The sequence below is a fragment of the Microbacterium sp. UBA3486 genome, assembly GCF_002377845.1.
Classification (GTDB): domain Bacteria; phylum Actinomycetota; class Actinomycetes; order Actinomycetales; family Microbacteriaceae; genus Microbacterium; species Microbacterium maritypicum_A.
In genome coordinates this window covers 59,347-104,444 of the sequence record NZ_DFQP01000099.1, presented here as the reverse complement: position 1 = coordinate 104,444, position 45,098 = coordinate 59,347, and the positions used below count along the sequence as shown (strand labels likewise).

Sequence of the window (45,098 nt, the reverse complement as noted above, 5' to 3'; positions counted from 1 at the left end):
AGGCACTGGATCGGCTGGTCGCTCTGTTCGACGACGGGTTCGGCGAGGGGACGGAGCAGGCACCACCCGAGACGGCGGTCGCACCGCCTTCCGGGGTGTCCGGAGCCGCAGAGGCATCCGCGGTCGATGCGCCGTCGTCGCGGGAGCGGGAGCCCGCGCGTGCGGTCCCGCCCGGCACGGTGCTTCGCGGACGAGGAGTGAGCTCCGGCCGTGTCGCCGCGCCCGTGGTCCACCTCGCGCCCCCGCTTCCCGAGCCCGACCCGACCACGGTCGTCCCCGAGGCCGACCGGGACTCCGAGGTCTCCGCGATCGAGTGGGCGGCCGTCGCCGTGGCCGATCAGCTCCGCTCGCGCACCGCGCAGGCGACGGGGGAGACCAGGGCGATCCTCGACGCTTCCCGGCTTCTGGCGTCCGATCCGGAGCTGGTGTCCGAGGCCACGGCGCTCGTGCGATCGAAGGGACGCAGTGCGGCCCGTGCGGTCTGGGAGACGGCTGTCGTCCATGAGAAGGCGCTCGCCGCGCTGGGAGGGCGGATGGCCGAGCGCATCGCCGACATCCGTGACGTGCGCGACCGGATCATCGCCGAGATCCTCCAGGTCGACATGCCGGGCGTGCCCGAGCGCGATGAGCCCTTCGTGCTGGTGGCGACGGATCTCGCCCCCGCCGATACCGCGCTGCTCGCCGGCGGAGGATGCATCGCCCTCGTCACCGCGCAGGGCGGGCCGACCTCGCACACCGCCATCATCGCGCGCTCCCTCGGTCTTCCGGCCGTGGTCGGCCTCGCGGACGCGGAAGCGATCCCGACCGGAGCCACGGTGCTCGTCGACGGTGACCGGGGAACGGTCGAGGTCGAGCCTGCGCCGTCCCGCGTCGCCGAGGCGCGAGCGTCGGCCACGGTCGTCGAATTCGACGGGGCAGGCGCGCTCTCCGACGGGCAGCGCGTCCTGCTCCTCGCGAACGTCGGGGGAGCGGCGGACGCGACGAACGCGGCTTCGGCCCAGGCGGAGGGCATCGGCCTCTTCCGCACGGAGTTCTGCTTTCTCGATCGCACGGACGCCCCGAGCGTCGACGAGCAGATCGCCGCCTATCGAGGAGTGCTGGCGGCCTTCCCCGGACGCAAGGTCGTGGTGCGCACCCTCGACGCCGGCAGCGACAAGCCGCTGCCCTTCGCCAACACGGACCGCGAGGACAACCCGGCGCTCGGGGTCCGCGGTCTGCGGATCGCCAGACGTCGGCCGCAGCTTCTCGACGACCAACTGCGGGCTCTCGCACGGGCCGCCGCCGAGGAGGAGGCCGTGGTCGAGGTGATGGCGCCGATGGTCGCGACGGTCGATGAGGCCGCGGAGTTCGCCGACCGGTGCCGGGCGGCGGGGCTGGAGCGGGTCGGCATCATGATCGAGACCCCGTCGGCGGCTCTGCTCGCGGCCGAACTCTTCGAGGTCGTCGACTTCGTGAGCCTGGGTACCAACGACCTCGCGCAGTACACGATGGCGGCCGACCGACTGCTCAGCGAGTTGGGGGATCTGAACGATCCGTGGCAGCCCGCGGTGCTTCGTCTCATCGCCGCCGTCGGCGAGGCGGGCCGTGCGGTCGGCAAGCCGGTGGGGGTGTGCGGCGAAGCCGGCGGTGACCCGGCACTTGCTCCCGTGCTGGTCGGACTGGGCGTGACCTCGCTATCGATGGCTCCACGGTCGCTGGGTCGGGTGGCAGCGAAGCTGAGCGAGCTGTCCTCGGTGGAGTGCGCACGGGCCGCAGCCGCCGCGGTCGACGCTCCTTCGGCCGATGCGGCACGTGCGGCTGCGGCCGCCGCACTCGTCGACGGGTGAGCGAACCGGGTCAGCCCGCACCATATGCGGGCAGCGGCATACTCTCCGTTTCATTCTGATATCGACATGCGTGCTCCGTGACGCTGTGGCGGGGCGGCCCTTAAGCTCAGGGGAGAGGGGGGCCGAGTGGCCACCCACGAGCAATCGGAGGGCTCATGTCCGCGCTGCGGTCCTTTTCGCGATCAACTCTCGGGCTGCTGGCCGTGGGGGCCGTCGTGGCCCTGTCCGGATGCACCCCGGCTCCTCAGACGACACCGAAACCGACCCCGTCGCCGGTCGAATCGGCACCGGAGCCCTATGCCGGCCCCGCGGTCTTCGTCGGCGACGAGCTCGACTGGTTCCTGCCGAGCGCGGAGGATATCGCGAGGATCCTGCCCGACGTCGGTGAGGTCGGCACGCCGACACCGTCACTGATCCAGGTCGCCGACGGCGGTGGTCCCGACCTCTCGCCGGCGATCTGCAACTCGTTGGTGTATGAACCTTCCCTGACGTCGATCGGTGCACGCTCCGTCACCTGGTCCAGCGCTGTGCCGGAGCAGAGGGACGGGTGGCTGCATGTGCTCCAGTTCGCCGACGAGGCGGCGGCGCAGGGGCTCATGGACACGTACGTCGACGCCGTTCAGCAGTGCGCGCAGTTCGCGTACGGGGGCGGCGCGTCGACGTTCGATTCGACCACGGCGGAGTCCGAGGACGGAGTTCGAGCCGTCGCGGGGTCGCTGGTGATCGATGACGGCTTCGGCGGCGGACACCGTCTCTACCAGGGGTATGCCTCGGTCGGCAATGTGCTCGTGAACTTCTGGCAGCCGTTCTCCGGTGAAGCCGCCTTCGACAGTGCGCAGGCCGCGTCCTTCCTTCGGGACCAGGCTTCCGCCGCCCAGAAGCGGCTGGTCGAGGAGCTGACCGCGAATCCGCCGGAGGCCCCTGCCTCCCCGCCCGCGGTCGACCCCGGAGCCGCGTGGAGCACGTGGGACGTGACCGTCGAGGGTATCGGACCGATCGTCCTCGGAACCGAGCTCGACGACGCCATCGCGGCGGTGCCGGGAGCGGAGGTCATCCGGTCGGAGTGGGCGGGCGGGCAGACCCGGATCGTCAGTCCCGACGGGGCTGCGTCGTTGCTTCTCTGGACGGACGACGGCGCCACCGTGGTGGTCGCCGCCTCGGTCGGCTTCGCCAACGTCGCGGATGAGCCGCATGAGGACCCGGCTGCGCTGCCGGCGGCAGGCGATGTGAGGATCGGGGACACCGTGGCCGAAGCCATGAGCGCGTTCCCGGGCGGGACATCGATCAGGATCGTGTCGTCGGGGGAGTACCTGTACCAGTGGACGACTCGCGAGGGAGAGGCGATCCGGTTCCGCGTCGATCGCGACGCCGCGGACCCGGATGCCGTGATCACCGGAATCCTGACGGAGGACGCGACGCTGCGCCGGCTCCCCGACTTCGGCTGAGCTTCACCCGCGGGGGCGGGGCGCTCGGAAGGCTCGGCGGGGCTTCCGTTTGACTAACTGAACGATCGGTCGGTTAGTATGAGCGGATCGGGTGCTGCAGGTGCGCATCCGACCCGCTCGACGAGGAGGTCGACGATGACGGAAGCGACGACGCAGACGCCGGATGCCGTGCGCCCGAATCGAGCCATGATGGAACGTGACCGCGCATCGGCCGCACTGGGGCTCGTCGTCGAACGCGACGATCCGGGCCATGCGATCGTGTCGATGCGCGTGCGGGATGACATGACGAACGGCTTCCACATCACGCACGGCGGCTTCGTGTTCGCCCTCGCCGACACCGCCTTCGCGATCGCGTGCAACGAGGACGACCGGGTGACGGTCGCGGCGGGTGCGGACATCTCCTTTCTCAAGTCGACCGTGTCCGGCCAGACGCTCACCGCGACGGCGGTCCGACGGACGCGCACGGGCCGCTCCGGCATCTATGACGTGAGCGTGGTCGACGAGCAGGGTGAGCCCGTCGCCGAGTTCCGCGGACGCTCCCGCACCACCAACCAGACCCTCTGATCCCCACCTCCGGAGCCCCTCGTGTCGACGACGACCGCAACGCCCTCCCGTGTCCGCCCTCCCGCAGCCGACGAGCTCGACGCCGAAGAGCGTATGAGTCGCGAGGAGATCGCGGCTCTCCAGCTCGAACGGCTTCAGCAGACCGTTCGCCATGCGTACGTGAACGTGCCTCTCTACACGCGCAAGTTCGATGACGCGGGCGTTCATCCGGATGACGTCCGCACTCTGGATGACGTGCAGCGGCTGCCGTTCACGACCAAGGCGGATCTGCGCGAGACCTATCCGTTCGGGATGTTCGCGGTGCCGATGTCCGACGTCGCCCGCATCCACGCATCCAGCGGCACCACGGGCCGGCCGACGGTCGTCGGCTACACGAGGGGCGATCTCGACCGGTGGGCTTCTCTGGTGGCGCGTTCGCTGCGGGCGAGTGGCATCCGCGCCGGCATGAAGGTGCACAACGCCTACGGATACGGACTGTTCACGGGGGGACTCGGCGCGCACGCGGGCATCGAAGCGCTCGGTGCGACCGTCATCCCGATGTCCGGTGGCCAGACGGCCCGTCAGGTGCAGCTGATCCTCGATTTCGAGCCGGATGCGATTCTGTGCACTCCGAGCTATCTGCTCACGATCGCCGACGCGATGGCAGCGCAGGGGGTCGACCCGCGCTCCACGTCGTTGAAGGTTGCTGTCCTGGGGGCCGAGCCGTGGTCGAACGAGATGCGCCACGAGCTCGAACAGCGGCTGGGAATCGATGCTCTGGACATCTACGGACTCAGCGAGGTCATGGGGCCCGGGGTGGGCAATGAATGCCTCGAGACGAAGGACGGCCCGCATCTGTGGGAGGACCACTTCCTGCCGGAGATCATCGACGGCGAGAGCGGGGCGGTGCTGCCGGACGGGGAGCTCGGCGAACTCGTGTTCACCTCGCTGACGAAGGAGGCCTTCCCCGTGATCCGCTATCGCACCCGCGACCTCACCCGTCTGCTGCCGGGGACCGCGCGTCCGGGGATGCGCCGCATGGAGAAGATCACGGGCCGCAACGACGACATGATCATTTTGCGCGGGGTGAACCTGTTCCCCACTCAGATCGAGGAGCTGGTGCTGGGGATCGAACAGCTGACGCCGCACTTCATTCTCGAGCTGTCGAAGGACGGCCGGATGGACACGTTGAAAGTGCGGATCGAACGCCACCCCGACCTGTCCGTCGAGACCTGCCAGAGTGCCGCGGAGGTGCTCGCGCAGCGCATCAAGATCTTCGTCGGGTCGACGGTCGCCGTCCAGCTGGAGGAGCCGGCGACGCTGCCGCGAAGCGAGGGGAAGTACAAGCGGGTGTACGACCTGCGGTGACGACGGACGACACCCGGATCGCCTCGCGGCCGGCGATCCGGCCTGTGCGGCTGATCGGGTGCGAGACTGTGGGGTGATGTCCGAGATGCAGAGCACACGACGCGGCCGCCCCGGTTACGACCAGCAGGGGATCCTCGGCGTCGCCGTCGCCGCCTTCAACGAGCACGGGTACGACGCGACGTCGATCGGCATGCTCGCCGAGCGGCTCGGCCTGTCGAAGTCGGCGATCTATCACCACTTCGGATCGAAGGATGAGATCCTCGACCTCGCGCTCGACGCGGCGCTCAGCGGCCTGGAAGCCGTGGTCGAGAACCCGCTTCCGGAATCGGAGGATGGACCGGAGGCATCGAACGCGGTGGACCGCCTCGAGCATGTGCTGCGCGGTGCCGTCCGTGTGCTCGTGGAGCAGCTGCCGGCCGTGACGCTGCTGCTGCGCGTACGGGGAAACACCGACGTGGAGCGCAAGGCGCTGATCCGCCGTCGGGCGTTCGACCGTCGGATCACCGCGCTGGTGTCGGAGGCGCAGAGCGAGGGCGCGTTGCGTGCCGACATCGATGCGAGCGTGGTCGCGCGTCTCGTGTTCGGGATGATCAACTCGATCGTCGAGTGGTACCGGCCCGGGGGGCGCGAGGGCGCCGACCGTCTCGCCGACGACGTGGTCGCGATCGCCCTCGACGGGCTGCGAACGAACGACGACGCCGGAGTCCCTGCCGTCTGACCGGGATCCGGCGGTCGTTGCGACGCCGCCGTCAGACCTGCGCCTTCTCCTTCGCGACCAGCGTGAGCACATCGTAGGTGGCCACGATGTCGTCGTGCTGGTTCTTCAGCACGGCATCCCAGCGCACCTCCCCGTACTCGTCGGTCTCCCGCGGAGTGATCTGCTTGGCGGTGAGCTCGACGCGGATGTCGTCGCCAGGGGAGACCGGCGTCACGAACCGCAGGTTCTCGAGCCCGGAGTTGGCGAGCACGGGGCCGGGTGCCGGGTCGACGAAGAGCCCCGCAGCCCACGACACCAGCAGATAGCCGTGGGCGACGCGTCCCGGGAAGAACGGGTTCGCGGAGGCGGCGGTCTCATCCATGTGGGCGTAGAACGTGTCGCCGGTGAACGCAGCGAACGTCTCGATGTCCTCGAGGGTGACGGTGCGGGAACCGCTCGCCACCTGGTCGCCCACGTGCAGCTCGGCGAGCGACTTGCGGAAGGGATGCACGCCGTCGCTCTGCTCGTACGGGCGCGACGTCGCGCCCTGATGCCAGACACCGGTGAGCGCCGTCATCATCTCCGGCGACCCCTGCACGGCCGTGCGCTGCATGTGGTGCAGCACGGCGCGGATGCCGCCGAGCTCCTCGCCTCCGCCCGCGCGGCCGGGACCGCCGTGCACGAGGTTCGGGAGCGGGGAGCCGTGCCCGGTCGAGCTGCGCGCATCATCGCGATCGAGGAAGAGCACGCGCCCGTTGTATGCGGCCATCCCGGTGGCGAGTGCGACCGCGACCTCGGGGTCGTGCGTGGCCACACTCGTCACGAGCGACCCTCCGCCCCGGGCCACGAGGGCGCTCGCCTCATCGAGGGTGCGGTAGCCGACGATGCTCGACACCGGGCCGAACGCCTCGATCTCATTGACCGCCTCGCTTTCCGGGTCGGGGAACCGCAGCAGCATCGGCGCCACGAACGCACCGTCGGGAGCCGGCCCTTCGCTGCCGTCGCCGTGCCGGACGGTCGGTGCATCGGTCGTGCCGATCACGAGCTCTCCGCCGCCGGCCTGCAGGCGGTCGACCTGACGCAGCACCTCCTCGCGCTGCGCGATCGAGGCGAGTGGACCCATCGTCACGCCCTCGGCGCGGGGGTCGCCGAGGACGACACGTGTCGAGAGGCGTTCCCGGACTGCGGCGATGACATCGTCGACGGCAGTCGTCGGCACGATCGCGCGGCGGATCGCCGTGCACTTCTGGCCGGCCTTGGTGGTCATCTCGGCGACGAGCTGCTTGACGTACGCGTCGAACTCCGGGGTGCCGGAGACGGCATCCGTTCCGAGGATCGAGGCGTTGATCGAATCGGTCTCGCTCGTGAAGCGCACACCTCCCGTCTGCACGGAATCGTGAGCGCGCAGCTGCTCGGCCGTCGATGCCGAACCGGTGAAGGCCACGAGGTCGCCCAGCCGCAGCTCGTCGAAGAGACCGGGCACGCTGCCCGACACGAGCTGCAGCGAGCCGTCGGGAAGGAGCCCCGACTCCACCATCACGCGCACCATGGCTTCGGCGAGGTACCCGGTGGGGGTGGCGGGTTTCACCAGGGTCGGGACGCCGGCGAGGAACGCGGGCGCGAACTTCTCGAGCGATCCCCAGACCGGGAAGTTGAAGGCGTTGATCTGCACGGCGACGCCGCGCAGCCGCGTGTAGATGTGGCGGCCGAGGAAGGAGCCGTCCTTGGACAGGTTCTCCACGCCTCCGTCGACGTACACCTTCGCGTTCGGCAGCTCGCGTCGGCCTTTGCTCGAGTACGCGAACAGCACGCCGATCCCGCCGTCGATGTCCACCCAGGAATCCTGCGCCGTGGCACCGGTGCGGCTGGAGAGCTCGTACAGCTCGGCCTTGCGCGCGGTGAGGGCGAGGGCGAGCTGCTTGAGTCGCACGGCACGCTGATGGAAGGTGAGTTCTCCCAGCGATGCCTGCCCCACGGTGCGGGCGTGCTCGAGGGCGGCGCCCAGATCGAGTCCGTCGGTCGAGACGCGGGCCACGACCTCACCCGTCGACGCATCCCGGACCTCGGTGTTCTTCGCGTCGGACGGCGGCGTCCACCACTCTCCCTGGACGTAGCTGGGGAGGATCCCGGTCATCTCTGTTCCTTTCATGTGGGTTCCTTTCATGCGGGTTCCCTTCATGAGGGTTCCCTTCATGAGGCGTCCCATTCGTAGAAGCCGCGTCCGCTCTTGCGGCCGAGGTGCCCCTCGGCGACCAGTCGACGCAGCAGGGCGGGAGGTTCGAAGCGCTCGCCCAGATGCGCGGCGAGGTACTCGGCGATGCCGAGCCGCACGTCGAGGCCGACGATGTCGGTGAGCCGGAGCGGACCGACCGGGTGCTTGTATCCGAGCGTCATCGCGGCGTCGATGTCCTCGGCGGAGGCGACGCCTTCCTCGAGCATGCGGATCGCCTCGAGGCCGACGGCGACGCCGAGTCGGGAGGACGCGAATCCGGGGGCATCTGCCACCACGATCGGCGTCTTGCCCAGCGCCTCCACCCAGATGCGGGCGGAATCGACGAGCGGGGGAGCCGTGGTCGCACCCCGCACGATCTCGACGAGCGCGGAGGCCGGCACGGGGTTGAAGAAGTGCATGCCGAGGAAACGTGAGGGGTGATCGAGCACGGCGGCCAGCTCATCGATAGAGATGGAGGAGGTGTTCGAGGCGATCGCCGCGTCGGGCGTGATCGCCGCCTCGACGCGTCGGAGCGCATCGATCTTGAGGGCGAGGTCTTCCGGCACCGCCTCGACGACGAGCGCGCACGACGCGAACAGCGCCGTATCCGTGCCCGTGGCGAGACGCTCCCGGTACCGGTCGACGGATTCGCCCGCCGTGCCTCTGGCGATCGAGGAGTCGACGGATTCGAGCACGCGGGCCGATGCCGATCTGGCCGCATCGGCATCGCGTTCGACGACGGTGACGCGGGAGCCTGCCAGCAGGAATGCGTGGGCGATCCCGGCGCCCATGCGTCCGCCGCCGAGCACCCCCACGTGTCGCGGGGCCGGGGAACTGCTCTCGGTCATCGGTCTCTCCGCTCCAGGAAGTCGGTCATCCGCCGGAACTTCTCCGGACTCTCGAAGAGCTCGGCCTGCGCTTCCAGGTCGACGGCGGGGTGGTGGTCGCGCGGCGCGCGGAAGACACGCTTGGTCGCGATGGTGGCTGCCCGGTCGTTGCGGGCGATGCGATCGACGAGGGCATGGGCGGCGGGCAGAAGCTCCGCGGTCTCATGGATCGCCGATACGAGACCGATGCGCAGCGCCTCATCGGCCTTCACGGTGCGACCGGTGAGCAGCAGCTCGATGGCCCTGGCGTCTCCGATGATCTCCTTCAGGCGCCACCCTGCCCCCGCTGCGGCGAGGATGCCCAGCCCGGTCTCGGGGTTGCCGATGGCGAGCGATGGCGTGGCGATGCGGATGTCCGCGGCATAGGCGAGTTCGGCTCCTCCACCGAGGGCGTACCCGTCGATCGCGGCGATGACCGGCATCGGCAGCTCGGCGAGCCGGATGAACGCGTGGGCGTTGATCCCACGAAGCGCATCGGCCGCACGGCGCTCGCGCAGCTCGGCGATGTCGGCGCCCGCGGCGAACACTCCTCCGGCCCCGGTGAGGATCAGCGGGCGCGGCACGGCTTCGAGTTCGGCGCACAGCACGTGGATCGCGTCGATCGTGGCCTGGTCGATCGCGTTGCGCTTGTGCGGTCGGTGGAGCGTCGCCACCACGCGGTCGTCGTGACGCTCGACGACGAGCGGTCCGCTGTCGAGGGGGCCGGCGGCCATCAGACCTTCTCCACGATCACGGCTGCGCCCTGCCCCACGCCGACGCACATGGTGGCGAGTCCGTATCGAGAGCCTTCGCGCTCCATGCGGCCGAGGAGGGTGACGAGCAGACGGGATCCGGAGGAGCCGAGCGGGTGGCCGAGGGCGATGGCTCCGCCGTCGGCATTCACGCGCGACTCGTCGAGTCCGAGTCTTCTGATGCAGGCGATGGATTGCGTGGCGAACGCCTCGTTGAGCTCGATCGAGCCGATGTCGTCGATGGAGAGCCCGGATCGACGCAGCGCCTTCTGTGTCGCAGGAACCGGGCCGAGGCCCATGACCTCGGGAGCCAGGCCCGCACTGGTGCCGGCCACGATACGTGCCCGCGGCACCAGTCCGTAGCGCTCGACGGCTTCCGCGCTCGCCACGACGATCGCGGAAGCACCGTCGTTGAGGGCGCTGGAGTTGCCGGCGGTGACGACCTGACCGCCGGCCACGACGGGACGCAGGCGCGCAAGTCCCTCGAGGGTCGTCTCCGGACGGGGGCCCTCGTCCGCGCGGACCTCCGCACCGGCGCTGACGGCGGCGTCGACGGGGACGCCGACGATCTCCGCCTCGAAGCGTCGGTCGGCGACCGCCGCGGCGGCGCGCTGCTGCGATCGCAGTGCGAACGCATCCGCTTCTTCGCGGGTGATGCCGTCGACGCGAGCGACCTCCTCTGCAGTCTCCGGCATCGTGAACGTCGCCTTCTCTCGTGCGAGCAGGCGGGGGTTCGGGAATCTCCAGCCGATCGAGGTGTCGAAGGCAGCGCCCGGCTTCGCCCAGGCCTTCTCCGGTTTGGCCTGCACCCAGGGGGCGCGTGTCATCGACTCGACGCCGCCGGCGACGATGAGGTCGGCATCACCGGCGCGGATGGCCTGCGCTGCCATCGTGACGGCCGACATCCCCGAGGCGCACAGCCGGTTGACCGTGATGCCGGGCACGGTGTCGGGGAGGCCCGCGAGCAGGACGGCCATCCGGGCGACGTTGCGGTTGTCTTCCCCGGCCTGGTTGGCCGCACCGAGGATCACCTCGTCGATCTCCGCCTGCAGGGGGTCGATCCCCGCGCGCCGCACCGCTTCGCGCACGACGATCGATGCGAGGTCGTCGGGGCGCACGGAGGCGAGGGCGCCGCCGTAGCGTCCGACCGGGGTGCGTACGCCTCCGACGAGATATGCCTCGGTCATGCGGAACTCCTGACTTCGTTGTCTCGACGGCGACCGTCGTCCGGCTGATCGGTCTGTCCGGACGATCGGCCCGAATTACTGACCGATCGTCCGGTAATTATGGCACAGGCGCGGTGACCACCGCGATCCCGCGTCGTCGATCGGTTCGTCAGGTGTGCAGGTCCACGCCCTTCGTCTCTTTGACGAGCGAGACGCCGATGAGCGAGATCACGGCGGCCACCGCGATGTAGATGCCGATCGTCCATGCCGCGTGGAACTGGTTCATCAGAGCCTCGGCGATCATCGGTGCGAAGGCTCCGCCGAGGATGGCGCCGAGGGCGTACCCGATCGAGACGCCCGAATAGCGCACGTTCGCGGGGAACATCTCCGCGTAGAGGGCGGCCTGAGGGCCGTACGACAAACCGAGGGCGAACGTCATCACGAACAGCGCCACGAAGTACCAGAGGATGTTCGCGGTATCGATCAGGAACCACATCGGCACCGCCCAGAGCGCGAGCGCCACGTAGCCGATCTGGAAGGTGCGGATGCGGCCGAGTCGATCGGAGAGATGTCCGCCCCACAGGGTGAAGACGAGCCAGCCGAACGAGGCGAGCGTCGTCGCCAGCAGCACCGGCGGACGTTCCATGCCCAGCGTCGTGACGGCGTAGGTCGCGAAGAAGGCGATGAGCAGGTAGCCCGCCGCGTTGTTCGCGATGAAGATGATCGCGGTCAGGACGACCTGCTTGGTGTTCTGGCGGAACAGGCGGCTCAGCGGGGCGGAGGCCTCCTTGCGGCGACGTCGCAGATCCTCGAAGACCGGGCTCTCGTCGACCGCGCGACGGATCACGTAACCGACAGCGATGAGCACGATCGAGAGCAGGAACGGGATGCGCCACCCCCACTCGAGGAAGGCCTCGGGCGACATCGAGCTGGTGAGCACCCACAGTGTCGAGGTCGCGAGGATCATGCCGACAGGCACGCCGATCTGCGGAAAGGCACCGAAGAGCCCTCGTCGGTGGTTCGGTGCATGCTCGACTGCCATCAATGCCGCGCCGCCCCACTCGCCACCCGCGGAGAACCCCTGCACGATGCGGAGCAGGATGAGCAGGATGGGCGCGGCCACGCCGATGGCCGCGTACGTCGGCAGGAGACCGATCAGAGACGTGGACAGTCCCATCATGATGAGTGTGAGCACGAGCATCTTCTTGCGCCCGAGCTTGTCGCCGAGGTGGCCGGCGACGATCGCCCCCAGGGGGCGGAAGAGGAACGAGATGCCGATCGTGGCGAAGGAGAGCACCTGCGCGAAGCCGGGACTCTCCTCGGCGATGGGGGCGAGGAACAGGGGCGCGAGGACCAGCCCTGCGGCCTGGGCGTAGATGAAGAAGTCGTACCACTCGATCGACGTGCCGACGAGGGTGCCGGCGAGCACCCTCCGTTCTTCGGCGGGCATTCGTGCGGACGAGGTGCGGTCGGACACTGCTGACGTCATGCGAACTCCGTTGTTCTGCGATTCCGAGGGGAGAGGGCGATGAAGCACTCCGGTTATTCATGACCGAATGGTCGGTCAGTAATTGCCGAGCGTAGCGCATCGTCATCCGCGGAATCGAGAATTCAGGACTTCTCCGTCAGACCCTCCCGAACGCGCGCAGCGGATGCTCGATGAGCTCGGTCACCCGCCGCAGGAAGCCCGCGGCGTAGCCGCCGTCGCACACCCGGTGGTCGAACGCGAGGGAGAGCTGCACGATCCGGCGCGCCACGATCGCCCCCTCCACGACCCACGGTCGCTCGATGATCCGCCCGATGCCGAGGATCGCCACATCGGGGTGGTTGATGATCGCGGCCGATCCATCGACCCCGAGGCCGCCGTAGTTGTTGAGGGTGAACGTCGATCCCCGCAGGCGCTCCGGCGGCATCGTCCCGGCGCGGGCCGTGGTGGTGAGCTCGCGCAGCGCGGTGTCGAGCTGCGCGACGGTGAGGGCGTGCGCGCAGGGGACCACCGGAACCAGGAGCCCCCGTTCGGTGTCTGCCGCGATGCCGAGGTTGACGCCGTCGAACGAGATGATCTCGTCCCCGCTCTCGCTGAGGCGCGATGCGAGCACGGGATAGTCCTCGAGGGCCAGCAGCACGAAACGTGCGAGGAGCGCGGTCACCGACGGAGCCTTGCCACCCTCCGGTGCCATCTGCGAACGCAGGTCCCACAGCGCGGTGGCGTCGACGTCGACCCAGACAGTGGCTTCGGGGATCTCGGATCGGCTGCGGGTGAGCTTCGCGCTCACAGCCCGACGCAACGGCGACATCCGCTCGCGGGAGAGCACCCCGAGGCCGTCGACCGTCTCGGCGAGCGGGTGTCCGGGCGTGCCGACGCCTGCGGTGGAGCCGTCATGGTGCGCGGCGGCAGTGTCCACGGCAGCGTCGACGGCAGTGTCGACGGCGTTCTCGACGGCGGCCCGCAGCACGTCTGCGCGCGTCACGGCGCCGTCGGTGCCGGTCGCGGCGATCGAGTGCACGTCGAGACCGAGGTCCCGAGCGAGTCTGCGAACGAGCGGGGAGCGGACAGCGACAGGTCTGCGGTCGGCCGATCGCGACGGAGGAGGAGTCGCGGGGGTGCTCGGGGCGGAAGGGACCGCGGTCGGCGTGGGGGTCGATGCTGTCGCCGGTGACCGAGGCGCAGACACCGAGGCGGCTGACGGACGGCGTCGCCCCATGGTGGGACGCGCGGTGGTGCCGTAGCCGATGAGCACGTTCCCCGAACCCGCGCGCTCCTCTTCGCGGTAGGCCTCGTGCTCGGGCTGCGCCGGTTCGGCGGTGAGCGCGGCCGGAGACGGCAGGGAGTCCGCCACCTCGAGCACGGGGGCACCGACGTCGATCGTGTCGCCGGCGGTGCCGTGCAGTGCAGTGACGATGCCGGCGAACGGTGACGGCAGCTCGACGATGCTCTTCGCGGTCTCGACCTCGGCGATCGGCTGATCGGTCGTGATGGTGTCTCCCACGGACACGAGCCACTGCACGAGTCCGGCCTCGGTGAGGCCTTCGCCGAGGTCGGGCAGGAGGAACACCTGCGTGCCGGCGTGCGGCTTCAGCGGGGTGCTCATGCGTCGTCCTCCCAGTGCAGCGTGTCGATCGCGTCGAGCACGCGATCGACGTCGGGCAGGTACCAGTGCTCGAGCTTCGGCGGGGCATACGGAGTGTCGAAGCCGGTCACCCGTCGCACGGGAGCTGCGAGGTACTCGAAGCAGCGCTCGAAGACGCGAGCCTGGATCTCGGATGCGACGCTCACGTATCCCGGGGCCTCGGCGATGACCACGGCGCGGCCGGTCGACTTCACGGCGGCCGTCACCGTCGCATCGTCGAACGGCGAGAGCGAGCGCACGTCGACGACCTGCACGCTGCGCCCCTCGGCGGCGGCGACGTCGGCGACGTCGAGCGCGAGCGGAACCGATGACCCGTATGCCAGGAGCGTCACATCGGAACCCTCACGAGCGATTCGGGCCGTTCCGAGGTCGGCGGTGACCGAGGTGTCGACCTCGCCCTTGGCCCAGTAGAGCTTCTTCGGTTCGAGGAAGACCACCGGGTCGGGGGAGGCGATCGCCGCACGCAGCAGTGAGTAGGCATCCTGCGGAGTGGACGGGCTGACGACCGTGAGGCCGGGCGTGTGCGCGTAGTAGGCCTCGGACGAGTCGCAGTGATGCTCCACCCCGCCGATGCCGCCGCCGAAGGGGATGCGGATCACCAACGGCATCCGCATGCCGCCCCGGGTGCGGTTGCCGAGTTTGGCGACGTGGCTGACGACCTGCTCGAAGGCGGGGAGCGCGAACGCATCGAACTGCATCTCGACCACGGGACGAAGGCCGTTCATGGCCATGCCGACAGCGGTGCCGACGATGCCGGATTCCGCGAGCGGGGTGTCGAAGCAGCGCTCTTCGCCGAACCGGGCGGTGAGACCGTCGGTGATGCGGAAGACGCCGCCCAGCGCGCCCACGTCTTCGCCGAACACCACGACATCGGGATCGGACTCGATGGCATCGGCCAGGGCGCGGTTCAACGCGGCGGCCATCGTCATCGTCGTCACCGTGGCGGCTTCGCTCTCGGTGCGGGTGTCGTCCTGTGCGATCGTCATCGGCGTGCTCCGTTCATCGCGGCTCCGGCTCCGGCTCCGGCTCCGGCTCCGGCTCCGGCATCGGTGAGACGCGACCGTTCGATCTCGCCGCGCAGCAGGTCCCACTGCTCGTGGAGCTGAGAGGATCGGGTCTCGGTCACGAAGCGGAACAGGTCTTCGGGGTCGAGGTCGGCGTCGGTGTTCAACGCGGTCCGCATCGCTGCGGCGATCTCCTCGGCTCCCGAGGCGAAGCGCTCCTCGGTCGCGGTGTCGAGCGCGCCGGTGGCGGTCAGGTGCGCCCGAAGGCGCAGCAGCGGGTCACGGGCGATCCAGGCCTGCACCTCGTCGCGCTCCCGGTAGCGGGTGTCGTCGTCGGCGTTGGTGTGCGCCTGCATCCGATATGTGTGCGCCTCGACGAGGCTCGGCCCTCCGCCGGCGCGGGCGCGAGACATGGCCTCGTCGAGCACGGCGACCACGGCGGCGACGTCGTTGCCGTCGACCCGCTGCCCGGGCATCCCGTAGCCGATGGCCTTGTGGGCGAGCGAGGGGGCGGCCGTCTGGCGAGAGAGCGGGACCGAGATCGCGAACTCGTTGTTCTGCACGAAGAAGACCACGGGGACGTGGAACACCGCGGCGAAGTTCATGGCTTCGTGGAAGTCGCCCTCACTGGTGGCGCCGTCGCCGCAGAGCGCGAGGACGACCGTGTCCTCGCCCCGATGCTTCGCCGCCTGGGCGAAGCCGACGGCGTGCAGCAGCTGGGTGGCGAGCGGAGTGGCCTGCGGGGCGACGCGGTGTGCGCGCACGTCGTACCCCGAATGCCAGTCGCCCTTGAGGAGCACCATCGCATCGGCGGGGTCGACACCGCGCGCGATGACGGCGACCGAGTCGCGATAGGTGGGGAACAGCCAATCCGTGGCGCCGAGCGACATGGCGGCACCGACCTGGCAGGCTTCCTGCCCGTGCGATGACGGATAGACGGCGAGGCGGCCCTGGCGCACGAGGGCTCCGGCCTGATCGTTGATGCGCCGGCCCTCGACGAGGCCGCGGTACGCCGCGAGCAGGGTGTCCGGATCCGGGAGCGCATACCGCTCGTCGGCGACGGCCGTTCCGTCGTCGTCGATCAGTTGCACCGCGGTGTCGCGCGGGAGCAGGTCGGTGTGCAGCATGCGTTCGCCCTCCTTGCCGAACTCGATGAGGACAGCATGCCTGTGGGGTGTCACTCATCCAAGATCTTTTGCGGAATCGTGGATGAAAGCGCGCCACATGAGGCATTCTTGAGCGAAGCGTCAGAAATTCTGCATCGAGGAAGGGGTCGCATGGTCGCTCTGGATGAGACGGATCGGGCAATCCTCGAGGAACTGCGTCAGGATGCGCGCGCGTCGATGACCGCGATCGCGGATGCCGTGCACATCTCGCGCGCCGGTGCGCACGCGAGGATCAAACGGCTCACCGACACAGGCGTCATCACGGGGTACACGGTGCGCACCGACCCTGTGCTGCTCGGGCACCACGCCAGTGCCTACGTGACCCTCGCGATCGAGCAGGCGACCTGGCAGGCGGTGAGCGAACGGCTGCGCTCGATACCCGAGATCGAGCACATGGCGCTGGTCGGTGGCGACTTCGACGTGATCCTGCTGGTGCGTGCGAACGACGCCCGCGATCTGCGTCGCATCGTGCTGGAGGACATCCAGGCGATCCCCTCGATCCGCTCGACGAGGACGACGCTGATCTTCGAGGACTATCCGCGGAACTGAACGAACGACGACACGACGACGATCCCGATGCACAAAACCCCGAATGCCGTTGCGAGAGCGGTGAGGGCGATGAGCAGCCCTCCGCCGGGCGCCGTGATCCGCGTCGAGCCCGGCGGCGTCGCGCCCGGAAGCGTCGAGTGCAGCCATGCGGTCATCCGCAGCTGACGTCGGCGTGCCGCGAACCAGAGGGCGCAGGCCGCCACGAGGCCGACAGCACCGGGGACGAACCCCCATGCGGTGAAGGCGGGCGGTAACAGCAGAGGGAAGATGCGCAGCGACACCAGCGAGCCGATGGCGATCGCGAGGGCCGTGCGGCGCCAGGCGAGTTCGGTGCGCTCGGGTTGCAGGCCCGGATCGAAAGGCCCCAGTGCGTGTGGCCCCGGAGCATCCGGTCGTCCGGCATCCGACCTGCGAGCCGTCACCGCCAGAGCACCCCGGCCAGGACGAGCAGGCCGACGACCGTCACCACGATCGCGAGCACCACGGCAGAGAATGCTCCGGGCAGTGGGCGGGAGCGACGCATCGCACGTTCGGCGCGCATCCACTCCCACCAGGCCAGCGGTGCGACGGCAGTGCCGGAGATGATCAGCACCAGCGAGGCCGCGAGACGGAAGCCGGCATGGAGGTCGAGGCCGAGTACCTCGAGGGCGACGCCACCGGCGATCAGCGCGAGCCCGGTGCGCGTCCAGGCGAGAAACGTCCGCTCGTTCGCGAGGGAGAAGCGCGGATCGGGCTCCTCACCGGTTTCGTAGACCGAGGCGGGGAAACGTCGCATCGCCTCATCGTAGCGGCGCGGGCAGATCGTGAAGGGTCGGCGGGAGGAGCGGGCGACGTCAGCCGATCGTGAGCTCGAACCCGTCGGCCGTGGGGGAGACAGCGACCTGGGAGAGGTCCGTGACCAGGACGGTCGGGTGGTGGGCCGCGGCGTGCGTGCCCACGCCGACGACGCGCATTCCCGCAGCGAGGCCCGCCTGGATGCCCGCACCGGAGTCTTCGAACACGACACAATCCGCCGGAGCGATCCCGAGCAGCTCTGCCGCGCGGAGGAACCCTTCGGGGTCGGGCTTGGAGGCGGACACATCCTCGGCCGTGACCTTCTGTGCGGGAACGGCGAGGCCCGCGGCCCGCATCCGTGCGGTCATGAGTGCGACGTTCGCGGAGGTGACGATCGCGTGCGGGAAGGGCCGCAGCGCATCGAGCAGCGCACGTGCGCCGGGGATCTCGATCACTCCGTCGACGTCACCCGCCTCGTTCGCGAGCATGATGTCGTTCTCGTGGAGGTTGATCGCATGATCGCGCTCCGGAAGCATGATCGCCATGCTCTGATGGCCCTGTCGCCCGTGCACGGTGCGCAGCACCGTCTCCGGATCGATGCCGTGCGGCTCTGCCCATGCGAGCCACAGCCGTTCCACGACGGCGGTCGAGTCGACGAGGGTGCCGTCCATGTCGAGGAGGGCGGCGCGGGCGGCGATGGTCTGGGTCACCCGTCCAGGCTAGTCGCACACGCGACGAACGCACGGGCGCGCGCAGGCCGGTGCGCGGCGTGCGCGGCTTCTAGGATGTGGACCGGGAAGGACGAGGATGAACGCACTCGCGAGCAGGGTGATGCAGGTGCTGCGTCAGGTGCGCGGCCCGGCGACGGCGGAGGCCGTCTTCGAGGCGACGGCGCTGATCGTCGGCGCCGGTTTCTTCGTCGCAGGATTCCTGATCGGACTCCCGGTCTTCTGGGGCCACGACCTGGCGATCAGCGGCAGCGGCTCGATCGGAGTCTTCGCGGCGTACGGGGGCGCGATCACCGCGGTCATCGCCTTCACCCTCGGGCGCCTCGCCGTGCGACCCGCGCAGCCCGACCCCCGCGCGGCGCGCGACGGGTTCAGCGTGCCGGGGGATCGGCTGCGGTGGTACGACCTCACCGCCATCGCCTTCGCCCATGCGGCCATCGCGTACCTCGGCTGGCTCGGCGTCGCCGAGCTCCTCGAGCGGAGCTTCACCGATGCCCCGGTGTTCCCGTTCCCCGGCGCCATCCTGGTGGCGGTCGCCTTCGCGCTGACCGGATACGTCTGTTTCCTCAGTGCCGTCGCCCTGACCCCGATGGTGCTGTCGCTGGTGCTCGCCGTCTTCCTCGTGGTCGGCGCATTCGCCAGCATGCTCGCCTCCAGCGACGTGCACTGGTGGCGCGACAACCTGTCAGCGCTCGGCATGAGCACCAACAGCGCATCGGTCGCGTTCAATGTGACGCTGGTCATCGCCGGGGTGATGATCACGACGATCTCCCGCTACGCGACCGCGGGGCTCCCGGCCGAGAGCCCGGAGGAACGGCGAGGACGCTTCATGGTGCGCGGCGGACTGATCCTGATGGGCATCTTCCTCGCGTGCGTCGGTATCTTCCCGGTGGACGAGTTCTTCCTCCTGCACAACACCGTCGCGACGGGTATGACCGTGGTGTTCGGGATCGTCGTGGTCGGCCTGCCGTGGTTCCTGCCGACCATCCCTCGTGTGTTCGTGGCGTTCGGGTGGATCTACGTGCTGGTGATCATCCTGCTCGCTGCCTTCTTCGCGGTCGGCTACTACAACCTCACCGCTGTCGAGCTGATCGCCGCCGTGCTGATCTTCAGTTGGATCATCGTGTTCCTCCGCACGGCGGGGTCGGTCACCGCACCGGCCGTCACGGCCGATGCAGCGACCGAGGCGGGCTGACGAGGCGGGCTGACGAGGCGGTCGCGCCGGGGCTAGTCCCAGATCGGATCGTCGGGGTCGGGGGAGTCCGTGCCGTCGGCATCGGTCATGATGCGCGCTTCGGCGATCCACGACGTCAGAGAATCGTCGTGGAGCATATGAGGTCGTGGCGGGCCGAGAAGCTCGGGGATCGTCACGATGCTCAGCGGCTCATCGCTCGCGAAGATGACGACGTTGCCCAGTGGCCCTTCATCATCCTCCGGTTCGGCGTCGAGGACGACGGCGACGTGGTCGAACACGGTGCGCAGGGTGGCCGCCTGTCGTCGTGAGTACTCGAACGGGTGCCCGTCGAGCAGGTTCACGGCCACGACGCCCGCCGCGGCGGAGCGTGCGGCGACGCGGCGGTAGAACTCCTGGCTGGCCACACGATGTCGGATGACAGCGGCATCCCACAGATCCACGACGGTGAACTGCGCATCCACCCAGTCGGTGTCGATCGCGGTGCTCTCCGCTGCAGCCGCGGCGACCGCGGGGACAGAGGACGAGGGCCCCGACGAGCGCTTCTCGTCGGGGAGATCCGCGTCTGCGACCGCTCGTGCATCGCCGAAGATGACGCGCAGATCGGTGCCGGAGGGCAGTGGCAGGGCGGCGACCACGGCGGTGTAGAGGGCGGGTTCGAACTCCACCGCGAGCTGCGAGGACCCGGCACGCGTGGCCGCGACGTAGCGAGCCAGCGTGAGTGCTCCGGCGCCCAGATGCACGGTGAACAGCGGGGCACCGGGCTCCGCCGCGGCGTCCATCGCTCTGGCGATGTGCTGGATGTAGGCGTATTCGAGCGTGGTGGGATCGGTCATCGAGACGACGGACTGCGGAATCCCATCGACGCTGAGCTCGAAGCGACCGGGTCGTCTCTTCGACTCCATCAGCTTCGCCTTGCGACTGTCGAGCATGAGCGAGAACACCCGGCGATTCCTTGGCACCCGTCGATCCTAGATCGGGCGACGTCGGTCGGAGGCTACCTTCCGGGCAACGGCCGGCCGGATCGTCGCACGCGGCTACCCTGGAAGGAACATGGCACATCTTCTCGGGGCTGAAGCCCTCCACCTCGAATACCCGACCAGGGTCGTCTTCGACTCCGTGACCCTCGGCATCGAGGAGGGCGACCGCATCGGCATCGTCGGCCGCAACGGCGACGGCAAGTCCAGCCTCCTCGGCATGCTGGCAGGCATCAAGGAGCCGAATTCCGGACGCGTCACGGTGCGCGGGGGAACGCGCATCGGCGTGCTCGACCAGGCCGACAACCTGCCCGACGACCTCACCATCAGTGCGGCGGTCGTCGGTGAGACCCCGGAGTACGAGTGGGCGGGCGATGCGCGGATCCGCGACGTGATCGAAGGGCTGCTCACCGACCTCCCGTGGGACGCCGAGATCGGTTCGCTCAGCGGTGGGCAGCGGCGTCGGGTCTCGCTCGCGAAGCTCCTCACCGGAGACTGGGACGTCATCGCCCTCGACGAGCCGACCAACCATCTCGACGTCGAGGCGATCACCTGGCTCGCCGGACATCTCAAGAAGCGCTGGTCGCCGAACTCGGGCGCTCTCATGGTCGTGACCCACGACAGGTGGTTCCTCGACGAGATCAGCACCGAGACCTGGGAGGTGCACGACCGCATCGTCGAGCCCTTCGAGGGTGGCTACGCGGCGTACATCCTGCAGCGCGTCGAGCGCGACCGCATGGCGGCCGCGACCGAGGCGAAGCGTCAGAACCTCGCCAAGAAGGAGCTCGCGTGGCTCCGCCGTGGCGCTCCGGCCCGTACGGCCAAGCCGAAGTTCCGCATCGACGCGGCCAATGAGCTCATCGCCGACGTCCCCGAGATCCGCGACAAGGTGTCGCTGCAGTCGCTCGCCGTCTCGCGACTCGGGAAAGACGTGGTCGACCTGCTCGACGTCGGAGTGACCTACCCGACGTCGGACGGCGGCGAGAAGGTCGTGCTGCGCGACATCGAGTGGCGCATCGCACCGGGGGAGCGCACCGGGATCCTCGGTGTGAACGGCGCCGGCAAGTCGACGCTGCTCGGCCTCATCTCCGGCACCGTGGAGCCGACCGTCGGACGGGTCAAGCGCGGTACGACCGTGAAGGTGCAGACCCTCACGCAGCGGCTCGACGAGCTCACCCAGCACTGGAACGATCCGGTGCGTGTGATCATCTCGGGCCTGCGCACCTCCTACACGATGGGGGCCGGCTCCAAGGCGCAGGACCTCACGCCCGGGCAGCTGCTCGAACGGCTCGGGTTCGACTCCGCCCAGCTCTCCACTCCGGTCAAGGATCTCTCGGGTGGACAGCAGCGTCGCCTGCAGCTGCTTCTCGTGCTGCTCGACCAGCCGAACGTGCTGATCCTCGACGAGCCGACCAACGACCTCGACACCGACATGCTCGCCGCGATCGAGGACCTTCTCGACTCCTGGTCGGGCACGCTCCTGGTCGTCAGCCACGACCGGTACTTCCTGGAGCGCGTCACCGACCAGCAGTACGCGATCCTCGACGGTCACCTGCGTCACCTCCCGGGCGGGGTCGACGAGTATCTGCGACTGCGTCACCTGCAGTCCTCCACGGGGTCGAAGCAGACCGCGACGGCCGCAGCGACGGCCGCAGCGACGGCGACGGCCAGGGGGCTCGACGGCGCGGCCCTGCGCACAGCGCAGAAGGAGGTGTCGGCCCTCGAGCGCCGCATCCAGAAGCTCACGCAGCAGGTGAACGCCGCCAAGACCGCGCTGGCGGACCACGACCAGTCCGACTATGCGGGCCTCGGCGACCGGATGAAGAAGATCAGCGAGCAGCAGGCCGAGATCGAGGAGCTGGAGCTGCGCTGGTTCGAACTCACCGAGGAGATCGGCTGACGGAGGAATATCCTTCTCTCAACGCTGTTGGGAGGTAGGGATGGAAGGCCTCGAAGTAACTGTCCTGCTCGGACTCACGATTCTCGTCGGAACCCTGATCGCCCCGCGCGTGCGTCTCGCGCTGCCCCTCGTCCTCGTCATCTTCGGACTGCTGCTGGGGTTCGTGCCTCCGCTGCGCGAAGTGCAGCTGCCTCCCGAGACGGTGCTGCTGCTGTTCCTGCCGGTGATGCTCTTCTGGGAGAGCCTCACCACGTCTCTGCGGTCGATCCGCCGTGACTTCCGCTACATCCTGCCGATGAGCACGGTGCTGGTCGTCGCCTCGGCGTTCGCGGTCGCCGGTATCGGAGTGCTGTTCGGGATGCCGTGGGAGATCGCCCTCATCCTGGGTGCCGCGGTCGCGCCACCGGATGCCACGGCTGTCGCCGCCCTCGGGCGTCTGCTGCCGCGCCGCATGTTCATGAAGCTCAAGGCCGAGAGCCTGACCAACGACGGCACGGCCCTGGTGCTGTACGCCATCGCGGTGTCGCTCGCCCTCGGCGGCCAGATCACCCCGCTGTCGGTCACGCTCGACGTGCTGGTCTCCTATGTCGGCGGCATCGCGGCCGGCGTCGTCGTCGCGGCGCTCGGCTACCTGCTGCTGCGGCGCACGTCGTCGACGATCGTGATCAACGTCGCTCTGCTCCTGATCCCCTTCACAGCGTTCCTCGTCGCCGAGATGGTGCACGCCTCCGGTGTGCTGGCGGTCGTGGTCGCGGGTCTCATCGTCGCCTACGTGTCGCCGAGGGTCACGACGGCCTCTTCCCGGCGGCAGGCCGATGCGGCGTGGCCGTTCGGCGTCTTCCTGCTCAACGGCGCCCTGTTCGTCCTGATCGGGCTCGAGGTGCAGTACGTCGTGCATGAGATCTCCGCGGCGGCGATCGGTCGCCTGGTGCTCATCACGCTCGCCGTCTGGGCGACGCTGCTGGCCGTGCGCTACCTGTTCCAGCTGGTGAACGTGCTGTTCCAGCGTCAGGCCGGGCCGAGACCCGCACGCGGCGCCAGGGCACGGGCCAGAGTCGTCTCCACCGTCGCCGGTATGCGCGGCGCCGTCTCGCTCGCGATCGCGCTGTCGGTCCCCACGAGCATCACAGAGGGTGGGGCCATCAACGGACGCGATGAGATCGTGTTCGTGACCGCCGGCGTCATCCTGCTGAGTCTGCTCGTGCAGGGGCCGCTCCTGCCCGCGATCGTGCGGTGGGCGCGGTTCCCCGTCGACCACGTCGAGGACGAGGAATACGAACTCGCCGAGCGGGCGATCTCCGGGGCGGCGCTCGCCGCTCTCGACGACCTCGCGGCTGAGCACGGCGTGGGTCAGGAAGTCCTCGATCGCGTGCGGTCGGAGGGCTATCAGATGCTCGAGTTCGCGAACGCCCGGTCGTTGGCCCGCGAGCAGGCCCTCGTCGACGCGGAAGCCGATGCTCTCGACGAGATGCTCGGCGAGCCCGACCCCCTCGGTGCCGGAACCGCCGACATCGGAGACGACCCCACCACGGGAGGCGGAACCTCGCAGGCGACGGAGGGGGAGGGCACCGACGGCACGGTGCTGCAGATGATCGCGACCTCGACCGATGTCGACCTCGCGCAGCGCTCACCGCTGATCCGGCATGAGGAGCACACGCGACTCAAGCTCGCCCTCATCGACCGCAAGCGTGAGGTCCTCCTCGGGCTGCGCGGCGCCGGCACGGTCGACGACATCGTCGTGCGCCGCATCTCCGCCCGACTCGACCTCGAGCAGGTGCGCCTGCAGGGGATCGAGGAGTACGACTGAACACCCGAGCGGACGACACCGCCGTCGGAGCGCATCGAGACGACGGCGCGCACCCGCCAGAACGATCCGCCTGACAACGAGGAGACCGATGCCCACCAAGATGAGAGCCATCATTCTCGATCGATTCGGCGACGAGGGGGAGCTGCGTGAACAGTCGGTTCCGATCCCCGCGGTCGGCGAAGGTGATGTACTCATCCGCATCGATGTCGCCGGCATCGGGTCATGGGATCGGGAGGAGCGCGAAGGCCACTACGAGGGAGCTTTCGGCGTGCCGTCGACCTTCCCCTACATCCTCGGGTGGGAAGGGGCGGGAACGGTCGAGGCGGTCGGCGCCGACGTGACGCGCTTCGCCCCGGGGGATCGGGTGTACGCCGCGTCGACCCCCGTCCCGCGAGGCGGGTTCTACGCCGAGTATGCGGTGGTCGACCAGGAGCATGTCGCCCCGGTGCCCGCGCGGCTGACCGACGAGCAGGCCGGAGTGCTCGCCTGGGACGCACTGACGGCCACGAGCGGACTCGACACGATCGATGCGCGCCCCGGAGACGCCGTGATGATCTTCGGCGCGAGCGGAGGGATCGGTCACCTCGCGGTGCAGCTCGCCAAACACCGTGGACTCCGGGTGTTCGCGGTCGCCTCAGGACAGGACGGCGTGTCGCTGGCCGGGGGCCTCGGCGCCGATGTCGTCGTCGACGGGAGGCGGGACGACGTGATGGCGGCCATCGAGAGCTTCGCTCCGGAGGGCCTCGACGGCGCACTCGTCACCGCCGGAGGTCGGGCGGCCGAGGATGCGCTGCGCGGGGTGGCACCGTCGGGGCGCATCGCGTGGGCGCACGGTGTGAATCCGCCACCGTCGGCCGAGGTCGTCGAGCGTGTGTCGTTCTACGACGGCGACCGCAGCCGAGCGGCGCTGCAGCGTCTGAACGAGATCATCGAGTCCAGTCTCATCGCCCCGCACGTGGCGCAGGTGTTCGACGCGGCCGAGGTCGCCCAGGCGCACCACGCGCTGCGAAGCCATTACGTGGGAAAGCTGGCGTTGCGCGCACCGCGCTCTTCGCGCCAGCTGTGACGCTGTGTGCCGCACGCTTCCGCGTGTGAGGTGAGAGAAGGGTCCGAGTGTGCGAACACTGCTCGGACCCTCCTCACCACGGGATCAGATACCGGACAGGTCGACCCAGTGCGTCAGCTTCAGCCACGCACTGCCCGTCCCCGAGAGCTGGTACTTCACCTCGGCCAGCACCCGTGGGGAGGTGAGGGAGTTCTGCGGTGGCTTGATCTGGAAGCCCCATCCGGTGTTGTAGCTATAGCTGTTCGCCGTCGGCGCCTTCTTGATGATCGACGGCACTCCACCGCCGCTGTAGATCTCCACCTTCCGCTCTTTGAGCCCGAACCCCGGGTCGGGCGTCCAGCTGCCCGTGACCTTCTCTGTCCGAATCTGATCGCCCTTCAAGGTGTACTGGATCGTGATCGACGACTTGACCGAACCGTTATCGTGATTCCCGCCGACGGAGGACCGCGGGGCGATGATGCCCGGCTCAGTTGGAGCAGCTGATGATTCGGTCGAAGGGATACGCGCCTCGATCGTGGCCGACGTGCTGTTCGTATCCACAGGGATCCGCTCCGACTGCTGATACACGATCGCTCCGGTCCTCACATCCGTGACGACGACTGTCGAGTTCGCGTACAGATGCTCCTCTGTCGCCGCGTGAGCGGCGGCGGGCAGCGAGAAGGACAGAAGTACCGCGGTGGCCGTGGCGAGTGCGACTTTCTTTCGTGTTTTCATGACGTCTCCGGTCGTTGGATCGGTGCCGGACGGCACCGACACTCTTTCGAGTGCGTCGAGCAGAACACACGGTGCGATTGCTGTCGCCGACTGTGTCCTGCTGTCGCCGACTGTTTCTCGCCGTCGCCGACTGTGTCGTTCGATGACGGACGGCCAGGGCACAGGCGTGCGCGGTCGATCCGAGTCGGGTGAAGACGGTCGACCTGTCGCTGTGACGCCGTGTGACACTCGATTCCGCGTGCGTCGCGCGGCCTGCCTAACGTATTCGAGTCCCCCAAGAGAGGAACTCCTTCACATGTCACGCCGTACCACTTCCATCCTGGCCGCGCTCGCCGCGGTCCCGCTCTTCGTCGCACTCACCGGGTGCGCCACGGGGTCGTCCGATGCCGGATCCGGCAGTGAGGGATCGTCCGAGAACGAGGTCGTCAAGATCGGCGTCGTCGGTGAGAGCGATCCGCAGTGGCCCGCGTTCGTGGATGCGGCTGCGGCGGAAGGCATCACGGTCGAGCTCGTCGATTTCGGTTCGTACGAGCTTCCGAACCCTGCGTTGAGCGAGGGCGAGGTGGACCTCAACCAGTTCCAGCACATCGTGTATCTGGCTCAGTACAACGAGGCATCGGGCGATGATCTCGCGGCGATCGGATCGACGCAGATCTACCCGCTGGGTCTCTATTCGACGAAGTACGATTCCGTGAAGGACATCCCGGAAGGCGAGACCGTCGCTGTGCCCGATGATGCTTCGAACCAGGCCAGGGCGCTGCTGGTGCTGCAGGCCGCCGGACTCGTCGATCTGAAGGACGGCGGCACCGCCTTCTCGGATCTCGCTGACGTCGATGAGAGCACGTCCAAGGTCAAGGTCACAGCGCTGGAAGCGGCCCTCACCCCTGAAGCCCTGCCCGATGTCGCAGCAGCCGTCATCAACAACGACTTCGTGGAGGACGCGGGGCTCTCGTTCGACGACGCGCTCTTCACCGACGACCCCGAGGACCCGAGTGCGCTCCAGTACGTGAACATCTTCGCGTCGCGCGCCGAAGACGTCGACAACGAGACCTACCTCAAGCTGGTCGAGATCTTCCAGACCGACAAGAACGTGCAGGAGGGCCTGGCGAAGTCGTCGGGCGGCACCGGCGTCACGTTGCAGACGCCGGCCGACGAGCTGGCCTCGCTGCTCAAGGACGTTCAGAAGGACGTCGCGGCGAACAGCTGATCAGGTCGACCTGAGAGAATCGGGGGGGGGNNCCCCCCCGATTCGTCGTCTGCAGGTCGACCACGCCCTTCCTTTCCCCTTCAAGACCGGAGCACTCCATGCCCATCGTGTCCCTCGAGAACGTATCGAAGAGATACCCGTCCCCGGCTGGGGCTGACGAGCAGATCACGGCGGTCGACGGCGTCACGTTGCAGATCGATCAGGGAGATGTCTACGGCATCATCGGATACTCCGGCGCAGGCAAGTCGACGCTCGTGCGTCTCATCAATGCTCTGGAGCCTGCCTCCGAGGGACGGATCACTGTCGATGGCGTGGAGATCACGGCTCTCGCGGAGCGCGAGCTGCGCCGGGTGCGCAGTGGAATCGGAATGATCTTCCAGCAGTTCAACCTCTTCTCGTCGAAGAGCGTGCGGGCGAACGTCGCGTATCCCCTCAAGCTGGCCGGGTGGTCGAAGCCCGACATCGAGGCGCGTGTCACCGAGCTGCTCAGCTTCGTGGGGTTGAGCGACAAGGCGCGTTCATACCCCGAACAGCTCTCCGGAGGTCAGAAGCAGCGTGTGGGCATCGCCAGAGCCCTCGCCACGAGGCCGGCCATCCTCCTCGCAGACGAGGCGACCAGCGCGCTCGACCCGGAGACCACGCACGAGGTGCTGGCACTGCTCAAGAAGGTGAACGAGGAACAGGGCGTGACGATCGTCGTGATCACGCATGAGATGGATGTCATCCAGACGATTGCGACGAAGGTCGCCGTCATGGACCGCGGTCGCGTCATCGAGCACGGCGACGTGTTCGAGGTCTTCTCCAACCCACAGCACGCCGCTTCGCAGCGGTTCGTCGGCACGGTCGTGAAGGGGGTGCCCTCTCCGTCTGAACGGGCGGTGCTCCGTGAACGTCACGATGGACGCCTCGTGACGTTCTCGTTCCGTGACGGCGGTCCGTCCCAGGCGCAGGTCTTTCTCCAGCTCGCCGACGCGGGACTGGAATTCGAGCTCGTGTTCGGGGGCATCAACGACATCCGCGGGCGTGCCTTCGGACACCTCACTCTCGCGATCCGCGGTGAGGACGGTGTCATCGAGCAGACGCTCGCGAGCATCGCCCCACATGTCGACGTGTCCGACATCGACAGCGAGGAGGTGCGCTGATGGATCGTCTCATCGAGCTGGGGCCCGAGTTCTGGACGGCTGCTGTCGAGACTCTCTACATGGTCTCTCTCACGCTGGTGCTGGGCGGCCTGCTGGGCGGTCTGATCGGCGTCGGTCTGTACCTCACCAGGCCGGGAGGGATGCTGCAGAATCGGGCGGTCTCCGCAGTCCTGAACCTCTTCATCAACTTCTTCCGTCCCATCCCGTTCGTGATCCTCATCACGGTGCTGATCCCGTTCTCGCGTTTCATCGTGGGCAGCGGCATCGGCACGAACGCCGCGATCGTGGCGCTCGTCGTGGCCTCGATGTTCGCGATCGGCCGCATCGTCGAACAGCATCTCGTCGGGGTCTCACCCGGAGTGATCGAAGCCGCACGCGCCATGGGGGCCGGCCCCTGGCGGACGCTCTTCACCGTCGTGATCCCGGAGGCCCTGGGGCCGCTCATCCTCGGGTACACGTTCGTCATCGTCGCCCTCATCGACATGACCGCGATGGCGGGTTATATCGGTGCAGGCGGTCTCGGAAACTTCGCACTGACCTACGGACGTCGTCAGTTCGAGCCCGTGGTGATGTGGGCGGCCGTGCTGCTCATCGTCGTCTTCGTGCACGTGGCGCAGACGCTCGGAACCCGCCTGGCCCGCAAGGTCATGCGCCGCTGAGGGGAGCCTCGTCGACAGGCGCCTCCTGCAGGGTGCGACGAGTGGTGAACACCCGCTCCGTCCCGCTCAGCGGATCGATGAAGCGCAGTTCACGAGCGAGCAGCTGCAGCGGGCGGTCGAAGTCGTCGGGCAGGTCGTCGAGCAGCTCCGGGTAGAACCGGTCGTTCAGGATGCCGATGCCGAGGGCGGCCAGGTGCACGCGCAGCTGATGCATCTTGCCGCTGTGCGGGCGGAGCAGCGTATGCACCACGCGATCGTCGCTGCCGATCAGCGCGATCAGCGTCTCGGCGTTCGGCTCCCTGGCATCGTCGACCTGCACACGCACCTGGGCGCGCGGCTTCTCGATGTGGTTGCGGTAGACGAGCGGGAACGAGGGGAGCTCGCCGTGATCGGGGAGCGCCGACACCGCCTCGTACACCTTCTGCACCTGCCGCTTCTCGAACATCAGCTGGTAGGCGCCGCGGGTCGCCGGTCGTGTCGAGAACATCAGCAGGCCGGCGGTCGCGCGATCCAGGCGGTGGATCGGCGCCAGGTCGGGATTGTCGAGGAGGTTGCGCAGGCGTACCAGTGCCGAGTTCTGCAGGAACTTGCCGCCGGGAGTCGTGGGCAGGAAATGCGGCTTGTCGACGATCACGAGATGCTCGTCCTGGTGCAGGACCTCGATCTCGAAGGGGATCCGCGTCTCGACGGCGGGTTCGCGGTAGTACCAGACGAATTCGACGCTGCCGAGCGGGGCGTCGCGCGGGACGGGGGAGCCGTCGGCCCGCACGATCTCGCCGCGGTCGAACCGCTGGAGAAGACGCTCGGGGTCGAGGTGGAAGAAGCGCTCGACCATGTAGGCGGCGACGGTGGGCCACGAGCCGGAGAGGGGCACGTGCAATCGTGTGGCTCCCACGCCGTCGCGCACGGGGAGGGGGGAGGGCATGCCCATCAGATACGGCCGGTCACGAGTCGAAGCTCAGGCTCAGCTTGCGCAGCAGCCCCGCGAGGCGATCCCGATCCGAGCGCGAGAGGGCCCGCAGCAGGTCGGCCTCCACATCGACGAGACGCGTGATGGCGGCGTCCACGCGGATGCGCCCATCGTCGGTGAGCGTCACCAGCACGCTGCGCCCGTCGCCGGGGTCGGCCTCGCGGCGCACGAAGCGGCGGCCGACCAGACGGTCGATCCGGTTGGTCATCGTGCCGCTCGAGACCAGAGTCTGCTGCAGCAACTGCTTGGGGGAGAGCTGGAACGGCGCCCCGGCTCGGCGCAGCGCCGAGAGCACATCCCATTCCCAGTGCTCCAGGTCGCTGCGGCGGAACACGTCGCGTCGGGCGCGGTCGAGGTGGCGCGACAGCCGGTCCATCCGCGACAGCACCTCGAGCGGGGAGAAGTCGAGGTCGGGGCGCTGGGTGTTCCACGCGCCGACGATCCGGTCGACCTCATCCACCTCGCTCATCCGCCCATTATCGCGTGTGCGGCTCGGGGATCAGGACGCCGCCGGCAGGTCGATCGTCATGAAGGTGCTGTGCGGGTCGAGGACGTAACCGCCGAACGGGCCGCATTCGCGGAAGCCGGCGGCGGAGTAGAGGGCGCGCGCCGGGACGAAGAACTCGGCGCTCCCGGTCTCGAGCGAGACACGGCTGATGCCGCGCGCCTCGGCATCCTCCAGCAGGAAGGCGAGCATGGTGCGTCCGAGACCGCGCCCGCGCAGCGCGGGGTCGGTGCGCATCGACTTGATCTCCTCGTGCCCTTCCGCCACCGTCGCCAGGGCGCCGGTGGCGACGGGGCGGCCGTCGAGGTGCCCGGCGAACAGCCGCATTCCCGGGGCGAGCAGACGCTCGAACACCAGGGCATGGCGGCTCTCCGGTGGAGCCGTGTGCTCCAACTCCGCATGATGGGCGATCAGGAACTCGGCGAGGGCGGGGTCTGCGGTCTCCACCCGTTCGATCACGATGCTCATGACGCCAGCATCCCAGAGCGGTGTTTCGGGTGGATGACGCACGGGGTGTCAGCGGAACCGGGGCCGGGGCATGGCAGACTTGATGCCGCGGCGCCCTCGTGGGCGGCGCGGTCCGCCGTGGTGTAATGGCAGCACGACAGCCTTTGGAGCTGTGAGGTCTAGGTTCGAGTCCTGGCGGCGGAGCATGACTGGGAACAATCTCGCCATCGTCGTCCTCGCTGCGGGACAGGGCACGCGCATGAAGTCGCGCCTGCCCAAGGTGCTGCACCCGATCAGCGGGCGTCCGCTCGTGGGGCATGTGCTCACCACAGCGGGCCGGCTGCAGGCGGCGCACGTGGAGGTCGTCGTGCGGCACGAACGCGACCAGGTGGTCGCGGCGCTGGCCGCCGACTACCCCGACGCCGTGTTCGTCGATCAGGACGACATCCCCGGAACCGGTCGTGCGGTGCAGGTGGCCATCGATGCGCTCCCCACCGACTTCGACGGCGACGTGCTCGTCCTCTCCGGCGACTGTCCACTCGCCGATGCCGACACCCTCTCCGCCTTCCTCGCAGAGCACCGCGCCTCGGGCGCGCCGGCCACGCTGATGACCGCACTTGTCGACGATCCGACCGGCTACGGACGCGTCGTGCGCGATGCCGACGGTGGGGTCGACCGCATCGTGGAGCAGAAGGATGCGAACGAGGAAGAGGCCGCCGTCCGCGAGATCAATGCCGGGATGTACGTGTTCCGCGCCGCGACGCTGCGGGCGTACCTGCCCCAGCTGAGTCTCGACAATGCCCAGCGTGAGATGTATCTGACCGATGTGCCGGGATTGCTCCGTCGCGACGGCGACCGTGTCGCGGCATCGGTGGTGTCCGATGTCACGGTCACCTATGGAGTCAACGACCGCGCGCAGCTCGCTCTGGTCGGGCGCCTGCTCAACCAGCGGATCGTGCGTCGCTGGCAGCTCGAGGGCGTGACCGTGATCGACCCCGCCACCACCTGGATCGACGACGACGCGAAGCTCGCGCCCGACGTCACGATCCTCCCGAACACGCAGATCCTCCGCGCCACGGTGATCGCCTCCGGTGCCGTCATCGGTCCGGACACGACACTCGTGGACTGCGAGGTCGGGGAGGACGCGATCGTCCGCCGCACCGATGCCACGCTGGCCGTGATCGGTGCCGAGGCGACCGTCGGCCCGTTCTCGTTCCTCCGCCCCGGCACGATCCTCGGAGCCCGGGGCAAGATCGGCGCCTACGTCGAGACCAAGAACGCCGAGATCGGCGAGGGCAGCAAGGTTCCGCACCTCTCCTACGTGGGCGATGCGACGATCGGCCGCGGGGTGAACCTGGGCGCGAGCACCATCACGGCGAACTACGACGACGTCAACAAGCACCGCACCGAGATCGGTGACGAGGTGCACACCGGGTCGCACACGGTGCTCGTCGCGCCCGTTAGGCTGGGAGCCGGTGCGAAGACCGGTGCAGGCGCCGTCGTCCGCAAGGACGTCCCCGCCGGCGCGCTGGCCATGAGCGTCGCCCCCCAGCGCAACATCGAGGGCTGGGTCGAGAAGAACAGAGCAGGGACGGGCGCGGCGGATGCTGCGTCCCGCGAGAATTCGGCGGAATAGGCGGACATGGCGCGCAAGAAGAAGACGGTCGATCTGGATCGCGACAACGGCGTGGCCCCCGGGATCATCGCGAAGACCAAGAAGCGGCTCGTCGTCGCCGGTGGACGTTCGCATCCCGAACTCACCGCAGCGGTCGCCGAGGCCCTCGGCACGGAGATCGCACCGGTCGAGCACCGGACGTTCGCCTCGGGCGAGATCTACGCCCGCTTCGAGGTCTCGATCCGCGGTGTGGATCTCTTCCTGATCCAGACCTTCGGCGAGCCGGTCAACGAGTGGCTCATGGAGACGCTCATCATGATCGATGCCGCCAAGCGCGCGTCGGCCAAGCGCATCACCGTCGTCGCGCCGTACTATCCGTATTCGCGTCAGGACAAGAAGGGCCGCGGTCGTGAGCCGATCAGCGCCCGTCTCGTCGCCGACCTGCTGAAGACCGCGGGCGCCGACCGGGTCATGAGCGTCGATCTGCACGCCGCGCAGATCCAGGGCTTCTTCGACGGTCCCGTCGACCACCTGTTCGCCAAGCCCGTGCTCCTGGACTACTTCGAGCGCACGCTGTCGCCCGAAGACCGTGAGATCCTCACCGTCGTCTCGCCCGACATGGGCCGCGTGCGCGTCGCCGACACCTGGTCGGACAGCCTCGGTGCACCGCTGGCGATCATCCACAAGCGGCGCGACCCGAAGGTCGCGAACCAGGTCTCCGTGCACGAGATCGTCGGTGCCGTCGACGGCCGCACCTGTCTCCTCGTCGACGACATGATCGACACCGGTGGCACGATCGTCAAGGCCGCCCAGGCGCTCAAGGCGAACGGCGCCCACCGCGTCATCGTCGCAGCGACGCACGCGATCTTCAGCGACCCGGCGTCCGATCGGCTTCAGGACTCGTCCATCGACGAGGTCGTCATCACCGACACGATCCCGCTCACCGAGTCGCGTCGCTGGGACAAGCTGACCATCCTCCCGATCGCCCCGCTGCTGGCGCGCGCGATCCACGAGGTGTTCGAAGACGGCTCGGTGACGAGCATGTTCGGCGGCGACGCGTAACGCATCGTCACGGCACAGCCCGCGCATAGCCGGGGTGCTTACGGTCGAATGGCCGACGAGCGCGTCGGCCGACACCGAGCCGGGAGGACCACCATGATCCGCACGACCGTACCGACCTCTGTCCGCAAGGGAACCGCACTCCTCGGGATCGCGGGACTCTTCGTCCTCGCCGGATGCTCCGGAAACGCCGACGCCGAGGCGCCCGCCGACAACAGCAGCACCCCGGACGCCGGTTCCTCCTCGTCCTCCGGTGGCGACTCCACGGGAAGCTACGCCGACGGCACCTACACCGCCGAGGGGTCGTACCAGACGCCCGAGACGGTGGAGCAGATCTCCGTCACCCTGACCCTCGCCGACGGCGTCGTGACCGATGTCGAGGTGACCGGCGACCCGCAGGCTCCAGAGAGCAAGCAGTACCAGGGGCAGTTCATCGACGGGATCGCCGAGCAGGTCGACGGCAAGGCTCTCGACGACCTGAACGTCAGCCGCGTCGCCGGCTCGTCGCTCACCAGCGGTGGGTTCAACAAGGCCGTCGAGGCGATCAAGGAGCAGGCCGCCGCCTAGGCGCCTGATCCACCATGGCCAGTTGGCGTTTCGAGGCCATCGGGACGCAGTGGGAGATCGAGACGACGGAACCCCTGCCGGAGTCGGCACGCGCCGCGGTGATGGCGGAGATCGACCGCTTCGACCGCGAGTGGTCCCGATTCCGTGCAGATTCGGAGGTCGTGCGCCTCGGACGTGAGGGGGGCGGCTTCGCCTCCACCGATGCCCGGCCGATGCTCGACGCGTACCGTGGGCTCTCCGCCGCGACCGGAGGCGCCGTCAACCCGCTCGTCGCGGACAGCCTCGACGCGCTCGGGTACGACGCCGACTACTCCCTCGTGCCGGGTGAACCTGTGCGCGCACCGGCGGACTGGGAACAGGACGTGTCCTGGACGGATACCGATGTCACGGCCTCGGCGCCTGCCCTGATCGATGTCGGCGCGCTCGGCAAAGGGCGTCTCGTCGACCTCGTGGCGGCGGTGTTGGCAGCGGTGCCCGGAGACCTCGTGGTCGACGCCGGTGGTGACATCCGGGTCCGCGGCTCCGGTGTGCGCATCGGCCTCGAGCACCCGTACGATCCGACGAAGGCGATCGGGGTCGTCGACGTGCACGACCAGGCGCTGTGCGCCTCGGCGATCAACCGGAGGGCGTGGGGGAGCGGGCTGCATCATGTGCTGGATGCCCGCACCGGGATGCCCGTGCGCACGTGGGCCGCGACCTGGGCATGGGCGCCGGAGGCGATGACGGCCGACGCCGTGGCGACGGCTCTCTTCTTCGACGGCGGTGTCGAGCTCGCAGCGATGTGGAACGTCGAGTGGGTGCGCATGAGCACCGACGGGCGCGTGCAGCGCTCGCCCGGATGCCCGGCCGAACTGTTCGTCGCCGCGGGGGCGTCGCACCCCTCAGGTCGGAATTAGGGAAGAGTGGAAAAGTGATCACCTCATTCGCCGCCGCACGACAGCGGGTCCTCGCGGTGCTGGGCTCGCTGTCGATGTACCGCCTCGTGCTGTTCGCGCTCGTCGCTCTCGCGGTCATCGCCTTCGTCCTGTCGCTCTTCGGCGTGATCGTCTCGCCGACCCCGCTCGAGCTCGTGGCCTCGTTCCTCGTGCTCGCGGTCGTCATCTCCGCCGTCGACGCGGTGGCGCAGCGCATCCTCCGACTCCCCTGGCGCGTCGAATCGTCACTGGTGACCGCACTCATCCTCCTGTTCGTCCTCCGGCCGGGCATCGAGCCTGGCGCGCTCCTCGGCCTCGCCCTCGCCGGTGCCGTCGCGAGCGTCTCGAAGTATCTGATCGCATGGCGTGGGCGGCACATCTTCAACCCCGCCGCGTTCGGGGCGGCCGTGGTCTCGATCCTCGGCGCTTTCGGAGCGTTCGAGTGGCTGGGGACCTCGTCGTCGTGGTGGGTCGGCACGCCGGTGCTCACGATCCCCGTGGCGGTGCTGGGCCTCGCGGTGCTCTGGCGCACCGAGAAGATCCGCGTCGTGCTGGTGTTCCTGCTCGTCGCCGTCGCGACCTCGGTGGTGCGCCAGATGGTGCAGGCAGCGGAGTTCGACATCTCGTTCGACATCGTGACCGCACTGCAGTTCGCGGTGCTGCAGTCGCCTTTCCTGTTCCTCGGGGCGTTCATGCTCTCGGAGCCGCTCACCCTCCCGCCGCGCCGTCGGCAACAGCTCGTCGTGGCCGTCGTGGTGGGTCTGCTCGCGGGGTGGCCGATCTCGGTGGCCGGGCTGTTCACCCTCGGTCAGGAGCGTGCGCTGCTGATCGGCAACCTGGTGGCGTTCGCGTTCGCCCTGCGCGGTTCGGTGCGGCTCGTGCTCGAACGGCGTGAGTTCATCACCCCGACCGCGCAGGAGCTGACGTTCCGTGCCAAGGGGCGCGTGCGCTTCCTTCCGGGGCAGTACCTCGAGCTCGACGTTCCGCATCATCGCCCCGACGCCCGCGGAACCCGGCGGGAGTTCAGCATCGTGTCGGCACCCGCCGATCTTCCGACGTTGCGCATCGCGTACAAGAACGGCGACCAGAAGCATCCGTCGAGCTACAAGCGCGCTCTCGCCGCCGCAGAGCCGGGGGCGACCTTCGCGGTGACCGGCACCTGGGGGGATTTCATCCTTCCTCGCGGAGACCAGCCGGTGCTCATGGTCGCGGCCGGCATCGGAGTGACACCGTTCGTCTCGCAGCTGCGGCAGTTGCAGGCGACCGGTCAGCGCCGCGATGTGGTGCTCGTGTATGTCGCCTCCGACGCCTCAGAGCTCGCCTTCCGCGATGAGCTCGCTGCGACGGGGGTGCGCACGGTGGTGTTCACACGTGACGAGCCTGGCGACCTGCCCGCGCACTGGTCGTGGGCGCGGGGGGCGCGTCTGGATGCGGAGACCCTGGAGCGCACCGTCGCCGACCTGGTCATGCGTCATGCGTTCATCTCGGGCCCGCCGCGGCTCATCGCCGACCTCGCCCCGGCTCTGCAGAAGGCCCGCAGCCTCACGACCGACGCGTTCGCCGGATACTGAGCCGACCGACCGGTCGGGTCAGGCCTCGGCGGTGTCGCCGGCTGCCGCCGGGTTCCGCGGGATGCGGACGGTGAAGGTCGTGTCACCGGGTTCGCTGGTGACGGTGATGAAGCCGTGGTGTCCCTCGACGATGGCCTTCGCGATCGCGAGTCCGAGGCCCGTGCCGCCGGTCTGCCGGGCCCGCGAGCTGTCTCCACGGGCGAAACGGGCGAACAGCTCGTCACGGATGGCGGGGTCGATGCCCGGACCGTCGTCGTGCACGCGCAGCACGGCATCCTCACCCTCCTGTGCGACGCTCAGTGTCACGGTCGTACCGGCTGGCGTGTGCGTGCGGGCGTTCGCGAGCAGGTTCGCGACGACCTGATGCATGCGTCCGGCGTCTCCCATGATCGTCACGGGTTCGTCGGGCACGTCGATGTTCCAGTGGTGGTCGGCCGCGGTCGGGCGTGCGTCCGAGAGGCCTTCGAGGGCCAGCTGGGTCAGGTCGACAGTGCCGTAGACCAGCTCCTGGCCTTCGTCGAGTCGGGCCAGCAGCAGCAGGTCCTCGACGAGGCGTGTCATCCGCAGCGACTGGGCCTGGATGCGCTCCAACGACGAGGTCGTGCCCTCGATGACCTCGGGACGCTCCGCCTGCGCGTTCGACTGACGCAGCGCGCGCAGCGACAATTCCGAGTATCCACGGATGGAGGCGAGCGGGGTGCGCAGCTCGTGGCTGGCGTCGGCGACGAAGCGCCGCATCCGCTCCTCGTTCTTCTGGCGGGAGGCGAGCGACGTGTTCACATGATCGAGCAGCTTGTTCAGGGAGGCGCCGACGATCCCGGTCTCGGTGCGCGGATCGGCTTCGGATGCCGGCACGCGCTCGGTGATCGTCACCTCGCCGCGATCGAGCTGCTGGTTGGCGACCCTGGTCGCGGTCATCGCGACAGCACGCAGCGGTCGCAGACTCACTCTGATCGTGATCGCAGTGGTCAGCGCCAGCAGGATGAGCCCGCCGATGGTCGCGAGGGCGATGACGGTGAGCAGTTGCGTGAGCTGGTTCTGGATCTCGTCACGGGGGAGCCCGGTGACAACCACGACGCCCGTGCTCGCAGGGTTTGCGACGACCCGGTAGGAACCGAGCCCCGCGAGCGAGACGGTCGCTGGCGTGCCGCTGCCCAGAGCGCTGATGAGTTCGTGCAGCTGATCCGCTGTGAGAGCCTGGGATGTTCCGCCGAGGTCGCCGTTCGAGTTGTCGAAGGCGATTCCGGTTGCCCCGGTGACAGGACTCGCGACGGCGAACAGCAGGCCGGGAATCTGCGGGTTGCCGCCCTTGAGGATGTTGTCGACCGTGGCTCGTTCAGCCGGGACCTGTTGGACGAGCTGCTTCGTGATGCCCGCGGCATAGCTCTCGACCTTCTCGTCGAGCTGCCGCTCCAACGTGCTACCCAGCGTCGCGCTGGTGATGACGGCGACGATGATGAGGATCAGCGAGACGAATCCGATCACGGCGGTCATCAGCCGTGTCTGCAGGCTCATCGGCCGTCTCATCACCGTCGCTGAGCTCACTGCGGAGCCTTGATCATGTAACCGACGCCCCGGACGGTGTGCAGCAGCGGTGTGCGGCCGGCATCGATCTTCTTGCGCAGGTAGGAGATGTACAGCTCGACGACCGACGACTTGCCGCCGAAGTCGTAGCTCCACACCCGGTCGAGGATCTGCGCCTTCGAGAGCACACGGCGTTCGTTCCGCATCAGATAGCGCAGCAACTCGAACTCGGTCGCGGTGAGCTCGATCTCGGTGCCGTCGCGCACGACCTCGTGGCTGTCCTCGTTCAGGGTGAGGTCGGCGACGCGCAGGATCGACTGCCCGTCGTCGGCCGTGGCGTGACCGGTGCGCCGGATGATCGCGCGCAGACGGGCGATCACCTCTTCCAGGCTGAACGGCTTCGTGACGTAGTCGTCGCCGCCCGCGGTGAGCCCGGCGACGCGATCGCCCACGGCGTCCTTCGCGGTGAGGAAGAGCACCGGGACGAGGTTGCCGGACTCGCGGAGCCGCTTGAGCACGGACATCCCGTCGAGATCGGGCATCATGATGTCGAGCACCAGCGCGTCGGGCTCGAACTCGCGCGCCACCTGGAGGGCTTCCATCCCGGACGAGGCCGTGCGCACCTCCCAACCCTCCATGCGCAGGGCCATGGCGAGGAGATCGGTGAGCATCTGCTCGTCGTCGACGGCGAGGATGCGCAGGGGGGAGCCGTCGGGGCGGCGCAGTTCGGGCAGGTCGCTGGTCATGTCCCTATTCTGCGGAATCTCCTATGCGATTTCTATGGAGAATGCTATGTGTTCTCTGAGAGATGCCGCGTCGGCGAGGAGATGACATACTCACGCGATGCGCTCGTCGGGAAGCGCGAGGAAATCCATGCCGTCCTGCAGGGCGAGTCGGTCGGACAGGACGCCGACCGGTCCGTCGAGGTGACCGCCTGCGCGCACCCCGAGCCTCTTCGGGCCCGACAGCGCGTGATAGACCGCGAACTGCCCGCGCGGGTCCACCGCGGGGTCGAGCACCGCCGCGCTGACGTGCACGGGTATGCGCAGGCGCCGTGCGGCGGTCGCCGCATCGAAGTAGTCGAGCACCGTCCGCACCTCCGGGTGGTGACGGAGGTGCTGGCGAACGGCCTCTCCGCTCCCGGTGCAGTGCCGCGAGAGGCGCACGTCGTGGTTCCCGAAGCTCGGCACGTCGAGAGCCGCACGGCGGAACCGGGCATCCCAGGGGAGCGCCAGGGCTCCGATGCCGCCGCCGAAGCTGCCGCCGCTGAAGTCGAGAGCTGTCGCCGCCGACGGCGCCATCTCGAGGAGGACCGTCGCTGCCCGCCAGATGTCGGCCGCGCTGAACCGATGCGAGTACGTGTCGCGGTGTGCGATTCCGGCCAGCACGTGTTCGTCGGGCGAGGCGGGGAAGCGGCTGGCGGTGCCGACGTGCGTCCCGGGGGCGACGGGGAAGATCGCCGCGGTGCCGGCGGGCACCCGTTCGATGTCCGGTCCGGTCCGACCGCCGTATCCATGTCCGACGACGAGGCCGCTGCGGACGTCCGCGGTGGCGTGCGGCAGCATCACGAAGGCGGTGGCGTCTTCCCCGGCCGAGGAGCGGAAGCGGATCTCCGTCACGCGATGCGTCGCGGTCGCGGGGTGCTCCAGTGCGACCTCCCACGTCACCGGTCCGACGCCGAACTCCTGGAACGTCGCCTGCCAGAAGTCGTCGAAGTCGTCGGGCTCGTCCGGCGATGCGAGCGGCGTGAGCAGGGCGCCCAGCGAGTACTCGGTCATCTCCTCGGGAGGGTTGTGGGTCACCGCGGGCGTCCTTTCGGGATGGTCTGCCTCGATGACGCTACCGGCGCCGACAGGGGGAGGAGCGCGCGTGATCGGCGAGGCGGATCCATTGACATGATCGCATATGAATTGCAGTATGTGCATCATGGATTCAATAGCTGGCAACGGAGCCGAAGACAATCCCCTGCTGTGGAGCCGCCGCTCCGTGCTGCGCATGCTCGTGATCGCCGGTGTGCTTCCTCCGGTGCTGGGCTCGCCCTACGGCTCGGCCCCCGCCGCAGCGACAGAACTCACGACGTCGGGCGGGGTCTACGCCGATGCCCTCCGCCGCCTGGACAAACCGAACCTGGCGTTCACGCAGGTCGCGCAATTGGTCGGGGACGACCACCGCATGACGTTCTTCCAGGCCACCTGGGACGGCGGGGCGACCATCGTGCGCGATCTCGAGGTCAAGCGCAACGGCGGCTGGCTGGCGATCACCGATCCCGCCCACCGGTTCGACGAGCAGTGGCTGGTGCTGGAGGGGACGCTGCCGTCGGGGAGCGCGCCGGAGCTGTACGGACCGCTCACGCCCAGCTGGCTCGGATTCACCTCGTTCCAGGTGCTCGGGCCGCAGGCGATCGAGCTGACCACGAGCACCGACGACGTCGACCTGGTCGTGCGGTGGCGTCTGGAGGGCAGCCATCCTGAAGCGCACTATGTGGTGACGGCCAAGACCGCGGGGGACTACATCGTCGGCTATCAGAGCCAGGACACGAAGTCGCTCGACGACCTCGACGAGGTGCTGTGCGGTTCGTACCAGCACGCGCTCTCGGTGCTCGACGGTTCCGCGCCCCTGGGAGCGTGGGAGCTCTTCGCCCCGATGGCGCTGACGCAGTATTCCGTGGGCGACGTCGCCGTCACCTCGGGTGTGTACCTGCCGTCGGAGGTGGCCGAGTTCGTGCACGAACGGCAGCTCATGTCGGATCGGCAGCCGTACGGCATGAGCCTGCGCAACGACAGCCTCGACATCGTGCCGTCCATGTACTCGCCGCAGCCCGGGCTGCGCACGGCCATGACGGTCGGACAGCAGCGCGGCTTCGCCTTCGGCATCGCCGCTCGAGCCGACACCCTGTACGGCACCTACACGCAGCTGTGCCGGAACGAGTACGGCCTCACCGCGTATCGGCGCAATGTGTACGACCGTTCGCTGACCGACGCGGTGCACGCGATGACCGCCCTGATCGCGGTCGAGCCGAGCGGCGACGATTCCGTCGACTACGTGCCGTCGTACTCGGGCTGGTGGAACCGCGCCAAGGGATTCGTCGACGTCGAGAACGAGGATGCGGTCCGCACGGCGGCCAGCGGAGTCGTGCTCGCCGCGCACTACCTGACCGGGACCGCCGACAGCACGCTCTACGACCGTCGTGCGCGTCCGCTCGTGGAGTACCAGCTCTCCCGCAAGGGCATCGGGCACACGCCGATGATCGGCAGCCCGGTGTACAACGACAAGACGCAGTACCGGATCGGGAAGATCCCCACCGATGCCGTGAACCTCGCGTCGCTCTACCAGCTCACGCACGGCCGCAACGCCGGCATCCAGCGGCTTGCGGTGCAGGCGACCAAGGCGGGCGTGGTCGGGCAGAGCAGGGCGCCGTTCTCGAACGCGCTGGCGACCTACCGCGTCACGGGGGATCCCGCCTATCTGGCGGAGGCGACGCTGATCGCCCGGAGGTATGCGCAGGAGCAGATCCTCACGCCGTATCGCAGCAACGGCCAACCGCCGGGAGGCTTCGCCTACAGCTTCTCGAAGTACTGGGTCGACCTTCTGGAGATGTTCGAGGCGACGGGCGAGACCGAGTTCCTCGACGGGGCATATCGCGAGGTGCAACGGTTCATCACGCAGACGGCGGTGCGCCCGGTTCCCGACACGAACGTCACAGTACCCGTCGGGTCGGTCATCAAGCAGCAGTACGACTGGGAGTCGCGTTCGTCGCTCCCGTCGTACCCGACGACGAACGTTCCGACGGAGACGGTGCCGGCCTGGTACGTCTCGCCCTCCGGCCTGACGTTCGAGGCGCTGTCGTCGTTCAAGCTCGGTGTCAGCACGTTGACCAACCCGGGCGGCGGCTACGTGTTCAACCCGTGCTGGGCCGGAGCTCTGCTGCGCCTGGCGCATCACACCGGAGACGAGCTGCTCGCCGACATCGCGCACAACATGGTGATCGGACGGTTCACGACGTATCCCGGCTACTACGGACGGCAGTTCCAGGTCGCGCACATGAAGCCCGACTTCGCGACGAGCGGTCCGGTGGGGATCACGGGCTACTACTTCCACCACGCGCCCGCCCAGCTCGGACTCGCGATGGACTACCTGATCAGCGAGAGCTTCTACCGCAGCGCCGGCGCGATCGAGTTCCCGCACGTGTTCGAAGCCGACTTCGCCTACTTCAAGTTCTTCGCCTACGGCCATGCGCCGGGGACCTTCTTCGGCGAGGACGGCGTGTGGCCGTACTTCCCCGAGGGGCTCATCGGGGTCGACAATCCTCTGGTCAACTGGATCGGCGGCGTCGGCAACGGTGCCCTGTACGTGAGCCTCACCAACTCCGCGGGCACCGCGCAGCAGGTGGTCGTCGACCTCTCCACCGATCTCACCGGCCTGCCCCGCAGCTCGTCGACCGCGGTCGAGGTGGTCGCCGCGAACGGCGCCCGCTCGACCTCGGCGGCCCAGAACGGTCGCGTCACGGTCACGGTGCCCGCACGCGGACTGCTGGCCCTGGTAGTGCGGAACGTCACGGTGCAGCGGCCGGGGCTGCCGTTCGATGACGTCGTCGATCACGGGCACGACAGCTTCCACGAGATCGACTCCGACCCCGCCACCGAGTACGGGGTCGCGCGCGGGATGCTTCTGGTGCGTCCCGACGGGCAGGGGTACGACGCCTACGTGCAGATCGATACCGAGCAGCAGGCCACGCTGTCGTACCGCATCGGTGCGCAGGCGGTGCAGCAGGCTCCGCAGAAGGCGTACCCGTTCGAGTGGACGATCCCCGTCGACGACCTCACCAAGACGTTCCGGTACACGATCACCTCCGGGGGCACGACCACGCCCGAGGTCACCCTCCAGCTGCCGTCGCGGATCAGCGGGGCCAACCCCGGGCTGGCGGGCGATGTGATCGCGCAGGCGACCGGAACCGCCGGAGACCGGGTTCCCTTGATCATCGAAGTGCGCAATGCAACCGACGACCCGGTCACCGGCACCGTGGCTGTGACCCTGCCGTCTGGCTGGAGCCTCGACGGTGCCGTCCCGGCGATCTCCGTTCCCGCGCAGGGCTCCGCGCGGGTCGAGTCCGCGGCCGTCATCGCGACCGCAGCGGCGCTCGGCGAGGTCGAGGTGAAGGCGAAGCTGACGGTCACGGGCGAGGACCCCGTGACGCTGCGCCCCGCCGCGATCGAGGTGATCGACCGTCGCCGCCTGGTGTCGCTGACCTCCGACGTCGAGATCGTCAGCGGTCCCGGCGCGGTCGCGAAGCTGACGGCACTCGTCATCAACACCGGGGTCACCCCGCTGCAGGGCACCCTCGCGCTCTACGGCCTCACCGGGTGGAGCGTCGGACAGCAGAGTGCGACGATCACGGTGCCGCCGAGGTCGGATCTGACCCACACCTGGACGGTGACGGCAGGGGCCGGCGTCGCGCCGGGATCGTCGACCCGATTCGAGGCGCGCCTGGACCAGACTCTGCGACGCGGAGTGCTCGTGCGCGTCGCCGACGAGGGAGTGATCGCCCACACGCAATCGCCGTGGCCGGGCTACCTGGAATCGGGCAACTGGTACCCGAGCGGTCTCTCCGGCTGGAACGGCACGCGCACGCGCTACAGCGACGCCGATTCCGTGGGCAGCACGGTGACGTGGAACGTCGACCTTCCGCAGGCGGGGCTCTACCGCGTCTCGGTCTGGTATCCGACGAACCCGACGACCACGACGTCGGCGGCCTACGTCGTCGAGCACCAGAACGGCAGCTCCGAGGTGATCGTGGATCAGACGCAGGGCGCGGCGGCCTGGCGCTCGCTGGGCTCGTTCCACTATGCGGCCGGCGCGACCGGAACCGTGCGGCTCGAGGTCCGCAACACCAGCATCCACCGCGTCAGCGCGGCGCAGTTCGTGCGCATCGGGGACTGACATGACGAAAGGGGTGGGCCGGTCGGAGAGATCCGGCCGGCCCATCCCTTTCGTGGTGGGTGCGGAGGGGCGTCAGTGCCGCACGTACTCCTTGATCGCGTCCTCGTCGACGGTCACGCCGAGGCCGGGACCGGTCGGGACCAGGAACCCGCCGTCGGCACGCACCTCGAGCGGTGTCGTGAGCAGGCGGTTCGCGACCGGGAGGGTGAACGGCTGGTACTCGAACGCGAGGAGCGAGGCGGCGCTCGCCGCGACGTGCACACCGGCGGCCATCGCGATGCCGAAGGCGGCGGAGTGGTGAGGCGCGACCTGCACGTGGAACGCATCGGCGACAGCCGCGATCGCGAGGCCCTCGGTGATGCCCGTGCGGCCGATGTCGGGCTGCGTGAGGCCGACCGCGCGGCGGGTGAGCCAGTCGGTGAACTCGAAGCGGCTGCGCATCGCCTCGCCGATCGCGATCGGCGTGGCGAGCGCGGTCGCGAGGTCGCGGTGGCCCTCCACGTCTTCGGGTGCCAACGGCGCTTCGAAGAACCACGCCTTCCGGTCGTCGAGCTCCCGACCGAGGGCCCGCGCCTCGCCGAGCCGGTAGGTCCAGTGCGCGTCGAGCGCGACGTCGAGGTCGGGGTGCACACCCCGGACCGCGTCGTAGGTGGCGAGGTCGGTGCGGATGTCGACGCCGAGGTGCAGCTTGATGCGGCGCACGCCGCCCTCGACGAGCTCGGCCGCCTTCTCCGCGCGCTCGATGTCGTCGACACCGCGGATCCCGGAGACATAGGTCGGCAGCACTTCGTGGAAGCGTCCGCCGGCGAGCTCGGAGACCGAGAGGCCGGTCGCATGGCCCCAGAGATCCCACAGGGCGATGTCGACGGCTGCCATGGCGTCGGCCTGGTGGCCGGTGAGGTGCCCGCGCTCGCGCATCGACTCGGTCATGCGGTGCCAGAGCGTGCGCACCGAGCGTGGGTCCTCACCGAGGATGAGGGGGGTGAGCAGGTTGTCGACGATCGCCGCGGCGACGACGGGGGCGACCGGCGCCAGCGCCTCGCCCCAGCCCACGAGACCCTCGTCGGTCTCGATCTTCACCAGCAGGGTCTCGTAGCC

The 45,098-nt window shown here is 68.8% G+C and carries 39 protein-coding genes and 1 tRNA gene (1 of these 40 running past the window's edge); 20 read left to right on the top strand and 20 right to left on the bottom strand.

Going from position 1 to position 45,098, the window contains the following annotated elements; all coding sequences use genetic code 11:
• The first annotated feature begins 5 nt into the window (after positions 1-5).
• From ptsP to B2869_RS15640, 5 genes are all read left to right on the top strand, one after another.
• On the top strand, positions 6-1,826 hold the full coding sequence (gene ptsP, locus B2869_RS15660) for a phosphoenolpyruvate--protein phosphotransferase (RefSeq protein ID WP_292768566.1): 1,821 nt from the start codon (positions 6-8) through the stop codon (positions 1,824-1,826).
• A gap of 155 nt (positions 1,827-1,981) precedes the next feature.
• The gene (locus B2869_RS15655) at positions 1,982-3,271 is read left to right on the top strand and encodes a hypothetical protein (RefSeq protein WP_292768548.1); all 1,290 of its coding nucleotides are present in this window, start codon (positions 1,982-1,984) and stop codon (positions 3,269-3,271) included.
• A 135-nt stretch (positions 3,272-3,406) separates the two neighbouring features.
• Positions 3,407-3,835 carry a hydroxyphenylacetyl-CoA thioesterase PaaI gene (paaI, locus tag B2869_RS15650; RefSeq protein WP_021198799.1) on the top strand — a complete coding sequence of 143 codons (429 nt, stop codon included), beginning with the start codon at positions 3,407-3,409 and terminating at the stop codon, positions 3,833-3,835.
• A 21-nt stretch (positions 3,836-3,856) separates the two neighbouring features.
• Complete coding sequence (gene paaK / locus B2869_RS15645; RefSeq protein ID WP_373695374.1) at positions 3,857-5,182, top strand: phenylacetate--CoA ligase PaaK; 1,326 nt, start codon at positions 3,857-3,859, stop codon at positions 5,180-5,182.
• Between the two features lie 76 nt (positions 5,183-5,258).
• Positions 5,259-5,900 (top strand): TetR/AcrR family transcriptional regulator, encoded by a 642-nt coding sequence (locus B2869_RS15640; RefSeq protein ID WP_021198797.1) that lies wholly within the window; start codon positions 5,259-5,261, stop codon positions 5,898-5,900.
• 31 nt (positions 5,901-5,931) lie between these two features.
• Here B2869_RS15640 and paaZ read toward each other — a convergent pair whose 3' ends face one another.
• The 8 genes from paaZ to B2869_RS15600 all read right to left on the bottom strand — a co-directional run bounded on the left by paaZ (position 5,932) and on the right by B2869_RS15600 (position 16,137).
• Positions 5,932-8,013, bottom strand: coding sequence for a phenylacetic acid degradation bifunctional protein PaaZ (gene paaZ, locus B2869_RS15635; RefSeq protein WP_292768560.1), 2,082 nt, complete (start codon positions 8,011-8,013; stop codon positions 5,932-5,934).
• Between the two features lie 56 nt (positions 8,014-8,069).
• Positions 8,070-8,939: a 3-hydroxyacyl-CoA dehydrogenase family protein gene (locus B2869_RS15630; protein WP_292768543.1), complete on the bottom strand. Its 870-nt coding sequence runs from the start codon at positions 8,937-8,939 to the stop codon at positions 8,070-8,072.
• Positions 8,936-9,691 (bottom strand): enoyl-CoA hydratase/isomerase family protein, encoded by a 756-nt coding sequence (locus tag B2869_RS15625; protein WP_029260513.1) that lies wholly within the window; start codon positions 9,689-9,691, stop codon positions 8,936-8,938. The genes B2869_RS15630 and B2869_RS15625 overlap by 4 nt, the downstream gene beginning before the upstream one ends.
• The gene (locus tag B2869_RS15620; RefSeq protein ID WP_292768540.1) at positions 9,691-10,896 is read right to left on the bottom strand and encodes a thiolase family protein; all 1,206 of its coding nucleotides are present in this window, start codon (positions 10,894-10,896) and stop codon (positions 9,691-9,693) included. Before B2869_RS15620 ends, B2869_RS15625 begins: the two co-directional genes overlap by 1 nt.
• 148 nt (positions 10,897-11,044) lie before the next feature.
• Entirely contained in the window at positions 11,045-12,364 is a 1,320-nt protein-coding gene (locus B2869_RS15615) for an MFS transporter (protein WP_292768537.1), read from the bottom strand.
• A 136-nt stretch (positions 12,365-12,500) separates the two neighbouring features.
• Positions 12,501-13,967: a dihydrolipoamide acetyltransferase family protein gene (locus B2869_RS15610; protein ID WP_292768534.1), complete on the bottom strand. Its 1,467-nt coding sequence runs from the start codon at positions 13,965-13,967 to the stop codon at positions 12,501-12,503.
• Positions 13,964-14,992, bottom strand: a complete 1,029-nt coding sequence (locus tag B2869_RS15605; protein WP_051667895.1) for an alpha-ketoacid dehydrogenase subunit beta — start codon at positions 14,990-14,992, stop codon at positions 13,964-13,966. Before B2869_RS15605 ends, B2869_RS15610 begins: the two co-directional genes overlap by 4 nt.
• Positions 14,989-16,137, bottom strand: coding sequence for a thiamine pyrophosphate-dependent enzyme (locus B2869_RS15600; protein ID WP_292768558.1), 1,149 nt, complete (start codon positions 16,135-16,137; stop codon positions 14,989-14,991). The genes B2869_RS15605 and B2869_RS15600 overlap by 4 nt, the downstream gene beginning before the upstream one ends.
• Positions 16,138-16,287: 150 nt before the next feature.
• On the opposite strand from B2869_RS15600, the gene B2869_RS15595 reads away from it, so the two are divergent.
• Positions 16,288-16,725 carry an Lrp/AsnC family transcriptional regulator gene (locus B2869_RS15595; RefSeq protein ID WP_021198788.1) on the top strand — a complete coding sequence of 146 codons (438 nt, stop codon included), beginning with the start codon at positions 16,288-16,290 and terminating at the stop codon, positions 16,723-16,725.
• On the opposite strand, the gene B2869_RS15590 is transcribed toward B2869_RS15595, so the two are convergent.
• The 3 genes from B2869_RS15590 to B2869_RS15580 are packed head-to-tail and all read right to left on the bottom strand — an operon-like array spanning position 16,710 to position 18,209.
• On the bottom strand, positions 16,710-17,147 hold the full coding sequence (locus tag B2869_RS15590) for a DUF202 domain-containing protein (protein WP_292768529.1): 438 nt from the start codon (positions 17,145-17,147) through the stop codon (positions 16,710-16,712). The genes B2869_RS15595 and B2869_RS15590 overlap by 16 nt on opposite strands.
• Positions 17,144-17,500, bottom strand: a complete 357-nt coding sequence (locus tag B2869_RS15585) for a YidH family protein (protein ID WP_292768526.1) — start codon at positions 17,498-17,500, stop codon at positions 17,144-17,146. Before B2869_RS15585 ends, B2869_RS15590 begins: the two co-directional genes overlap by 4 nt.
• 58 nt (positions 17,501-17,558) lie before the next feature.
• Positions 17,559-18,209, bottom strand: coding sequence for an HAD-IA family hydrolase (locus B2869_RS15580; protein WP_292768523.1), 651 nt, complete (start codon positions 18,207-18,209; stop codon positions 17,559-17,561).
• A gap of 97 nt (positions 18,210-18,306) precedes the next feature.
• On the opposite strand from B2869_RS15580, the gene B2869_RS15575 reads away from it, so the two are divergent.
• Complete coding sequence (locus tag B2869_RS15575) at positions 18,307-19,422, top strand: DUF998 domain-containing protein (RefSeq protein WP_292768520.1); 1,116 nt, start codon at positions 18,307-18,309, stop codon at positions 19,420-19,422.
• Between the two features lie 32 nt (positions 19,423-19,454).
• Here the strand turns inward: B2869_RS15575 and B2869_RS15570 are convergent, their stop codons facing one another.
• Positions 19,455-20,381: a hypothetical protein gene (locus B2869_RS15570; protein WP_292768517.1), complete on the bottom strand. Its 927-nt coding sequence runs from the start codon at positions 20,379-20,381 to the stop codon at positions 19,455-19,457.
• Positions 20,382-20,472: 91 nt separating this feature from the next.
• On the opposite strand from B2869_RS15570, the gene B2869_RS15565 reads away from it, so the two are divergent.
• The 3 genes from B2869_RS15565 to B2869_RS15555 all read left to right on the top strand — a co-directional run bounded on the left by B2869_RS15565 (position 20,473) and on the right by B2869_RS15555 (position 25,169).
• Entirely contained in the window at positions 20,473-22,296 is a 1,824-nt protein-coding gene (locus B2869_RS15565) for an ABC-F family ATP-binding cassette domain-containing protein (protein ID WP_292768514.1), read from the top strand.
• Between the two features lie 40 nt (positions 22,297-22,336).
• The gene (locus tag B2869_RS15560; RefSeq protein ID WP_136025232.1) at positions 22,337-24,103 is read left to right on the top strand and encodes a Na+/H+ antiporter; all 1,767 of its coding nucleotides are present in this window, start codon (positions 22,337-22,339) and stop codon (positions 24,101-24,103) included.
• An 88-nt stretch (positions 24,104-24,191) separates the two neighbouring features.
• Positions 24,192-25,169, top strand: coding sequence for an NADP-dependent oxidoreductase (locus B2869_RS15555; RefSeq protein WP_292768511.1), 978 nt, complete (start codon positions 24,192-24,194; stop codon positions 25,167-25,169).
• An 84-nt stretch (positions 25,170-25,253) separates the two neighbouring features.
• Here the strand turns inward: B2869_RS15555 and B2869_RS15550 are convergent, their stop codons facing one another.
• A complete protein-coding gene (locus B2869_RS15550; protein WP_292768508.1) occupies positions 25,254-25,883 on the bottom strand; it encodes a hypothetical protein in 630 nt (209 codons plus the stop codon).
• Between the two features lie 295 nt (positions 25,884-26,178).
• Here B2869_RS15550 and B2869_RS15545 point away from each other — a divergent pair, with 295 nt between their 5' ends.
• From B2869_RS15545 to B2869_RS15535, 3 genes are all read left to right on the top strand, one after another.
• On the top strand, positions 26,179-27,090 hold the full coding sequence (locus B2869_RS15545) for a MetQ/NlpA family ABC transporter substrate-binding protein (RefSeq protein WP_021198778.1): 912 nt from the start codon (positions 26,179-26,181) through the stop codon (positions 27,088-27,090).
• A gap of 98 nt (positions 27,091-27,188) precedes the next feature.
• A complete protein-coding gene (locus tag B2869_RS15540) occupies positions 27,189-28,232 on the top strand; it encodes a methionine ABC transporter ATP-binding protein (RefSeq protein ID WP_021198777.1) in 1,044 nt (347 codons plus the stop codon).
• Positions 28,232-28,891: a methionine ABC transporter permease gene (locus B2869_RS15535; RefSeq protein ID WP_021198776.1), complete on the top strand. Its 660-nt coding sequence runs from the start codon at positions 28,232-28,234 to the stop codon at positions 28,889-28,891. The genes B2869_RS15540 and B2869_RS15535 overlap by 1 nt, the downstream gene beginning before the upstream one ends.
• Here B2869_RS15535 and B2869_RS15530 read toward each other — a convergent pair.
• From B2869_RS15530 to B2869_RS15520, 3 genes are read right to left on the bottom strand one after another with little or no spacing between them, the layout of a single operon-like run.
• Positions 28,878-29,816, bottom strand: coding sequence for a pseudouridine synthase (locus tag B2869_RS15530; RefSeq protein WP_292768501.1), 939 nt, complete (start codon positions 29,814-29,816; stop codon positions 28,878-28,880). The genes B2869_RS15535 and B2869_RS15530 overlap by 14 nt on opposite strands.
• 19 nt (positions 29,817-29,835) lie before the next feature.
• Positions 29,836-30,330, bottom strand: a complete 495-nt coding sequence (locus B2869_RS15525; protein WP_021198774.1) for a MarR family winged helix-turn-helix transcriptional regulator — start codon at positions 30,328-30,330, stop codon at positions 29,836-29,838.
• Between the two features lie 30 nt (positions 30,331-30,360).
• Positions 30,361-30,834, bottom strand: a complete 474-nt coding sequence (locus tag B2869_RS15520; protein WP_292768498.1) for a GNAT family N-acetyltransferase — start codon at positions 30,832-30,834, stop codon at positions 30,361-30,363.
• Positions 30,835-30,945: 111 nt separating this feature from the next.
• Here B2869_RS15520 and B2869_RS15515 point away from each other — a divergent pair.
• The 6 genes from B2869_RS15515 to B2869_RS15490 all read left to right on the top strand — a co-directional run bounded on the left by B2869_RS15515 (position 30,946) and on the right by B2869_RS15490 (position 36,539).
• Positions 30,946-31,017, top strand: a tRNA-Gln gene (locus B2869_RS15515).
• A 1-nt stretch (position 31,018) separates the two neighbouring features.
• Positions 31,019-32,449 carry a bifunctional UDP-N-acetylglucosamine diphosphorylase/glucosamine-1-phosphate N-acetyltransferase GlmU gene (gene glmU / locus B2869_RS15510; protein WP_292768495.1) on the top strand — a complete coding sequence of 477 codons (1,431 nt, stop codon included), beginning with the start codon at positions 31,019-31,021 and terminating at the stop codon, positions 32,447-32,449.
• Positions 32,450-32,455: 6 nt separating this feature from the next.
• Positions 32,456-33,490 carry a ribose-phosphate diphosphokinase gene (locus B2869_RS15505; protein ID WP_021198771.1) on the top strand — a complete coding sequence of 345 codons (1,035 nt, stop codon included), beginning with the start codon at positions 32,456-32,458 and terminating at the stop codon, positions 33,488-33,490.
• Between the two features lie 93 nt (positions 33,491-33,583).
• Positions 33,584-34,054, top strand: coding sequence for an FMN-binding protein (locus B2869_RS15500; protein WP_292768492.1), 471 nt, complete (start codon positions 33,584-33,586; stop codon positions 34,052-34,054).
• Between the two features lie 14 nt (positions 34,055-34,068).
• Positions 34,069-34,950, top strand: coding sequence for an FAD:protein FMN transferase (locus B2869_RS15495; protein ID WP_292768489.1), 882 nt, complete (start codon positions 34,069-34,071; stop codon positions 34,948-34,950).
• Positions 34,951-34,964: 14 nt separating this feature from the next.
• Positions 34,965-36,539 (top strand): FAD-dependent oxidoreductase, encoded by a 1,575-nt coding sequence (locus B2869_RS15490; RefSeq protein WP_292768486.1) that lies wholly within the window; start codon positions 34,965-34,967, stop codon positions 36,537-36,539.
• An 18-nt stretch (positions 36,540-36,557) separates the two neighbouring features.
• Here B2869_RS15490 and B2869_RS15485 read toward each other — a convergent pair whose 3' ends face one another.
• From B2869_RS15485 to B2869_RS15475, 3 genes are all read right to left on the bottom strand, one after another.
• On the bottom strand, positions 36,558-38,054 hold the full coding sequence (locus tag B2869_RS15485; RefSeq protein ID WP_292768483.1) for a sensor histidine kinase: 1,497 nt from the start codon (positions 38,052-38,054) through the stop codon (positions 36,558-36,560).
• 26 nt (positions 38,055-38,080) lie between these two features.
• Entirely contained in the window at positions 38,081-38,809 is a 729-nt protein-coding gene (locus B2869_RS15480; RefSeq protein WP_017828429.1) for a response regulator transcription factor, read from the bottom strand.
• Positions 38,810-38,899: 90 nt separating this feature from the next.
• A complete protein-coding gene (locus B2869_RS15475) occupies positions 38,900-39,865 on the bottom strand; it encodes an acetylxylan esterase (RefSeq protein ID WP_292768481.1) in 966 nt (321 codons plus the stop codon).
• A 124-nt stretch (positions 39,866-39,989) separates the two neighbouring features.
• Between B2869_RS15475 and B2869_RS15470 the strand changes: the two genes are divergently transcribed.
• Positions 39,990-44,000, top strand: a complete 4,011-nt coding sequence (locus B2869_RS15470; RefSeq protein WP_292768479.1) for a hypothetical protein — start codon at positions 39,990-39,992, stop codon at positions 43,998-44,000.
• A 72-nt stretch (positions 44,001-44,072) separates the two neighbouring features.
• Here the strand turns inward: B2869_RS15470 and B2869_RS15465 are convergent, their stop codons facing one another.
• On the bottom strand, positions 44,073-45,098 hold the 3' portion of the coding sequence (locus tag B2869_RS15465; RefSeq protein ID WP_292768477.1) for a mandelate racemase/muconate lactonizing enzyme family protein. It continues 135 nt past the right edge of the window; 1,026 of the gene's 1,161 nt are visible here — the last part of the coding sequence; its start codon lies off the right edge, out of view — the gene reads right to left on this strand; it ends in the stop codon at positions 44,073-44,075.

Bases quoted from the DNA above. Each gene is read 5' to 3' on its own strand.
- B2869_RS15655 (WP_292768548.1), top strand. From the start codon at position 1,982: ATGTCCGCGCTGCGGTCCTTTTCGCGATCAACTCTCGGGCTGCTGGCC.
- paaI (WP_021198799.1), top strand. From the start codon at position 3,407: ATGACGGAAGCGACGACGCAGACGCCGGATGCCGTGCGCCCGAATCGA.
- B2869_RS15640 (WP_021198797.1), top strand. From the start codon at position 5,259: ATGTCCGAGATGCAGAGCACACGACGCGGCCGCCCCGGTTACGACCAG.
- paaZ (WP_292768560.1), bottom strand. From the start codon at position 8,013: ATGACCGGGATCCTCCCCAGCTACGTCCAGGGAGAGTGGTGGACGCCG.
- B2869_RS15630 (WP_292768543.1), bottom strand. From the start codon at position 8,939: ATGACCGAGAGCAGTTCCCCGGCCCCGCGACACGTGGGGGTGCTCGGC.
- B2869_RS15625 (WP_029260513.1), bottom strand. From the start codon at position 9,691: ATGGCCGCCGGCCCCCTCGACAGCGGACCGCTCGTCGTCGAGCGTCAC.
- B2869_RS15620 (WP_292768540.1), bottom strand. From the start codon at position 10,896: ATGACCGAGGCATATCTCGTCGGAGGCGTACGCACCCCGGTCGGACGC.
- B2869_RS15615 (WP_292768537.1), bottom strand. From the start codon at position 12,364: ATGACGTCAGCAGTGTCCGACCGCACCTCGTCCGCACGAATGCCCGCC.
- B2869_RS15610 (WP_292768534.1), bottom strand. From the start codon at position 13,967: ATGAGCACCCCGCTGAAGCCGCACGCCGGCACGCAGGTGTTCCTCCTG.
- B2869_RS15605 (WP_051667895.1), bottom strand. From the start codon at position 14,992: ATGACGATCGCACAGGACGACACCCGCACCGAGAGCGAAGCCGCCACG.
- B2869_RS15600 (WP_292768558.1), bottom strand. From the start codon at position 16,137: ATGCTGCACACCGACCTGCTCCCGCGCGACACCGCGGTGCAACTGATC.
- B2869_RS15595 (WP_021198788.1), top strand. From the start codon at position 16,288: ATGGTCGCTCTGGATGAGACGGATCGGGCAATCCTCGAGGAACTGCGT.
- B2869_RS15585 (WP_292768526.1), bottom strand. From the start codon at position 17,500: ATGCGACGTTTCCCCGCCTCGGTCTACGAAACCGGTGAGGAGCCCGAT.
- B2869_RS15575 (WP_292768520.1), top strand. From the start codon at position 18,307: ATGAACGCACTCGCGAGCAGGGTGATGCAGGTGCTGCGTCAGGTGCGC.
- B2869_RS15565 (WP_292768514.1), top strand. From the start codon at position 20,473: ATGGCACATCTTCTCGGGGCTGAAGCCCTCCACCTCGAATACCCGACC.
- B2869_RS15560 (WP_136025232.1), top strand. From the start codon at position 22,337: ATGGAAGGCCTCGAAGTAACTGTCCTGCTCGGACTCACGATTCTCGTC.
- B2869_RS15555 (WP_292768511.1), top strand. From the start codon at position 24,192: ATGCCCACCAAGATGAGAGCCATCATTCTCGATCGATTCGGCGACGAG.
- B2869_RS15550 (WP_292768508.1), bottom strand. From the start codon at position 25,883: ATGAAAACACGAAAGAAAGTCGCACTCGCCACGGCCACCGCGGTACTT.
- B2869_RS15545 (WP_021198778.1), top strand. From the start codon at position 26,179: ATGTCACGCCGTACCACTTCCATCCTGGCCGCGCTCGCCGCGGTCCCG.
- B2869_RS15540 (WP_021198777.1), top strand. From the start codon at position 27,189: ATGCCCATCGTGTCCCTCGAGAACGTATCGAAGAGATACCCGTCCCCG.
- B2869_RS15535 (WP_021198776.1), top strand. From the start codon at position 28,232: ATGGATCGTCTCATCGAGCTGGGGCCCGAGTTCTGGACGGCTGCTGTC.
- B2869_RS15530 (WP_292768501.1), bottom strand. From the start codon at position 29,816: ATGCCCTCCCCCCTCCCCGTGCGCGACGGCGTGGGAGCCACACGATTG.
- B2869_RS15525 (WP_021198774.1), bottom strand. From the start codon at position 30,330: ATGAGCGAGGTGGATGAGGTCGACCGGATCGTCGGCGCGTGGAACACC.
- B2869_RS15520 (WP_292768498.1), bottom strand. From the start codon at position 30,834: ATGAGCATCGTGATCGAACGGGTGGAGACCGCAGACCCCGCCCTCGCC.
- glmU (WP_292768495.1), top strand. From the start codon at position 31,019: ATGACTGGGAACAATCTCGCCATCGTCGTCCTCGCTGCGGGACAGGGC.
- B2869_RS15505 (WP_021198771.1), top strand. From the start codon at position 32,456: ATGGCGCGCAAGAAGAAGACGGTCGATCTGGATCGCGACAACGGCGTG.
- B2869_RS15500 (WP_292768492.1), top strand. From the start codon at position 33,584: ATGATCCGCACGACCGTACCGACCTCTGTCCGCAAGGGAACCGCACTC.
- B2869_RS15495 (WP_292768489.1), top strand. From the start codon at position 34,069: ATGGCCAGTTGGCGTTTCGAGGCCATCGGGACGCAGTGGGAGATCGAG.
- B2869_RS15485 (WP_292768483.1), bottom strand. From the start codon at position 38,054: ATGAGCCTGCAGACACGGCTGATGACCGCCGTGATCGGATTCGTCTCG.
- B2869_RS15480 (WP_017828429.1), bottom strand. From the start codon at position 38,809: ATGACCAGCGACCTGCCCGAACTGCGCCGCCCCGACGGCTCCCCCCTG.
- B2869_RS15470 (WP_292768479.1), top strand. From the start codon at position 39,990: ATGGATTCAATAGCTGGCAACGGAGCCGAAGACAATCCCCTGCTGTGG.